The sequence below is a fragment of the Aquabacterium sp. genome (assembly GCF_030652515.1).
Classification (GTDB): domain Bacteria; phylum Pseudomonadota; class Gammaproteobacteria; order Burkholderiales; family Burkholderiaceae_C; genus Aquabacterium.
Map to the genome: position 1 here is coordinate 1 of NZ_JAUSAR010000048.1, position 52,322 is coordinate 52,322.

Here is a 52,322-nt window from a genome sequence, read left to right on the forward strand (position 1 = left end):
CGTGCTGACGCAAGCCGACATCGACAAGGGCAGCGTGTCCGTGCCCGGCATCACCAACCCTGGCGAAGGCAGCACCTTGACGGTGACCGCCCAAGTCAAGGACGTGGCGGGCAACCTGGGTGCTACCGGCACCGACAGTGCCATCATCGACACGACAGCTCCGTCGGTCCTGACCGCCCAGCTTGACCCAGCCTCTGACAGCGGCACCAAGGGCGACGGCATCACCAACGATGCCACGCCCACGATCAGCGGCACGGGCGACCCTGGCGCACAGATCAAGGTGACGATGCCCGGCACGAATGAAGTGCTGACAACCACCGTGTTGCCCAACGGCACCTGGACGGTCACGCCCACGCAAGACATCCCCAACGGCACGACGGGCCAAGCCCAAGTCACCGAGACGGATGCCGCGGGCAACACCACGCAAACCACTGTTCCTCTGAACATTGACACTGGCGTGCCCAACAACGGCGCCGCGCCCACCGTGACGATCACGGAAGACGCCAACAACGACGGCTTCATCAACAAGGCCGAATTGAGCGGCAATGTGGACGTCAAGGTGGCGTTCACCACGGCCCAGGTCAACATCGGCGATGTGGTCAAGGTCACCTCCGGTGGCGTGACCAACGACGTAGCGATCACGGCGCAAGACAAGGCCAACGGCTTCGTCAGCACCAGCTTCGCGCCAGCCGCCGAAGGCACGACGATGACGGTGACCGCCGTCATCGTGGACACCGCTGGCAACAGCAGCGCCCCAGGCGCTGACAGCGCCAAGATCGACACCACCCCCCCAGCGCTCGACCTCGATGCCGACAACTCCAGCGGCGTCACCGGTACAGGCTATGTCACCAGTTACACCGAAGGCTCCGCGCCCGTCCGTTTGTCGGACGTGGACATCAGCTTGTCCAGCTCACACCCGACCCAGCTGACGGGCGCCACCATCACCCTCACCAATGCCCAGGCCGGTGACGTGCTGTCGGTGCTCAACGCATTGCCCACGGGCATCACGGCCACCGTGCTCGGCAGCATCGTTACCCTGAGCGGCACGGCGTCCCTGGCTGATTACCAGGCCGCCATCCGCGACATCGGTTTCTCCAGCACATCGAGCAACCCCTCCACCGTGAACCGCACGGTCGAAGTCACCGTCACCGATGGCACCAGCCTGAGCAACACCGCCCAGACCACGGTCCAGTTCACCGCCGTGAACGATGCGCCCGTGGTGGGCAACACCACCGGCTCCGTGTCAGAAGAAGGCCTGCCTGGCGGCCTGAAGGACAGCAACGGCACGGGCGACAACACCGACAGCGCCACGGTCAGCGGCAAGATCACCATGAGTGACGCCGACTCGACCATCACGTCGGTGACCCTGAGCGCACCCACCGAACCGGTGATGGCCGCCAACGGCCAAGCCGTCGTCTGGAGCAGCGATGGCAATGGCGGATTGATCGGCAAGGACGGCAGCGGCGCTGGCGCCAACACCGTGTTCACCGTGTCGATCGACAACGCGGGCAACTACAGCGCCCAGTTGCTGGCGCCTTTGCACCACAGCGCGCAGGGCGAAGACGTCCTGAACCTGAGCTTTGGCGTCACCGCCAGCGATGGCGCAAAGACGGGCCAGGGCAACCTGACCATCCAGGTGCAAGACGACGCCCCCGGCGTGCTGGGCCCGGTCACCGATTCGGTGGTCACCATCAACACCAACCTGCTCATCACGCTGGACGTGTCGGGCAGCATGAACGATGTCATCAGTGGCACGCAAACGCGCCTGGAACTGGCTGTGGCATCCATCAAGACCTTGCTGGACAAGTACGACCAGATCGGCGATGTGGCTGTGCGCCTGGTGACCTTTTCGAGCAACGCGCAAACCTTGGGGAGCACCTGGCTCACCGTCAGCGCGGCCAAGAGCCTGCTCGCGGCAATCACCGCCAATGGCAGCACCAACTATGACGCTGGTTTGAACACGGCCCAAACCGCCTTCAACACCTCGGCCGGCAAGTTGGCGGGCGCCCAAAACGTGGGCTACTTCTTCTCGGATGGCAACCCCACGGTGTCCGGCACCAACAGCTCCGAAGAAGCCAGTTGGGTCAAGTTCCTCAACGACAACCAGATCAAGTCTTACGCCATTGGCCTGGGCTCTGGCGTCTCGGCCACCTACCTCAACCCCATTGCCCATGATGGCCAGGCGGGACAGAACCTCAATGGCACCGTGGTGACCAACCTCAGCCAACTGGATGCGGTCTTGTCGGGCACCGTCAAGGAAGCCGCTGTGGGCAAGTTGTTCACGGCAGGCTCTGTCATGTCCCTGCCCGGTGGCGCCGATGGCTTCGCGCACGTGGACAGCATCACCATCGATGGCCGTGTGTACAACTACGATGCGGCCAACCCCGTGATCACGGTGGCCACCAGCGTGGGCAGCCTGACCTTGAACATGGACACGGGCGAGTACACCTATGCTGCACCAGGCGGGCAAGGGGCGGCCGGTTTGACCGAAACCTTCACCTACTCACTGGCCGATGGCGACGGTGACACCACCTCTTCGACCCTGACGATCCGGGTCGAAGCCACCAACGTGCAAGCAGGCACCACCGCGATCGACACCTTCAACGGCACCTCGGGCGCCGACATCCTGATGGGCCGCGAGGGCAACGACATCATGAACGGTGGCCTGGGTGATGACCGCCTTTATGGCAACGCTGGCAACGACGTCATCAACGGCGGTGATGGCCAGGACACCCTCAACGGTGGTTTGGGCAACGACACCCTCAATGGCGGCAATGGCAACGACATCTTGTTCGGCGGCCCGGGCAGCGATGTCCTGACCGGCGGTTTGGGTTCTGACACCTTTGCCTGGAACTTCGCTGACCCTGGCGTGGCCACCACCTCGGGCCGTGCGATCGACACCATCAAGGACTTCAACGTGGCGCCCGTGGCCGACGGTGGCGATGTGCTGGACTTGCGCGACTTGCTGCAAGGCGAGAACACCACGGGTGGCAGCGGCAACCTGCACAACTACCTGGATTTCGACACCTCAACCGCGGGCACGACGGTGGTGCGCGTCAGCGCCACGGGTGGCTTTACCAACGGCACCTACACGTCCGGGCAGGAAACGCAGCGCATTGTCCTGGAAGGCGTCAACATCCGCACCGACATAGGCTTGGCTGCCAATGCCACGGACGACCAGATCATCGTCAAACTGTTGCAGCAGAACAAGCTGTTGGTCGACGGTTGATGGTGCCCAGGGCCTCTGTCATGGCGGCCTATGAAAAAAGCCACGCTGGAAGGCGTGGCTTTTTGCCGATTGAAGGGGGAACTGGTTCAGCGGAACTTGGCTTGAGGCACCGTTTTCAAGTCGCTGGGCAAGCCGGCAATGTAGCGTGACAGCAATTTCAGCTCAGGCAGGGTGAACATCTTGGCTTGGGCTGCCATGATGGGGTTGCCGCGGCCAATCGGGCCTTTGTTGTCGATTTGGTAGGACTTCAGCGCCACGAACAAATAGTCTTCGTACTGGCCCGCCAGCTTGGGGTAGACGTCGATCGGCTTGTTCATGTCAGCGCCATGGCAAGAGGCGCAGTTGCCTTTTTTCAGCAGCGCGTCGATTTCAGCGTTGGAGGCCACGCTCTTGCCGACGTGGGCGGGCAGGTTCTTGCCGCTGCCTTCGTAATAAACCGAGATGTCGGCGATGTCCTGGTCGGTCAGCGTGGCCGCGATGCCGCGCATGGTGGGGTGCTTGCGCTCGCCCTTCTTGTAAGCGTTCAGGGCCGAGGCGATGTACTTGGCGCTCTGGCCCGAAATCATCGGCACGCGGTGAATTTCAGGAAAGCTGGCCTGGTAGCCCACGATGCCGTGGCAGCCGATGCACATGGCCACCTTTTTCTGCGCCGCGACCGGGTCACCTGGCTTGGTCTCCTGGGCGTGCGCTGTACCAGTCAGCAGGCCCGCGATCGCAAGGCTCAGGGAACAAATCAGGGAAGGCAGTGTTTTCATGGTTCTGGCGGGGAAAATGCGGGCAGGTGGAAAAACACGGAAATCGCGGCCATTATAGAGAGCGACCTATACTCGAATACAGGATCAACCCGGTTGAGCAATCACATGAAGTTTCAAGGCACGGACCAATACGTCGCGACAGACGACCTCAAACTGGCGGTCAACGCCGCCCTGACGCTTCAGCGCCCCCTGCTGATCAAGGGTGAGCCCGGCACCGGCAAAACCATGCTGGCTGAAGAAGTCTCGCAAGCGCTGGGCATGCCACTGTTGCAATGGCACATCAAATCGACCACCAAGGCACAGCAAGGCCTCTACGAGTACGACGCTGTCAGCCGCCTGCGCGACAGCCAGTTGGGCGAGGAAAAGGTCAAGGACATCCACAACTACATCGTCAAGGGCGTGTTGTGGCAGGCGTTTGATGCCGACCAGCAGGTCGCCTTGCTGATCGACGAAATCGACAAGGCCGACATCGAGTTCCCCAACGACCTCCTGCGCGAAATCGACCGCATGGAGTTCTACGTGTACGAGACGCGCCAGCTGGTCAAGGCCAAGCACCGGCCCCTGGTGATCATCACCTCCAACAACGAGAAGGATCTGCCGGACGCTTTCTTGCGCCGCTGCTTCTTCCACTACATCCGCTTCCCCGACGCCACCACGATGAAGAAGATCGTGGATGTGCATTTCCCGGGCATCAAGCAGGAACTGCTGGCATCGGCCATGCGTCACTTCTACGAAGTGCGCAATCTGCCCGGCTTGAAGAAGAAGCCCAGCACCTCCGAGCTGATCGACTGGCTCAAGCTGCTGCTGGCCGAAGACATCCCGCTGGAAGTGCTGCAAAGCAAGGACGACAAGGCCAGCGTGCCGCCTTTGGTGGGCGCCTTGCTCAAGAACGAGCAAGACCTCAGCCTGTTCGAGCGCCTGGTGGCCATGGCCCGCAACAACCGCTGATATCAGGCCGCGACGCGGTCTGGTGCGCTGACCACCTTGTTGCGGCCTTCGGCCTTGGCCTGGTAGAGCGCATCATCGGCACGGCGCAGCAGCGAGGCCAGTGCTTCCAGCGAATCATTGGCCGTGGCCAGCCCCGTGCTGATGGTGACCGTGATGGTCTCGTCGGCCCAGGGGATGTTGATCTGGCTGATCGCGTGGCGCAAGCGCTCGGCAGCCAGAAGGGCGCCTTCATGCAGCGTGTGGGGCAGCAGGACGCAGAATTCTTCGCCGCCAAAGCGGGCCACCCGGTCCACCTCGCGCGCTTGCGCCTGCAGGGCCTGTGACACCGCACACAGTACCGCGTCACCGGCGGCGTGGCCCAGCCGGTCATTGATGCGTTTGAAGTGGTCGATGTCCACCATCAGCACGGTGAAAGGCTCGCCAAAACGGTGCAGGCGCTGGGCCTCGCGGTCCAGCAGGTATTCGATGGCGCGGCGGTTCAACAGGCCAGTCAGCGCGTCGTGGTGGGACAGGTGTTCCAGCCGCCGCACCAAGCGGATGACAACGATGTACCCCAAGACGAAGGCCGACAAAATCGAGACCGTCACGCTGGTGAACACCATGCCCACCTGGGCTTGCTGGACATTGTCCAGCAGCCAGGGCCAGGCCACGCCGGGCAGCAATTCGCTCACGGCCAAGGCTGCGAACATCAGGGCGGCGCCCACCAGCAGCGCCGAGTGCACCCAGGCCGTGCCAACCTGGAACTCGGTGCGCAGGGGGCCAAAGCACTCTCGGGCGGTGCGCAGCATCACCCAGGCAATGACGGTGCTGCTGACCACGATGCCTGCCATCCGCCAGCCCAATGGCAGGCAGACGCCCAGGCAAAACAAGGTGGTGCCCAAGCCCAGGATCAGGTGCGATCCGTCGGTGTGTCGCAGTTTCAGGAAAGCCTGCAAGCCTCGCCGCAGCGACACCGCCCCATGCACCACCAGCACGCAGGCCAGCAGCGCCAGGGGGGTTTCTGGCCACCCATCGTTGAACACCATGCATGCCAGCGCCAGGCCATTGCACAAGCTTGCCACCAACCAGTGCATCGCGGCCTTGCGAGACAGGCCCAGCCAGGTGCCCGCCGCCCACCACATCAAGGTGGTCAGGCCGTGCGTCAACAGCACGAAAGCCAAAAGCAGGTGGCGTACTTCCATGATCAGACCTTAACGGACGGCTAGCCCGTTCCGGTTACAGGGGCAACCCTGAAGGGTTAAAAAATGCCATGCGTCTGCACGGCGCCAGTAAAAGGCCAAAATAGGCGGCAATTCGCAGGACTTCATATGCTCATCGATTTCTTCTTCGCGTTGCGTTCAGCTCGGCTGCCGGTCACCATCCCGGAGTACCTCAGTTTGCTGGAGGCCATCAAGCTTGATGTGATCGAGCCGTCGGTGGACGAGTTTTATCACCTGGCGCGAATGTCACTTGTAAAGAATGAGACCCACTTCGATAAATTTGACCGGGCCTTTTCCACCTATTTCAGGGGTGCGAGCGCCGCGGTCGACCTGACCCGTGACATTCCTCTCGAATGGCTGCGCAAGCGATTCGAGCGCGAACTGAGTGCGGCTGACAAAGCTGCGATTGAAGCGATGGGCTGGGACAAGCTCATGGACCGCCTGAAACAGCTGTTCGAAGAGCAGAAAGAGCGCCACGAAGGTGGCAGCAAATGGATCGGCACCGGCGGCACCTCGCCCTTTGGCGCACACGGCTACAACCCTGAAGGCATCCGCATCGGGCAAGACAAATCCCGGCACCGCAGCGCGGTCAAGGTCTGGGACAAGCGCGAATTCAAGGATTACGACGACACCGTCGAGCTGGACACCCGCAACATCAAGGTGGCTTTGCGCCGCCTGCGCAAGTTTGCGCGCCAGGGCGCGGCCGAGGAGTTCGCGCTGGATGCCACCATCCAGGCCACCGCCGCCAATGCCGGCATGCTGGACATCAAGATGGTGCCCGAGCGCCACAACACGGTCAAAGTGCTGCTGCTGATGGACGTGGGCGGATCGATGGACGACCACATCCACCGAGTCGAAGAGATGTTCTCGGCCGCCAAGAGCGAGTTCAAGCACCTGGAGTTTTACTACTTCCACAACTGCGTCTACGACTTCATGTGGAAGAACAACCACCGCCGTTTTTCGGAGAAGGTGCCCACCTGGGACATCATCCGCAAGTACAACAAGGACTACAAGCTGATCTTCGTGGGCGATGCCACCATGAGCCCTTACGAGATTTTGCAGGCGGGCGGCAGCGTGGAGTACAACAATGACGAGGCCGGTGCCGAGTGGATCCAGCGCCTCACGCACGCCTTCCCGCACCATGCCTGGATCAATCCGGAACCTGCAGGCGTGTGGGGCTACCGCCAGAGCATTTCGATCATGCAGCAACTGGTGGGCAACCGAATGTTTCCTCTGAGCCTGCAAGGGCTGGAAGGTGCGATGCGGTTGCTGAGCAAATGACCGTTCGCTTCCTGGTTCTGACTTGTGCCGCCTGGGGCCTGATGCCATCCATGGCCTGGGCGCAGGATACAGCCGCATCGCCCCCGGAGGCGGCGGCCAGCGTGGCTCAAGCGCCCCGGGCGGCGCGGCGTCCTCCACTGGTCTGGAAGCTGGACATTGAGGCACCCGGTGCGCTGGACGACTTGTTGAGCAACTACCTGGACCTGGCCCGCTACCACGAGGAGGCCACGGCGGAGGGGGACAACACCGGTATCGCCATTCGCCGCAGCGAGTTGCGGCGCCTGGTGGCCGCCGCGCCCGATCAGGCGCGTAGCCTGTTGGAAGCCCAAGGCTATTTCGCGGCTCAGATCCACACCAGCGTGTCTGACGAGGTGGAAGGGCAGCCCCTGCTCATCAAGCTGGTGGTGGAGCCAGGCCCCCGCACCCGGGTGAGCCGCGTTCAGATGGTGTTTGAAGGAAACCTGGACACGGCTTTGTCCAAAGACGAGGCCCATGCCAAGGCGCTGGTGGCCGACCTGGAGTCCGAGTGGGCCTTGCCAGCAGGCACCATCTTCACGCAGCCCAATTGGTCAGCGGCCAAAAATGGCATGCTGGCGCGGATGCGGGCAGAAGGCTACCCCCTGGCCACCTGGAGCGGTACCTCGGCCACGGTCGATGCCCAGAACCGGACGGCCGCTTTGTTCGTCGTGGCCGACAGCGGGCCCATCTTTCATTTTGGCGACATCTACATCGAAGGCTTGAAGGCACAACCGGCCTCGGCGATCCTCAACCTCGCGCCGTTCGCCAAAGGCGAGGTCTACCGCGAGCAATCCCTGCTCGACTTCCAGGAACGCGTGCAAAAGCTCAACCTGTTCGACAGCGTGTTCATCAACATGGCGCAGGATCAAAGCCAGGCGGATGGGGCCCCCGTGACCGTGCAAGTGCATGAGCTGCCTTTGCAGCAAGCCACGGTGGGCGTGGGTGTGAGCAGCGACACCGGCCCGCGCATTTCGGTCGAGCACTTGCACCGCAATCTTCTCAAGCAGGAATGGCAGGCCAAGACCAAATTGCAGTTGGCCAAGATCGACTCCAGTTTGCAGGTGGACCTGATTTCGCACCCTCAGCCCGGGCGCAAACGCTGGTTGGTGTCTGGGCAGTTGGCCAAAGAGACCGACACCTCCGACGCGGTGACCACCAGCGAGCGTCTGCGCTTCGGGCAGTTGCGCGAAGGCGAGCGCTTGGAGATGACCCGTTATGTCGAATACCAAAGCGCCCGCGTGAAATCGAAGGCGGGCGAGCAGGTGTCCGACGCTTCGGCGATCAGCGGCACCTTGCAATACGCCTGGCGTGATGTGGACAGTCAGACCTTGCCGACCACGGGCATCACGGCCTTGACCTCGGTGGGCCTGGGCCACAGTTTTGCCACCCGCGAAAGCTCGGGTCCGTTCAATCGCCTGTATGGTCGGCTGACCTGGTACAGGCCTTTGCCATGGGGCTGGGATGCCACGACCCGGATCGAAGGGGGCCGCTTGTTGTCGCGCGAATCGGTCAGCATCCCCGATCCCCTATTGTTCCGTGCAGGGGGAGACGAGTCGGTGCGCGGCTATGGCTACCGGTCGATCGGGGTCACCCGCGATGGCGCGCTGGTGGGCGGGCGTGCGATGACCACGCTCAGTGCAGAGGTGGCCCACCCATTCCTCAAAAAATACCCGAGCATCCTGGGCGCGGTGTTCATTGACGCGGGCGGTGTGGCCGACCAGTTCGCCGATATCAAGCTGCAACGAGGTTATGGCGCCGGTATTCGCTGGCGCAGCCCGGTGGGGCCCTTGAAGATCGACCTGGCGTATGGCGAGCAGACGCAGAGCTTTCGCATCCACTTCAGCGTGGGGATCACGCTTTGAATCAGCCTGCCGCCTTGCCCACCCGCGCCTGGCTGTCGGCTTGGGCCGGTCCACTCTGGTTGGTGATGACCTTGCTGGTGCTGATCACCCTGGGTTTGAGCGGCCTGTGGTGGGCTTTGCACCAGGAGGTGGCCACGGCACGGCTGCTGTCGGTGCTGCCCGGGGTGACGGTGGTGGAGCCCAAGGGAGGGCTGCTGACAGGCTTTAGTGCGCAGCGCGTGGAGATCAGCCTGCCTCGCGGATCAAGGCTGGTGCTGGTTGAGCCGCACTGGCAAGGCGTGAGTTTTCGCCACGATGGCTCGGTGACGGGGCAGGTGGGCGTGACCATCGATGCTTTGCAAGCGCGCAGCGTCGATTTGCATTGGGTCGCTTCGCCTCCTTCCAAAACACCCAGCCCGGCTCCCACTGATTTTGATCTGCCCGTGTCGGTGCGCTTGAAGGCGGTCACCGTGGGTGCGTTCCGCAGCAATCTGCTCGAACCCCAGGTGCTGCAGGATCTGGCCGCCCGTGTTTTCCTGCAAGAGTCGGTGGGTTTGGCGCACCAGCACCAGGTGGTGTTGAACCAGTTGCGGGTGCATGGCTGGCAGTTGAAGGGCCAGGCGGCTTTGGGCACGCGCAAGGCGATGAACCTGGATTTGAGCCTGGATGCCGAACGGGCTGCTGCGGGCACGGGCCGCGTTGACATTGGCGATGCGCAGTTGCGCTTGAAGGGGCCTTTGCAGAAGCTGGTGGCCCATGGGCAAGTGCAGCTGGGCAAGGGCACCGAAGCGGCGCAGAGCTTGACCATGTCGGGCGAGGTGGCGCCGTTTGCGGCCTGGCCTGTGCCCAGCTTGGCGGTGCAGGCCCATGGCCTGAACCTGGCGATGCTGTGGCCAGCTCTGCCCAACACTGCTTTGTCCGGCAAGGTGTCAGTGCAGCCCACGCCGCTGAGCGCCAAACGCAGTGCGCCTGATCTGGCGTTGGACATCGCGTTGACCAATGCCAAGCCTGGCGCCTGGGATGCCCGAGGCCTGCCTCTGGTGCGCCTGGCCGGCCAGGCGGCCTTGCCGATCGCGCTCACCGGCGCCTCGGCCGGGCAGTTGAACAGCCTGGGCCAGGCGGGGCAGTTGGCACTGACGCTGACCATGCCCCGAACCGGCGGGAAGACGCCCGGCACGGTGTTGGTCAATGGCACCTGGGATCTGGTCACCCCGCAGAAAACGCATCTGCAGGCCGACATCCAGGGTTTGGAGCCCCAGTCGCTGGACGGGCGCTCGCCACCGCTGCAACTGCAGGGCCGTGTCAATGTTCAGTCGGCCCCGTCTGATGGCAAGGCCTGGGAGCGCTGGGCCGTGCTGGCCGATCTGAGAGGGCAGTACAGCAAAGGCCCGGGGACGCCGACCCACCCGGTGGCGGTGAACCTGGCGGGGCATTGGTCGCCCACCTTGATCGACGTCAAGAGCTTGAGCCTTGCCTCGGGCACGGCGCTGGCCAAGTTGACGGGGCAGGCCAGCCAGACTGGCGAGGCGCCCTGGCGGGCCAAGGGGCAGTTTGACCTGACGAACTTCGACCCGCAGTTGTGGATGCCCTGGCCCGACAAGGCCACGGGCACCAACCGCCTGCAAGGCCGCGTTCAGTTCGAGGCCGATGCTTTGGGGCAGGGCGAGATGACGGGGCGCCTGGACCCCAGCCAGCTGGCAGGCCTCCCTTTGAGTGGCCTCTTCAGCTGGAAGGCGCCCGCAGGCCAGCCTGACATGAATTTCAAGGCCGACCTGAACCTGGCGGGTAACCAGGTGGGCTTGACTGGCGTGGCGCCGGTGATCCGATCGGTGCAAGACGGTGTTCAGTGGGCCGGTAACCGGCCTTGGCGCGGGCAGCTTCAGCTCCAGGCGCCCGCCATCCAGGCTTTGCAACCTTTGGCCCAATGGTGGGGCTGGCGCGATCTGCAGGGCAAGGCCCAGGGCCATGCCACGGTGGAGGGTGTCTGGCCAGCCTTGTCCACACAAGGAAACCTGGACCTGAGCGGCTTGCAGGCCAAGGATGCGGGTGGAACGCTGTACTCGCTGGAGCAGGCCGAAGGCCGCTGGCGCGTCAACACCGGGCAGATGACGGCACAGTCCGAGGGGCGTTTGACCATTCGCCAGGCCAGGGTGGGGGGCACCACGGTGGAGCAGCTCACGGCCGCCCTGGATGGCAGTGCCCAGTCCCACCGCCTGGTGGCGCAAGGCGATGTGCACCTGCCCGTGAGGCAGGAAAAATCGAACCAGCCCGCGCCGGTTCCGCGCGTGCGCCTGGATTTGTCGGTGGCCGGTGGTGTGCTCGAATCCTTCAGTGGCTGGAAAGGCCAGGTGCAAAAACTGAGCGTGGTCACCATCGAGCCCGCGCCGCGTGCCTTGCTGTCGGCGCAGTCGGTCGATGTGCAGTGGGCCTTGACCAAGGCAGAGAGTCGCCTGGCTGTCAGCCCGACCCTGGTGTCGTTGATGGGGGCCGGTTTGAAGATCCAGGAGTTGACCTGGCGCGAGCCCCGGCAAGCGGGCGTGACCGGCGGGCAGACCAAGGTCAGCATCGACCTGGAGCCCATCAAGCTGGCTGAAGTGTTGGCGCGCTGGCAGCCCCAAGCTGGCTGGGGCGGTGATTTGACGGTGGTGGGCCAATTGCGCATGCAGAACAGCCCTGAGCAACCCTGGCAGGTCGATGGCCACCTGGCCCGGCGCGAGGGCGATCTGAGCCTGGCCGAGACCGCGATCGAAGGCAACATGGTCCAAACCCTGGGCATCAGGCAAGCCCGTCTGGCGCTGAAAGCCCGGGAGGGTGTCTGGACCTTGTCCGAGCAGTTTGACGGCCGCGTGCTGGGCTTGGTGAGCGGCCAGCAAACCGTGCGCACCCAGTCGCGAGACAGCCTGCCATCGGCGGGCGACAGCCTGTCGGGCACGCTGGAGGTGAAGATCGGCAATCTGCGTCCGTGGGGTGTTTGGGCCCCGCCAGGTTGGCGTTTGTCTGGGCAGGTGCAAGCCAATGCGGTCTTGTCTGGCACCTTGGGTGCGCCTTTGTACAAGGGTGAGGTGAATGGGCAGAACCTGGGCGCCAGCCAGGCCTTGCTGGGTGTCAACTTGTCCGAGGGCGTCTTGCGCTTGAGCCTGGATGGTGACCATGCGCACCTGGCGCAGTTCAAGGCCAAAGGTGGTGAGCAGGGCGGCACCATCAGCCTTGACGGTGATGCCATGTTGGGCGCCCAGCCCGAAGCCCGGCTGAACCTGGCGCTCGACCGATTTGCCTTGCTGCAGCGGGTGGATCGGCGCTTGCTGGTCAGCGGGCAGGGCCAACTGGTCTTGGGTGCAGAAGACATCAAGGCCGATGGCCGTTTCGTGGTCGATGAAGGGTTGATCGACATCAGCAAGGCCGACGCGCCGACCATTGGCGACGACGTCAACGTCATCAACCGGCCTGGCGATGTGCCGACCAATGGCGAGGCCAGCGCAGACGCGGGCGCCGTGTCGCCCAAGCGCAAAGTGTTGGCGAACATCGAGGTGGATCTGGGGTCCAAGCTGCGCCTGAAGGGCCGGGGCCTGAACACGCTGTTGGTGGGCAAGCTGACCTTGACCACACCCAACGGCCGGATGGCGGTGCATGGCACGGTCAAGACCGAGTCGGGCTCTTACGTGGCGTATGCGCAAAACCTGGTGATCGAACGAGGCTCGATCGCTTTCACGGGCCCCATCGACAACCCCCGGCTGGACATCCAGGCCATGCGGGCCGAATCGCCCACCGCCGCAGCGTCGGACGTGAAGGTGGGGGTCACCATCACCGGGACGGCCCAGGACCCGCGCGTGCGTCTGTATTCCGACCCGGCCATGTCGGAGACCGAGAAACTCTCCTGGCTGATCCTGGGCCGTGGTCCGGCCGGCCTGGGGGGCGCCGACATCGGTTTGCTGCAGACCGCCGCTTCGGCTTTGCTGGCGGGCGAGGGCGGAACGCCCAAGGATTCGGTGCTGGGGGCCATTGGCCTGGACGAGTTGTCGGTGCGCCAGTCCGAGAACGGCGACGCGCGTGAAACCGTGGTCAACGTGGGCAAGCAGATCTCGCGCAAGTGGTACCTGGGTTACGAGCGCAGCCTGAATGAAACGGCAGGCAACTGGCAGTTGATCTACCGGCTGGCGCAGCGCTTCACCTTGCGGGCGCAGGCGGGGCAAGACAATGCGCTGGACCTGATCTGGTCGTGGCGGTTTGACTGATGACCAGGCTAGCCTGAAATCAGCACGCTGGATTGCGGCTTGGCCGGATCGTAGAACACCAGCACCTGGGCGCCAGCCGGGAATTTTTGCTGAATGGCCAGCGCTTCGGCCTCCGTGCTGAAGCGGGGCAGCAGGGCGCGGATGCGGTTGTTCTTGTAGGTCTGGCCGTTGACGCTGTAGGTGTAGTTGATGTCGATCCGCCATTCGCGCGTGAAGCTGGCGCCGTCGTTCGACTCGTTCTGCGCCACTACCCGCGAATCAATGATCAAGCCAGTGGCCGTGGGCCACTGGGGGCTGGCCTTGCGATCCTGGTAGCCGCGCCACATCAGGAACGCCAGCCCGAAGGCGATCGCGCCGATGATCCATTTTTCCCAGTCGATGCTCATGGCCTTAGTTTGCCGCAAAGGCGGGCCGGAGCATTGGCGATATATTCCCCGCATGTCGAACACCAGTCCCTTTTACGCCCACCTGGCCCGCCTGCGCTTCATCAAGCGCTGGGGCTTGATGCGCAATGCCGTCGAAGAAGATGTGGCCCAGCACAGCTGGGAAGTGGCCGTGCTGGCCCATGCGCTGGCGGTGATCCGCCGCGATGTGATGGGTGTGCCGATTGACCCCAATGCGGTCGCCACGCGCGCCTTGTTCCACGATGCAACCGAAGCCATCACGGGTGATTTGCCGACCCCGGTCAAGTATTCGCCTGCCATGCGCCAGGCGACCGCCCACCTGGAGCACGAGGTCAGCCAGGAAATGCTGGCCGTGCTGCCGCAGGCACTCCAGCCCGCCTTGCGCGAGGTGTTGGACCACGAGCACTGGCCCGACGACCACGCCCAACTGGTCAAGGCCGCCGACCGCCTCGCTGCCTGGCTGAAGTGCCGGGCCGAACTGCGCTATGGCAACACCGAGTTCGAGCAGGCCGCCCAGCAGATCAAGGGCAAGATCGACCAGCACATGATTCCCGAGGTGCGCTACTTTCTGGACCAGTTCGGCCCCGCCTTTGAACTGACGCTTGACTCCTTGATGCGCGGCGACTGACCATGAACGACACCGCTTTGCTCGATCCCTCTTTCGACACGCCAGAAGCCCTGGCCAAGGTGCTGGAGGCCCACCCCGACTACCGCGTGCTGCGCCGCCTGGTGCCGCGCAAAACCTTCGGCCACAAGGCCACTGGCGCCAAGGCCAAAGTGCTGATCCTGGACACCGAAACCACCGGCCTGGACTGGCGCAAGGACAAGATCATCGAGCTGGCCCTGCTGCTCGTTGAGGTGGATCTGGAGGCCGGCCTGCCCATCCGCGTGCTGGAGGTGTACGACGAGCTGGAAGACCCCGGCATGCCCATTCCCGAGACCGCATTGCGCGTCACCGGCATCACCGATGAGATGGTGAGTGGCCAGCGCCTGAACGAAGCGCGCATTGCCACCTTGCTGGAGGGCGTGTCACTGGTCATCGCGCACAACGCCCGTTTTGACCGTGCCTTCGTGGAGGGGCGGCTGCCTGCGTTTGCAGAACTGCCGTGGGCCTGTTCGCTGGCTGAGATCGACTGGAGCGAAGAAGGCCGTGGCTCCGCCAAGCTGGAATTTTTAGCGTCCGAGCTGGGCTTGTTTTACGACGCCCACCGGGCCGAGATGGATTGCCATGCCTTGCTGGCCGTGCTGAGCCAGCCCTTGCCCAACTCAGGCCACTCGGGGTTGAAAGCCCTGCTCAACGCCGGCCAGACCACCACCTACAAGGTCATGGCCACGGGTTCGCCCTTTGACTCGAAAGACACTTTGAAAGCGCGTGGTTACCGTTGGGATGCCGAGCGCAAGGTCTGGCACACCAGCGCGAACAATGCCGAATTGCTGGAGGCTGAATGCACCTGGCTGAAGGCCTCGGTCTATGGCCGGCGTGCGGCCCGCATCGAGATCGAGCAACTCACGGCCCGTGATCGCTTCGCCCCACGCTCGGGGCTGGTCCAGATGCGGGATCTGTGAGCCAGCCTGGCCCGGTTTTGTTCAGCGCAGGATGTTGTAGCCCCGGCCCGTCAGGCAGCGCTTGAGCACGGTCATGCGGTCGGCGTCGTTGGCGGCCTTGCGGCCGACGAGGCCCATCGACACCCGGTCAGCGGCGGTGCCCACGACCTTGGAGGCCGTCTTGCCCACGCTGTTGACGTCCTGGTTGGCAATGGCCGCGCATTCAGCGTAGTCCTTGTCGTAGACCACCGCGTCGATTTTGGTCTTGTCGACCAGGTCATAACCGGTGACCGGCACCATGTCGACGTTGGGCTCCAGGCTGGTGCAGGCGGCGGCTGACAAGGCCAGGACGATGGCCGAGAGAGTGCTGATGCGGTTCATGAACAATGCGGATGTTGTTGATGCCCGATTTTAGGCAGCCTTGGGCCCACCTTTGAGGCGTTGGAACAAAGTCACCAGCACCAAAGTCAAGCCTCCGGCAACAATGCCCACAACGGCATCTACAAGGGTTGGGGTAATCACCTTGAGCGCGGCGCCGATGCCCGAGATGCCGCCCGCGCTTTCAGCCAGGTGGTGGATCCAGTCGTGTGCGGCCGGGATGCCATGGGTCAGGATGCCGCCGCCCACCAGGAACATGGCGATGGTGCCGGCGATGGTGAGCAGGCGCATCAGATAAGGGGCCGAATTCACGATGGCCTTGCCGATGCTTTTCTGCACCTGGCCCAGTGAGCCAGGGCCCGCAGTGCGGGTCAGGTACAGGCCACCGTCGTCCAGTTTGACGATGGCGGCCACCAGGCCATACACGCCCACGGTCATGATGATGGCGATGCCCACGAGCACTGACAGTTGGGTGGTGAAGGCCTTGTCGGCCACCGTGCCCAGGGTGATGGCGATGATTTCGGCCGAGAGGATGAAATCGGTGCGCACGGCGCCCGAGATCTTGTCTTTTTCATACGCCACCAGGTCCACCGCAGGGTTGGCCAAGGCCTTGACCAGGTCCTGGTGGTGCGCCTCGTCCTCGGCGTGGCTGTGCATCAGCTTGTGGGCCACTTTTTCAAAGCCTTCAAAGCAAAGGAACAGGCCGCCGACCATGAGCAAGGGTGTCACCGCCCAGGGCGCGAAGGCGCTGATGGCCAGTGCGGCAGGCACCAGGATGGCCTTGTTGCGGGCCGAGCCTTTGGCCACGGCCCAGACCACGGGCAACTCGCGGTCCGCCTGCACGCCGGACACTTGTTGGGCGTTCAGGGCCAGATCGTCGCCCAGCACGCCTGAGGTTTTCTTGGCCGCCACCTTGGTCAGTACGGCCACGTCGTCAAGGATCGTGGCGATGTCGTCAATGAGGGCGAGGAGGCTGCTGCCGGCCATGGGTGAGTCCTGGTGTGAAAAGCGGGTGGTGTCCCGAAACTCGCATCCTATCGGACTTCAATGGCGGTTTTTTCAACGCGGGCCGAGCATCTGCCTGGGATCGACCCACTGGTCGAACTCCTCGCCGGTGACGGCGTTCAGCGCCAGGGCGGCTTCGCGCAGCGAAGTGCCGTTCTTTTGCGCATGCTTGGCCACGGCCGATGCTTTGTCGTAGCCAATGTGCGGTGCCAGCGCCGTCACCAGCATCAGCGAGCGTTGCAACAGCTCTTCCACGCGGGCCTGGTTCACGGTGATGCCTTGGACGCAATGCTGGGCAAAGCTGTTCATGGCATCGGACAACAGGCGCACGCTGTCCAGGGTGTTCAGCGCGATCAGGGGCTTGTAGACATTGAGTTCGAAGTGTCCCTGGCTGGCAGCAAAACCGATGGCCGCGTCGTGGCCCATCACTTGGGCGCACACCATGGTCATGGCCTCCACCTGGGTTGGGTTGACCTTGCCGGGCATGATGGAGCTGCCGGGTTCGTTCTCGGGCAGGTGCAGTTCGCCCAGGCCAGCGCGGGGGCCGCTGGCCATCAGGCGGATGTCGTTGGCGATCTTGGTCAGGGCCACGGCCAGCATCTTCAGGCCGCCATGGAAGGCCACCAGGGCCTCGTGCCCGGCCATGGCGGCGAACAGATTGTCGGCCTGGTGCAAAGGCAGTTGCAGGTGCTGGCCCAGCAAGGCGGCCACGCGGATGCCGAACTCCGGGTGCGTGTTCAAGCCGGTGCCCACCGCGGTGCCGCCAATGGCCAGCGCGTGCACGGCCTGCAGCGCATGGGTGATGGCGTGGTCGCACAAGGCCAGCTGGGCTTCGTAGCCGCCAAACTCCTGGCCCAGGGTCACGGGTGTGGCATCTTGCCAGTGGGTGCGGCCAATCTTGACCACGTCGGCATAGGCGGCCGCTTTGTCGGCCATCACGCTGCGCAGGGCCTCCAAGGCGGGCAGCAAGCGCGTTTGTGCTTCCTTGCCCACAGCCACGTGCATGGCGGTGGGGAACACATCGTTGGACGACTGGCCCAGGTTCACGTCATCGTTGGGATGCACCAGGCGCTGGCCCCCCAGGCTGCCCCCCAAGGCCTGCGAAGCCAGGTTGGCGATCACCTCGTTGACGTTCATGTTGCTTTGCGTGCCCGAGCCGGTCTGCCACACCGACAGCGGAAACTCGGCATCGAACTGGCCCAGGGCCACCTGTTGCGCAGCGCTGGCAATGGCTTGCGCCTTGCCAGAATCCAGCAAGCCCAGGTCCTGGTTGGTGTGCGCGGCTGCCCACTTGATCCACGCCAGGGCATGGATCAGGGGCAGGGGCATGCGTTGCTCGCCAATGGCGAAGAAGTGCAGGCTGCGGGCGGTCTGTGCGGCCCACAGGGCCTCGGCGGGCACATCGATGGGGCCGAAGCTGTCGGTCTCGGTGCGGGTGGCGGTCATGCGGGTCTCCTCAGGCAAGGGGCCAGCATAGCCTTGGCAACATCACCCTTCAAGGCAGGGGGCGCTCAGTTGCCGTGCTGGATGATCTCGCGATGCAGCGCCCCGATGGGCAGGATCTTGTCCACGGCGCCGCGCTTCACCGCCTCTTTGGGCATGCCATAGACCACGCAGGTTTCTTCGTCCTGGGCAATGGTGCGGGCGCCAGCGTTCTTCATCTCCAGCATGCCCGCGGCGCCATCGTCGCCCATGCCCGTCATGATCAGGCCCAGGGCATTGGCTCCGGCAGACTTGGCCACGGATCTGAATAGAACGTCCACCGAGGGGCGGTGACGGTTCACAAGCGGGCCGTCGAGCACCTCCACAAAATACTGGGCCCCACTGCGTTTGAGCACCATGTGCTTGCCGCCCGGCGCGATCAGGGCCTGGCCGGGCACAACGCGGTCGTTGTTCTGGGCCTCCTTGACGCGGATCTGGCAGATGCTGTCCAGGCGTGCCGCGAAAGCGGCGGTGAACTTCTCGGGCATGTGCTGCACGATGACGATACCCGGACAGACGCGGGGCAGGGCGGTGAGCACTTCTTCCAGAGCCTGGGTGCCGCCAGTGGACGTGCCGATGGCGACCACGCGCTCGGTGGTCTGCACCATGGCCTTGGGGCTGGCAGCACTCAGGATGACGTCGGCGTTGTTTTTGACCTGGGGGACCAGGGGGGGCGCCTCGGCCCGCATGGCCAGGCGCCGCACATTGGCCTTGGAGGCGGCCTTGACCGCGCTGACCAGGTCGTCCGTGGTGTCAACGATGAACTGCTTCAGGCCCAGTTTGGGTTTGGTGATGATGGAGACCGCGCCTGCCGCGAGGGCTTCCATGGTGGTCTTGGCCCCCTTCTCGGTCAGCGTGGAGCAGATCACCACGGGGGTGGGGCGCTCTGTCATGATCTTCTTCAAGAAGGTGATGCCATCCATGCGGGGCATTTCAACGTCCAGCACGATCACGTCGGGCCAACTGATCTTCAGCCGTTCGATGGCCAGCAGCGGGTCGGCCACGGCGCAGCACACTTCAATCCCGGGGGCAGCGTTCAGCACGGCAGACAGCACCTGCCGAACCACCGCTGAATCATCGACCACCATGACTTGGATGGACTTCATGTGGGAGTGCCTCTTTGGTGATTCTTCAAAACAGCATCGGCAGGTTTGACCTGACGGGCCCAGACGTGCCCACTTCTCACGTCGAACATGATTTTGCGGTGACCCACCCCGAACAGGCTTTCAGAACATACCCGAATGCCCTGGGCTTCCAGCAGGCTGCGTGCCGCCTCGCCATTCCTGCGGCCAACCTGCCCGGCGTTGGCCATGCCGCTGTGTTGCGGGAACATGTCGCCACCGCCAAAGATCTTGGCCTGGCAGTCAGTGGGATCAACGCCTTGTCGCGTCAGATCCATCAGCATCAGGCTGAGCGCCTCTTTGCCATAGCGTGCATCCAGCGGGCCGATGACCTTGGATGATCGTTCGGACAACAGGAAATGAGACATGGCGCCAACGCGCCTTTCAGGGTGCCACAAGGTGATGGACACGCACGATCCCAGCAAGGTTCGGATCCGGTGCCGTGCGTCGCCCACAAAATACTCGCCGGGGTTCAGGAAGACAATGATGTCATCGGCCGGGTTCACGGCTTGCGGTAGATCGAGGGTGCCAGTGGCACCAAGGCATCGCAGATGTCGTTGAGGCTTTCCGAGTGGCCGATGCAGAAATGGCCGCCGGGCTTGAGCATCGAGATCACGCGGGCCACGACCTGACGCTTGGTGTCACCATTGAAGTAGATCATCACGTTGCGCAGAAAGATCACGTCGAACATGCCCAGCTGTGGCAACGCCTCATTGAGGTTGGCCTGAATGAAGCGAACCCGTTGGCGCAGGGTGCGCTCGACCAGCATGGTGCCGTCCTGCTCGTCCATGCCTTTCAGGCAGAAGCGCTTGAGGTAGGGCTGGGGAATGTTGCGGGCACGCTCCATTGGAAAATGGCCAGCGCGGGCGCGTTGCAACACCCGTGTGCTGATGTCGGAGCCCAGGATCTCCCAAGGACTGTCGCCCATGGCATCGGCCAGGACCATGGCCATGCTGTAAGCCTCTTCACCGGTGGAGCTGGCGGCACTCCAGACCCGAAAGGGCTGGCTTGATTTGTGCGCTTGTGCCAATTTTTTCAACAGCTCAAAGTGCTTGGGCTCTCTGAAAAAGTAGGTTTCATTGGTGGTGAGCAGATCGATCGCGGTTTGCACTTCATCCCCCGCCTGTCCGCTGGACAGCAGGTTGAAGTACTCCGTGAAGGATTTGAGCTGACGCGCTTGCAAGCGCTTGGACAGGCGGCCCGAGACGAGCGCCTTCTTGGACGAGGCCATGCTGATGCCGGCTGCCTCAAAGATGAAGCGCTGGAAGCGGTTGAATTCCTGATCTGTGATGGCGTTCATCGAGCTGCTCAATGGCGTTTAGAACCGTGCGAAGTGGGCTTCATCGGGCGCGTCTACGCCCTCGAAGGCCATGGCTCTTGCAGGCGCGGTCTTCACGAAACTCGGTTTGGTCCCGTGAGGAGGTGCCGCTTTGGCGCTGACTTTGCGTGAAGCCACTGCGCCTGACTGACCTCCTGAGTAACGGCTGCCACCATCAGACAGCTTGAAGAACGCCATGGTCTCTTGCAGTTGCTCAGCCTGGCTGGTCATCTGTTCTGCGGTGGCCGCCAATTCTTCCGAACTGGACGCATTTTGCTGGGTGGTCTGGCTCAACTGACCGACGGCCGAGTTGATCTGGCCCACCCCGGATGATTGCTCTTCCGAAGCCGCAGTGATCTCCTGCACCAGGTCAGATGTCCTGCGGATGTTGGGCACCATCTCGTCCAGCAGTTTGCCGGCGGTTTCGGCCAGTTCCACGCTGGAGCTGGCGACCGTTCCGATCTCTTGCGCAGCGACCTGGCTGCGTTCAGCCAACTTGCGCACTTCGGCGGCCACCACGGCAAAGCCCTTGCCGTGCTCGCCAGCGCGGGCAGCTTCAATGGCGGCGTTCAAAGCCAGCAGATTGGTCTGGTAGGCGATGTCGTCGATGATCCCGATCTTTTGCGCGATCTGCTTCATGGCGGACACGGTGGCTTTGACCGCTTCTCCGCCGCTGGCCGCCTCTTTGGCAGCCTTTGTGGCGATGCCATCGGTGATCTTCGCGTTCTCTGTGTTCTGCGAGATCGAGGCGGTCATCTCTTCAATGGCCGCACTGGTCTCTTCAGCGCCAGCCGCTTGTTCGCTGGACGCTTGCGAGAGCGATTGCGCTGTGGCGGAAACTTGGGCGGCCGCACCGCGCAATGCGTCTGAGGCCGAGACCACTTCAGCCAGGGTGGTGCTCAGCTTGCCCACGGTGTTGTTCACAGCGATTTTCAACTCTGCGAAAGAGCCCTGGTAGTTGCCCTGGATCGTTTGCGTCATGTCGCCGCCTTCGATGAGCGACATCACTTCCTGCACTTCTTTCAAGGGGGTGACGATGGCATCCAGCGTGCTGTTCACGCCGCCGACAATTCGGCGGAAATCACCTGCATGGCGGTTGGCATCAGCCCGCACGTCCAGCCGCCCCTCGACCGCCGCTTCACACAGCATGTTGGCATCTTCGATCAACGCCTTCAGGTTGCCACGGACAGTTTCAATGGTGTCGTTGATGAAGGCCTTCTTGCCGGGAAGCTTCTCCATCGGAGCGTCGAAATTGCCCCGGCCAAATTGCTGAATGACGCCCATGGCCATCTTCTTCACACCGATGTGCGATCCCACCATGTCGTTCACACCCTGTGCCATGGTGCGGAAGTCACCTTCAAACCTCTTGACGTCGATCATCACGTCGATGTCGCCCTTGTCGTGCTCTGCCGACATGAAATTCATCTCTGCGATCACGCCCTTGAGGTTGTCTCGAACCTTTTCGATGGTGTCGTTGATGAAGGCCTTCTTGCCGGGCAGCTTTTCCATCGGCGCGTCGAAGTTGCCGCGGCCAAACTCTTGAATCACGCCCATGGCAAGCTTCTTGACCGCGATGTGCGAGCCCACCATGCTGTTGATACTTTGGGCCATGGTGCGGAATTGGCCTTCAAATTTCTGGGCATCAATCACCACATCAATGTCGCCCTTTTCGTGCTCCGTCGACATCCTGTGCATCTCGGCGATCAGACCCTTGAGGTTGGCGCGAACCATTTCGATGGTGTCGTTGATGAAGGCCTTCTTGCCGGGCAGTTTTTCAAGGGGGGCATCGAAGTTGCCGCGGCCAAACTCTTGAATCACGCCCATGGCGAGCTTCTTGACACCGATGTGCGAGCCCACCATGGTGTTGACGCTTTGCGCCATCGCCTGGAAATCGCCCTTGAACTTGTGCGTGTCGATCATCACGTCGATGTCGCCCTTGTCGTGCTCCGTGCTCATGTGGTTCATGTCAGAGGTCAGTGCTTGCTGCACATCCAGGAACCGATTGAAAGCTTCGGCTGCGCGGGCCAAGGCAGGGGGCAATTTCGCTGCATTGGCGCGTGCCGAGAAATCGCCCCGGGCAGCTGCCGTGATGGCAGCCGTCAGTTGTTCATCAATCAAGCTGTCAAACACCTCGTCATCGTGTTTGGCTTGCTTTGCAGTTTTGATCTGGAACATGGGGTACTTTCGTGAGCGAGTTAGACGGTGCAGCAGTTCTTTGATGGCAAGTCAGGCAGTGTTGACGTTGGCGCACTTTGCCATCGGCATATCGGTATATCGGAATGCGGAGAATGGAACTGAGGGCTGGGCATGAGATTTTTTGGAAAATTCAGAATCGGGCGAATTGAGCTTCGTCCAGTGATTCTTCGTTGGAAAAAGCAGCGCTGCTGGACGCGCGATTCAGGCCACTTGCTTTTTTGGGTGTGCCCCGGACTTTCGCCACGGGCCTGGCTGGGCTGGAGAATTTCCCCGGGTTGGCTGATGGCATGGAGGCCAGCTTGAAGAAAGACATGGTTTGCTGCAGTTGCTCGGCCTGGCTGCTCATCTCTTCGGCCGTGGCGGCCAACTCTTCCGAGCTGGAGGCGTTCTGCTGCGTGGTCTGACTCAACTGGCCAACGGCCGAGTTGATCTGGCTGACGCCGGAAGATTGCTCCTCCGAGGCGGCGGTGATCTCTTGCACCAGGTCCGAGGTCTTGCGGATGTTGGGCACCATCTCGTCCAGCAGCTTGCCTGCTTTCTCGGCCAACTCCACGCTGGAACTGGCCACGGTGCCGATCTCCTGCGCGGCGACCTGACTGCGTTCGGCCAGCTTGCGCACCTCGGCGGCCACCACGGCGAAGCCCTTGCCATGCTCGCCAGCACGCGCGGCCTCGATGGCGGCGTTCAGGGCCAGCAGGTTGGTCTGGTAGGCGATGTCGTCGATGATGCCGATTTTCTGGGCAATCTGCTTCATGGCCGCCACGGTGGCCTTGACCGCTTCGCCGCCTTCGGTGGCTTCGCCAGCGGCCTTGGTGGCCATGCCATCGGTGACCTTGGCGTTCTCGGTGTTCTGCGAAATGGACGCGGTCATCTCTTCGATGGATGCGCTGGTTTCTTCCACGCCAGCGGCTTGCTCGCTGGCCGATTGCGACAGTGACTGGGCGGTGGAGCTGAGCTCTTCCGAAGCACCAGCCAGGGCCTCGGCGCCAGCGTTGACCTCGGTCACCACCTGTGAAAGCTTGTTGACTGTGTTGTTCACGTACTCCTTCATCTCACCGAAGGCGCCTTCATAGGGCTTGTCGATGGACTGGGTCAGGTCGCCTTGCGACATGGCGCTCATCACGCGCACCACATCGTTGATGCTGGTGCCCGTGGTGGTCACCAACTGGTTCAGGCCTTCGCCCATTTCCTTCTGAAAGCCTTGCAGTCCATCCAGATCAATGCGCGCGTCAAAGTTGCCATGGTTGGCGGCTTCGACCACACTGCGCTGGCCATCAATCACTTGCTTGAGGCGGCTGACCATCTGCTTGACGGCGAACAGCATGCTGCTGTCGTCGTTCTTGGCAATGATCACTTCGGCCGACAGGTCGCCATTGGCCACCTTGGTCAGCAAGGCTGCGGCATAGTCTGGTTCGCCACCCAACTGGCGGCTGATGATGCGTGTGACGAGCAGACCCAATGCAATGGCCAGAACAACCGACACACCAACCACGGAGAGGGTCACCATCTTCGCGTAGGCTACTTGGGTGGTGGCCTGTTCATTGGTGGCCTTGGCCTGGGCGCTGAGCTCCTCGATGATGGCCTTCATCGTGTCTTCCATCGCGCGGGTGATCTTGCGGGTCTCACCGTTGCTCTGGTCGGTGGCCTCGGCGAACTTTCCGACCAGGGCTAGTTGAGCGACCTTTTCGCTCTCAGCCAGGTAGACAGGCAACTGGGCATCCAGTTCCTTGAGCAGGGCTTGTTCTTTGGTGCTGAGTACGGTGCTTCTGTAGGCCAGGATCGACTTGTTGAAGCCGTCGATGTAGGTCTTGGCACGCGTCATGGCCGCTTTGGCATCGTCCGGGTTCTTGATCGCCGTCAGGCGAACATAGCTTCGCGCATGCGAAGACAGCTTGAGGGCCGCATCAGAAATCTGCTCCAGGCACACCACATTGTTGTCATAGGTCGAGCTGAGCATGCCACCCAGCTCGGAGATTCGCGTCAGGCCATACACGCCGACAGCAGCCGTCAGGACGGAGCAGGTGAGGAAGGTCGTCAGCAGCTTGTGAGCCAGCTTCATGCGCAAGAACCAGTTCATGGTCGTGTTCCTTCGGGGTGTTCGTTGACGCTCAGTTCAACGCCAAAGCGCCGGTTTGCGCGGGTGCTTGAGCAAGCTGGGAGATCTCATCCATGGACAAGACGTGGTCTGCGTTGAGCAGGATCACGAACTTGCCTTTGACTTTGCCCATCCCATGGATGAAGTCGGTGCGGATGCGGGCGCCGAAAGCCGGGGCCGGTTCGATGTCCGAGGCCGCGATGTCCAGCACCTCGTTGACGGCATCGACGATCACGCCGATGACCTGGCTTTCCTGGTCAGCGGTTTGCACCTCGACGATCACGATGCACGTGCGCTTGGTCACATCTGACGATGGTCGACCGAAGCGTGCCAGCAGGTCCATGACAGGCACCACAGCGCCCCGAAGGTTGATCACGCCGCGAACGCAGTCGGGCATCATCGGCACCACCGTCAGGCTGTGGTACTCGATGATCTCCTTGACCGCCAGGATGCCCAGCGCAAAGACTTCGCCGGCCAGCATGAAAGTCAGGTACTGGGTGGGGTCTTGCGAGCCCAGGGCGGCGTGTGAGGCCGCTTGCGATGGGTTGGTTGTGGTCAGAGCTGTCATGACAGGCCTTTCAGAACGGTGAAAATTGGGACTCATCGGCTTCGGCATGTGCGAAAGCCGGTTGACTGGTCTTGCGAGGGCTGCCTGTCACCTTGGTGGCTGCAGCGCGGGGCTTGGGAGCCTGGCGTGACGCGGCAGGCATGCTGCGCATCGGCGTGCCATTGCCAGCCAGCTTGAAGAAGGACATGGCTTGCTGCAACTGCTCGGCCTGGCTGCTCATCTCTTCAGCTGTGGCGGCGAGTTCTTCCGAGCTGGAAGCGTTCTGCTGCGTGGTCTCGCTGAGCTGGCTCACGGCCGAGTTGATCTGTCCAACGCCAGACGATTGTTCTTCGGAAGCCGCGGTGATCTCTTGCACCAGGTCCGAGGTCTTCTTGATGTTGGGGACCATCTGGTCCAGCAATCGACCGGCGGTTTCGGCCAGTTCAACGCTGGAGCTGGCCACCGAGCCAATCTCTTGTGCGGCGACCTGGCTGCGCTCGGCCAGCTTGCGAACTTCGGCGGCCACGACGGCAAAGCCCTTGCCATGCTCGCCAGCCCGTGCCGCCTCAATGGCTGCATTCAGGGCCAGCAGGTTGGTCTGGTAGGCGATGTCATCGATGATGACGATCTTCTGGGCAATCTGTTTCATGGCGGCCACCGTGGCCTTGACCGCTTCACCGCCTTCAGTGGCTTCTGATGCGGCCTTGGTGGCCATGCCATCGGTGACCTTCGCGTTCTCGGTGTTCTGCGAGATCGAGGCGGTCATTTCTTCGATCGAGGCGCTCGTTTCTTCGACACCTGCAGCCTGTTCGCTCGATGCCTGCGACAGAGACTGTGCCGTGGCACTGACTTCTTCTGAAGCGCTGGCCAGCGCTTCAGCGCCGCTGTTCACCTCGGCAACCACCTGCGACAGCTTCTGAACCATGTTCTGCATGGCTTGCAGCAGTTGGGCTGTCTCGTCCTTGCCGGTGGCGTCGATGCGCACCGTCAGGTCGCCTTCCGCCAGCCGATTGGCGGCATCAACGGCCTTGCTCAGGGGCTTGGTGACGCCACGGCTGATGAAGAAGCCCAAGGCAATGCCGATCAACAGGCCGCCAGCAATGAAGCCGATCATCAGGGTGCGGCTGCTTTCGTACAGGCGGGTGGTCTCATCGGAGGCATCCTTGGCATTGCCCTCCTTCATCACGGTCAGTTCGGTCAGCATGGTGTCGAGCTTGTCGGCCTGAGTTCGGGCTGCATCCAGTGCGGCCTGCAAGGCCTCGTCCTGTTCCTGCAGTTTCTTGGCACTGGCCAAGGTCAGTGCCTTCTGCATGTCACGTTGATAGTCCGTCCAGACGAGGTCGAAAGAGGCCAGCAGGCTTTTGCCCTTCTCGGTGAAGAACAGCGGCTTGGCCTTATCTACAAAGTCTTTGGCGGACGCGCTGTACTTGGCGATGGAGGCTTGGTGCTTCTCACGCTCTTCCTGAGTGTGGGCCAGCAGGAAGTTGCCACGTGCACGGCCGATGTAGATCAGGTTGATGTTGGCCTCCTTGATGTAGGACAGCCCCAACAGCTCGCGGGCGTACATGTTGTCGGCCATGGTGTTGATCTTGCTGGTGTTGGATATGCCGATCAGGCCCACCACCAGGCTGATGCTGGCCACTAGCAGGAATCCTGCGATCAGGCGGACACCGATTTTGAGATTGCTGAACATGAAATACCCTCTGATTTATGAATGTGAAATGCCGTCTTCAAGCCGAGACGGAGGCTTTGTCACCCATTTGGGCGCCATTGGTTCTTTGCATCAACGCTGGCACATCCAGGATCAGGGCCACGTCGCCACTGCCCAGGATGCTGGAGCCACTGATGCCTTGCACTTGCGCGAACATCTTGGACAGGGGCTTGATCACGGTCTGCGCCTCGCCCAGCAAGGTGTCCACCACCAGGCCAAACTTCTGGCCTGCGTGTTTCACGACCACGATGTTTTCTCGTGAGCCCTTTTGTCCGTCCACATCAAACAGCTCGCGCAGGCGGATGAATGGCAAGACCTGGCCGCGCAGATTGGTGTAGTCGTGGCCTTCCTCGGCCGAGAACGCCACGCATTCTTCGATCATGTCCAGAGGCACCACAAAGACCGACTGCCCCACGCCCACCTGGAAGCCATTGATGATGGCCAGGGTCAAGGGCAGGCGCACGCTGACGGTGGTGCCCACGCCTTCGGCGCTGTTGATGGCAACGCTGCCGCGCAAGGCGGTGATGTTGCGCTTGACCACGTCCATGCCCACACCCCGGCCCGACAGGTTGGTGACCTGTTCTGCCGTGGAAAAGCCGGGCTCGAAGATCAAGCCATAGATCTCGCTGTCGCTCAGGGATTTGCCCGATTCGATCAAGCCACGCTCCAGGGCCTTGGCCAGGATGCGTTCGCGGTTCAAGCCACCGCCGTCATCACCCACTTCGATGACGATGCTGCCGGAGTCGTGATAGGCATTGAGCTTGACCGTGCCTTTGGCGGGCTTGCCCCTGGCGATGCGCACATCGGCCGCTTCAATGCCATGGTCGATGGCGTTGCGAACCAGATGCATCAGTGGGTCGGCGATCTTCTCGACGACGGTTTTGTCCAGTTCGGTGTCTTCACCGTTCACGATCAAACCGATGTCCTTGCCGATCTCGCGCGAGACGTCGTGCACCACGCGCTGGAAGCGGCTGAAGGTGCCGCCCACTTTGACCATGCGCAGTTGCAAGGCGCTGTCGCGCACTTCTTCCACCAGGTTGGCCAGCGTTGAGTGACTTTCCTGCAGCTCCAGGATGCGCGTGCTGCGGGCCACCAGGTTGGCGCCGGCGGCCGCGATGATCAGCTCGCCCACCAGATTGATCAAGTGGTCCAGCTTGTCGGCATCAACGCGGATGGACTGGCTCTCTTGTGCCTTGCTGTCCTTGCCTTGCTTTTGCTTGGTCAAGGCGGCTTCCACGACGGCGGGTTGAACACGGCCTTGCTCCACCAGGATCTCGCCGATGGGGGAGGCCTGTTCGGACCTGGCTTGCAGTGCCAGCGCTGATTCCAGCTCGTGCGCAGTGAGCGTGCCGCAGCGCACCAGGATTTCGCCCAGGCGCGCAGGGCCCTCGGGCAGAGCCTGGATCATCGCGATGTATTCGGAGGCCAGGCTGTTGGGCGGCACGATGTGCAGCAGGCAATCGTCCAGCACGAACTCGAAGGCGCCTTCGATGGCCCCTTTGGTCGCTTCGCTCTTGAACGAGATTTCAAAGCCCAGGTAGCAAGACTCAGGGTCCATCTCATCAGCCAGCGGCAAGCCATCGTGCAAGGTCACGATGCCGACGATCTCCCCCATGGTATTCAGGTAGCGGATGAACGACAGCGGGTCCATGCCGTTGCGAAGTACATCGCGGCCAAACCGCAGCGAAATGTGCCAGTTGTCGGTGTTGATGCCGTGGTGGCCCATGCGCGCAAAATCAGCGGGGTTGGTTTCAACCACCAAGGTTGCAGAAGGCAGGGCCAGCGAGGGCGAAGCCTCCAGGTAGACGCTGAGACGGGCTAGCAGCGGCTTGCCTGCTTGTGCCACGCTGGCATCGGGATCGGCGCGGGTGCTTTCGGTGATGTCGATCAACGTGCCGATGTGGTCGCCGCAAGACAGCAGCAAGGTCACCAGCTCGTCTTCGATGGCCACCTTGCCATCGCGCACGTGGTCCAGCACGCTCTCGACCACGTGCGTGAATTCCACGATCTGGTCCAGGCCGAACAGGCCTGCCGAGCCCTTGATGGTGTGCGCGGCGCGGAAGATCGCGTTGATGGACTCGGCGCGCTCCTCACCTTCGGTGTGGGCCAGTCCGAGCAGGGCGGTCTCCATGGCTTCCAGCATCTCGCGGCTTTCCACGATGTAGGTCTGTAGCGCTTGGTCGAGGTTCATAGTCGGTCTCGGTTCAGTGAACGGTCAATGGCAAGGGGTGTCAGCTCAGGCGGGCATGAGCAGCGGGTCGCCAAAATGCGCGGCCAGGTCCAGCAGTTCAAACACTTCCAGCACGGCGGGGCTGTGGTTCACCAACTTGACTTCGCAGGCGGTGGCCTGGCCCGTGGCCTTGGTCAGCATCAGCAACTGGATGCCGGCACTGTCGATCTCGGTGACGCCGTGCAGATCCACCTCCAGCGAGGTGGCGCCATTCAAGGCGTTCAGCAGCGTCTGCTTCAATTCGGCGGCACGGTAAATGGTCATCTCGCCCTCGATGGGCAGGCATGCGTTACTCATGGAGAACTCCCTTGATGCTTCTTATGGCAGAACCAGTTTTTGAACCACGCCCAGCAACTGGTCGGGCTTGAAGGGTTTGAGTACCCAGGCCTTGGCGCCAGCTTCCTGGCCTTGCTTCTTCTTCTCATCCTGCGACTCGGTGGTCAGCATGATGATGGGCGTGAACTTGTACGCGGCCAGTTGCTTGATCGCCTTGACCAGCGAGATGCCGTCCATGTTGGGCATGTTCACGTCGCTGATGATCATGTGGATCTTCTGCCCGGTCAGCTTGGTCAGCGCATCTTTGCCGTCGCAGGCTTCGATCACGTCGTAGCCAGCGCTTTTCAATGCAATGCTCACCACCACGCGCAGCGAGGAAGAGTCGTCCACAATTAGAATGGTTTTGGCCATGTTGTCCTCTAGAAAAACGTGATTTCGGTGTCGTCTTGGGTGGCTGCGGTGGCTTTGCTGCCTTGTTGGTGAACCGCACGCTCTTCTTTCATCGCGTAGGTTTTCTCCAGCTCGGCCAGCAGGCAGGCTGAATCCAGGGGCTGAAGCGCACCGTCTTGCTGGAACTGGGTACGGTTGTCGTCCAGCACCAGGGGCAGCCGTTCGATGTTGCTTTTCACGTGGCTCATGATCTGGCTGACACGGTCCTGGAACTGGAGCTGCACCAGGGCCTCCGAGATTTCGGCCTTGATGTCCAGGCTCTCGTCCTTGAGCAAATCGGTCGAGGCCACCAGCGTGTCGGTCACTGCGCGCAGTTGGCTCAGCACCGCTGTGATGGTGTCCTGCGAGCTGGCCATCGAGCGGCTTTCCTCCAGGTTGGAGGCTTCGGCGCTCTCACGGGTTTCGACAATGGCCGCGTTGATCAACGAGACTTTTTCGGTGATGCGCTTGCCGGTGTCACCAGACAGCGCCGACAACTTGCGAACCTCTTGTGCCAGCACCGAGAAGCCCCGGCCGTTTTCACCCGCGTGCGCAGCTTCAATCGCCGCATTGATGGCCAGCAGATTGGTTTGCCAGGCAATGCTGGCCACGTCGGAGGCCATTTGCTGCAGTTCGACGGTGAAGTGGTTCAGGCTTTGCACCTTCTCCAGCATCTGGGTCTTGCTGCTCATGGCCGATTCCATCGTGGCCACCACCGAGCCCAGTTCGCGCTCGCTCTTGGCAAAGACGGCGACCAGTCCACTTTCACTGTCGATGGAGGAGGTGGCCGCGCTGGTGGTGCGGACCGTGTTGTCCAGTTTGTCGACGATGCCGGAGAAACGTTGAGACAACTCCGAGATCGCGGTTTCCATCTGCTGGCGTGATGTTTCGATCTGCCCGGTCCACACTGGCGCCATGGTTTCGCCAAAGCGTTGGCGGCCATCGACATACGCCTGAATGGCTTGGCGCGATTCGCGCAGGTTGTGTGACATGCGCCAACTCGCGGCCAAACCGGTGCCGATCAGCAAAGGCGCGGTGACCCAGGCTGCCAGGGTTCCGCCGCTCAGCACGAGCGTGGCGACTCCGCCAAAAAATCCCAGGAGTGGGGGATACATCAAATAGGCTTTGATGTCTTGGTTGATGTTCATGTCCTGCCGGGCCCTGTGAGATTTGCTGAGAGCAGTGCGCCCCTCTCCCATGGTGGCCAATTCACGGCTGCCAAGAAGTGGGAAAAGATCGCTCCTCACAGGGCATATCGGGAGCTACCCGCCGTCACTTGAGCCCCATCGGCGAACAAGTTCACGGATATGCCGATTTCTACAGATGGTTTCCGAACGCCGGACCACCTGAGGTCAAAGCGGATCGCATGTCAAAATCCTGCCTGATACAAATGCAGGGATGGCATGAAAAAACTGACCGGGGGCGTGGCCAAGACCATGCTGGCGTTGATCGCGGTGCTGACGAGCTTGGGCGCTTGGGCCGTTTGGCATGGCAACCGAGACGTGGCGCCCGCCTCGATGATGGATCGGCAGCAAAGCTTCCAGCGGGCCGTGTCCTGGATGCGCGCGAATGAGGCGCAAATCATCAAGGAAGACAATGTCGCCCTGTGGTGGTTTGTCCAGGCGGCGGCTGAACGCACCGGAGATGAGTTTCTTCGAGGCTTGGTGTCGCGTTACCTGGCGACAGTCAGTACCGGTGAAGGACCTGCCGACCCCTGGAGGCGGATGTTGCTTCCAAAGACTGAGGTTGTGTTGGACATGGCCGCGGTCCGTTCGATGGAGCCGTACCAGAAGTTTTTTTACCATGCGCTCACTTGCCAAACTTTCTCGCTTGACGAGGGGCTGGATGACACCAATTCATTCCTCGAGAAAGACCAGTGTCATCCGCAGCCAACCCGGGTGTGGCTGGCTGACCCGGTGTGCACCACGCACCAGTTGGTGGGCGTGATGTTGCTTCAGCGCGTGGGCTGCAACCCCGAGGGGCATTTTCCTGAATTGGAGGCCAATCTTCTGAAGGACATCCACCGGCAAATGCAACTGGATGTGGTGGTCAAGGATGCTTACCTTCAGCGTGTGCTGATGCTGTCGTGGCGCGGCGGCCCGGATCAGGTCAAGCCCGTGTGGTTGCGCCGAGTTTTCCTGGCCCAGCAGGCCGATGGCGGCTGGGTTGGTGGGCGTCAGTTCCCCGAGTTGCCCCACTGGATTCAGCCGTGGGTGATCCGCTCAAAGCTGGCGGCGTGGTGGCCGACGCGCTTTTTCGCACGCAACACCTCTGATTTCCACGCGTCCGCCCAAGGGTTGTTGATCGCGGCCCTGGCGATGACGGCGCCTTCCGAGAAGTAGTGGTCGATGGCTTGACAACAGTGTCTGGGCCCTTGGCGGTTTTTGCCGAACAATTTACCATTCACGGTGAATGTTTCGAGCCCTGCGCCTGCAGTGGCAGGTCATGACTGGGCCCCGCTACCTGGGCATGCGGATTGCTGCCTTGTGCAAATAAAGTGCCCAATTTTCGCCCATTGCAATATGTGCAGTCGATGGCCATGGGCTTCTAACCTTTGTTTACAGCTCATTTGAATAATTGGTCACAATACAGCCCACGCCAGAAGTACCAGCATGAATCCGAAACCCAAGAAGCGCTCCGGCAACGACACCCAGATCACCCTCGGTGAGGGATGGCGGCAATTTGCCATGCCTCGCGAAGACCTCACGTTCATGGGCACCATCCGCCGTGGCATGGAAATCGGCGCCTTGGCGAAAGATCACGCGGGCGCCTACCTGCTGGTCAACGGCGACATCCGCCAAACCCTGAACAGCAGCCGCGTCGAGGCCAAATTGCGCTCGGCGGTGGTTCGTCACCCCAGGGTGCCGGTGGTCCAAGGGCCGACGGCAGCCGAGCGTGCCGCCGTGGTCGTCGTGGTGAAACCGCGCAGGCGCATTGTCGTTCCCAGCTGACCATTCCTTCGCATGGCATGGGTCATGCTTGCAGGGGCTATGATGCATCACGGGATTTCCCTGTGACAACGACTCAATGGAAAGCAGGTAGCCATGGTCAGGCTGAAGTTTTCCATCTCCTTGAACTACGAGATCAAGGACCCCACGGCTGATTTCATCTTCAATCTGCACGCGGCCCACACCCTCAATCAGACGGTGGTGCAGGAAACCCTCTACGTGAGTCAACCCGTGCCCTTGCAGCACGTGACCGACCACCTGGGCAACCGGTTCATGCGTTTGCGCGCGGGCCAGGGGCCGATGATGGTGCGTTACGAAGCCACGGTCGACATCGCCCAGGTTTTTTCATCGCCGGGCAGCTTGGGCGAAGCGCCCATATCGCAATTGCCCATGGCGGTATTGCCTTACATCTACCCGAGTCGCTACTGCCAGTCAGACCAGATGACGGCGCTGGCCACGCGCGAGTTCGGGCACCTGCGGCAAGGTTATGTGCGCGCCCAGGCCATCCACGACTGGGTGCAAGCGCACACCAAGTTCACGTCGATGAGTTCCAACTCAAGCACTTCGGCTCTGGACACGTTGAGCCAGCATGTGGGTGTGTGCCGTGATTTCGCGCATTTGATGATCGCCCTGTGCCGGGCGGTCAACCTGCCAGCACGCTTTGCCACCGGCATAGATTACGGCGCCGACCCGGCTCTGGGGCCCACCGATTTCCACGCTTATGTGGAGGTGTTCGTGGGGGGGCGTTGGTACATTTTTGACCCGTCTGGCACCGCCATTCCGATGGGCTTTGTGCGCATTGGCACGGGGCGTGATGCGGTGGACGTGGCGTTTTCAACCATCTTCGGCATGGTCACCTCGGAGCCTCCAGTGATCAGCATCATTGCGTTGACCGAGCCCGGCGCGCCCTGGCTCATGCCATTCCGGCGCACGGATGCTTTGTCGACGGCGGGTGAGCATCCGATGTGAGGTGGTGGCTGTCCCGTAGACTCTCGGCTTTCAGCGTTGACTCCGTGAGGCCCGCGTGTCGCATTCGCACCATCCGCATGACCACTCCCATTCGCACGACCATCACCATGATCATGGTCACCCGCATTCGCTGATTTTGTTCAGCCCGGCGGGCATTGTGGCCAAGGCACCCGCCGTCCGCCGCGCGGCCAAGCGCCTCAAAGCCCTTGGTTTCGAAACGCAGATCGATGAGTCGGCGCTGGCCAAGCACCAGCGCTTTGCCGGGGATGACGAGACTCGCCTGCAAGCTTTGCACCGCATCGCGAAAGCTGCGCCCTGCGTGGCCTTGGCCACCCGGGGTGGCTATGGTCTGAGTCGCGTGCTGGACCGCATCGACTGGGCCTTGATCGCTCAAAGCGTGGAGCAGGGCACCGCGTGGGTGGGGCACAGCGACATGACGGCCTTGCAATTGGCCGCCTTGGCCCATGGCGCCACCGGCCCCATGAAGGTGGCCCCCCATGTGTCTTCCGGCTTCTGGGCGGGCCCCATGGCCTGCGGCGACTTTGGCGATGACGAACTGCCCGACGGCGGCGACGACGTCACTCAGGAATGCTTTGTCGAAGCAGTGACCGGCCTGCTCGAAGGCGTGGGCTTCCGGACGGAGGCTGGCTTTGACGGCCTGGACGTGACAGGCCGTTTGTGGGGTGGCAACCTGTCCATGGTGCAGGCCTTGCTGGGCACGCCACATTTTCCCAAGGTCAAGGATGGCTTGCTCTTCCTGGAAGATGTCAACGAGCACCCCTACCGGGTCGAGCGGGCCATGCTGCAATTGCACCAGGCGGGCATCCTGGACAAACAGAAAGCCATCATCCTGGGCGATTTCACCAACTTCCGAAAGTCGCCGCTGGACCGGGGCTACAACCTCAAGGCCATGGTCGCTTATTTGCGCACCATCACCAAAACCCCGATCCTGACCGGCCTGCCGTTTGGCCATGTGCCCACCAAGTTATGCCTGCCCATCGGGCGCAAGGCCCAGATGGTGGCGCAGGGGCGTGATGTGTTCATGATGTGGTGACGCCGTGAGGGCGGCCTGGATGCTGGCGGTGCTCTGCCTGGCGGGCTGCAACAACAGCCCCTGGGAGACCGGTGCCGCGGCGGAGAACACCCTCTACTCGGCGGTCAAGGAAAGCTCGCCCCGCCACTTGGATCCGACCGCCTCTTACTGGGCGCCCGAGACGCCGTACACCTACCAGATCTACGAGCCGCTCTATGGTTACCACTATCTGAAGCGGCCCTACGAGTTGATTGGCAAGGCGGCCGAGGCCGTTTCCCAACCGCGCTACCTCGACAAGAACGGCCGGGATTTGCCAGGCGACGCCCCGGGCGATCAAATCGCCGAGAGCGTCTACGAGATCCGCCTCAAGCCAGGCATTTTGTTCCAGCCGCACCCTTGTTTTGCGCGCGATGAACAAGGGCGCCATCGCTACCACGCGATGAAGCCTGGTGAGCTGGGTGCGCGCTTCTCGCCCCTGCAGTTTCAGCACCAGGGCACGCGCGAACTGGTGGCCGAAGACTATGTCTACGCGCTCAAGCGGCACGCCACCACGCGCATCACCACACCCATTTTTGGCATCTTTTCCGAGCACGTGATCGGGTTGAAAGACTACCGGGCTTTGGTCAAGCAAGAGGATGCCAAGTTGCGTGCGCACCTGGACCCCGCCAGCCTGGACAAGCCGTTTCTGGATTTCAGGCAATGGCCGCTGGCCGGTGTCACTGCACCTGAAAAGCACCTGCTGCGCATCCGCCTCAAGGGCAAGTACCCGCAATGGAATTACTGGATGGCCATGACCTTCACGGCGCCCATCCCGTGGGAGGCCGATGCGTTTTACGCCCAGCCCGGCATGGCCACCGTGGGCTTGAGCCTGGACACCTGGCCAGTGGGTACCGGGCCTTACATGATGGTCGAGTTCATCAAGGACCGCCGCCACGTGCTCAAGCGCAATCCCAACTACCGAGGCGAGCCTTACCCTTGTGAAGGCGCGCCCGGCGACAAGGAAGCCGGCTTGCTGGACGATTGCGGCAAGAAGACGCCTTTCATCGACACCTTGGTGTCGACCGTGGAGCGCGAGGCCGTGCCCCAACGGGCCAAGTTCCGCCAGGGCTACTATGACATCGAAGTGTTCGAGCGCACCGACACCGGCATGGACTACCTGGTGGCCAAGCAGGACTCCGAGGAGATTCGCCGCGAGTACGACGCCAAAGGGTTTCGCCTGGACCGCCTCAACGGCGTGGACAGCTACGAGATCGGCTTCAACATGTTGGACCCCGTCATTGGCCATGGCAAGACGCCCGAGCAGCAAACCCGCAACCGCAAATTGCGCCAAGCCATCTCCATCGCCATCGATTGGGACGAGTACTCCAAGATCTTTCCCAGCAAGGCGGGCATCTCGGCCATGGGGCCTTTGCCCAAAGCCATTTTTGGCTCACGCGAAGGGACGCTGGCTGGTGTCAACCTCATCACGCACCGGATCGTGGATGGTCAGCCAGTGAGGCGTTCAATTGAAGAGGCCAAGAAGCTGATGGTGGAGGCCGGCTACCCCGATGGCCGCGATGTGAAGACGGGCCGGCCACTGGTGCTCAACTACGACTTCTATGTGCTGCCCACGCCCGAGCGCAAGGTCGAGATCGACTGGGTGGTGCGCCAGTTTGCCAAGGTCGACATCCAGCTGGAGGTGCGTGCCACCGACAACAACCAGTTCCAGGACAAGGTGCGCAAAGGCAAGCACCAGGTGTTTTGGCAGGGCTGGGTGGCCGACTACCCCGATGCGGAGAACTTTCTGTTCCTGCTCTATGGCCCCAATGGCAAGACGCGTTCCGATGGTGAGAGCTACGCCAACTACGACAACCCCGTCTATGACCGGCTGTTCTCCAAGCTCAAGCTGATGGCGGATGGCCCCGAGAAGCAGGCGGTCATCGACCAGATGGTCAAGATCGCGCAAGAGGATGCGCCCTGGAGCTTCGGCTATTTTCCGCATGCCTCGGCCGCGGTTCAGCATTGGGTCTACAACTCCAAGCCCTCGCTCATGGTGCGTGATCATGGACGTTACTTGCGCCTGGACGTGGTCGAACGCCAGCAGCGCCAGGCGCAGTGGAACCAGCCGGTCTGGTGGCCGGTGGTCTTGGCGCTGATCGGCCTGGCCGCAGTGGTGGCATGGCTCCTTCACAGCCTGAAACGTCGCGAGCGCATGACCGCGCGCGGCGACCTCCTGACCTGAGCCCAGGCGAACCACGATGCTGTCCTACGCCATCCGCCGCCTTGTGTATGCCGCCCTGGTCTTGCTGGGGGTGAACCTGTTCACTTTCTTCTTGTTCTTCACCGTCAACACGCCGGACGACATGGCGCGTCTGAACATCGGCGGCAAGTACATCACGCAGGATGTGATCGACCATTGGAAGATCGAGCGGGGTTACGACAAGCCGCTGTACTGGAACGATGCCAAGCCGGGCACCGAGCGCGCCACGCAGACCATCTTCTGGGAGCGCTCGGCCTCCCTGTTTACCTTGAAGTTCGGCCGATCCGATGGGGAAAGCGCGGGCGACATCGGCCTGGAAGTGCGGCGGCGCATGTGGGTGAGCCTGCAGATGGCCGCACCTTTGTTCATCCTGCAGGTGATTGTCAGCGTGGCCTTTGCCTTGCTGCTGGTGATGTTCAGGCGCACCCGGCTGGACCTGGCGGGCGTGGTGCTGTGCGTGGTCATGCTGTCGATCTCCAGCCTGTTTTATGTGATCGTGGGGCAGCTGATGTTCTCGCGCGTGCTCAAGCTGGTGCCCATCTCGGGCTACATGCCGGGACTGGACGCCGTCAAATTCCTGGTGCTGCCGGTGCTGCTGTCCCTGGTGGCGCGGTTGGGCGGGGAGGCCCGGCTGTACCGCGTCATGTTCCTGGAAGAGATGGGCAAGGACTATGTTCGCACCGCGCGGGCCAAGGGCCTGTCCGAGCCGGTGGTGTTGTTCAGGCACGTGCTGCGCAATGCGCTGATCCCCATCATCACCAGCGCGGGTGCCTACCTGCCTTATGTGTTCATGGGCAGCCTGGTGTTCGAAAGCTTCTTCGGTTTGCCGGGCCTGGGGGCTTATGTGATCGAGGCCATCACCAAGCAGGACTTTGCCGTGGTGCGCACCATGGTCTTCCTGGGCTCCTTGCTGTACGTGGCCACGTATGTGTTGATTGACCTGGCCTACACCTGGGCCGATCCGCGCGTGCGCTTGGGTTGAGGAAGGAAAGAGACCACCATGCCCAAGATTGTTTTGCTCTGGACCGACGCGGCGGTGTGGCTGCTGGTGATCGCCTTGCTGGCCTATGCCTGGGTGGTGGTGCGCAACCCGAACCTGTCCGCCAACTGGCGCAAGGTGTTCCGCGATGCACCGGCCTTGGCCTCGTCCCTGGTCCTGGCGCTGTGCCTGTTGGTGACGCTGGCCGACAGCGTTCACTATCGCCTGCCATTGCCGCATGCCGAAGGCGCGCCAGCGGGTTTGGTGGCTTACGACACGCGCACGCGCTCGCTGTTGGACGCGGGGCTATCGCGCCTCATCGATTCGCGCGAGGTCACCTACTCGCGGCCGCTGGCTTATGTGAGTTTCACCAAGGAGACCGTGACGGCGACCGATGGTCGGGCAGAACGCGTGGCGCCCAGGTTGAAGCATGGCGGTGTCCACCTCACCAAGCCAGAGCAGCAATGGGGGCAGGATGTGCTGCTTCGTGCAGGCCTGGGCCTGCTCAAGGGCGCCATGCTGGCCACCATCCTGGTCGGCTTGCTGCTGGCGTGCCTGGCGCGCAGCCGCCAATCCACCCTCGGTGAGGCCTTGGCCAGTGTGTGGCGCAATGAAGGTGAGATCCCCTGGCGCGCGGCAGTGTGGACCATCGTCGTGCTGGCCTTGCTGATTGGCGCGGTCATTTCGTTGATGGGCGGGTACCACGTGCTGGGCACCGACACCACGGGCAATGACGTGCTGTACCAGGCCCTGAAAAGCATCCGAACCGCCTTCGTGATCGGATCGTTGGCCACCGTGGCCACGCTGCCGCTGGCCGTGGTGCTGGGCATCATGGCGGGCTACTTTGGCGGCTGGGTCGATGAAGTCATCCAGTACATGTACACGGTGCTGTCCTCGGTGCCCAATGTGTTGTTGATCGCGGCCTGCGTGCTGATGGTTCAAGTCTTCCTGGACACGCACCCGGACTTGTTTGAAACCGCAGTCGAGCGGGCCGACCTCAAGCTGTTCCTGCTGTGCACGGTGCTGGGCCTGACGGGCTGGGCGGGCCTGTGCCGCCTGCTGCGCGGCGAAACGCTCAAGCTTCGCGAGCTGGACTACGTGCAGGCCGCCAATGCCTTTGGTGTCAGCCACACGCGCATCATGCTGCGCCACATCTTCCCCAATGTGGCCCACCTGATGCTCATCGTCACGGTGCTGGAGTTTTCATCGCTGATCCTTTACGAGGCCGTGCTGTCCTACGTGGGTGTGGGTGTTGATCCCTCCATGAACAGCTTTGGCGGCATGATCAATTTCGCCCGCAAGGAGATGAGCCGCGATCCGGTGGTGTGGTGGAGCTTCGCGGCGGCCTTTGGCTTCATGGTGACTGTGGTGTTGGCCGCCAACCTGTTTGCCGACGGCGTTCGCGATGCATTCGATCCACGCGCCCGCAGCTTCCGCCCGCGCCTGGCCATCCGGCCTCCGGCTTCGTCCACGCGCTGAGGGCTGGCCAACATGTTGCAAACCCAAGATCTGAAAGTGGTGCTGGACGCTGAAGCGGGCCTGGTCAAGGCGATTGACGGCTTGAGCCTGGCGATCGAACGCGGCGAGACCTTTGCGCTGGTGGGCGAATCAGGCTGCGGCAAAAGCATGACGGCGCTGGCACTGATGCGCCTGCTGCCCGAGAACGCCCGCGTCACCGCCGGTGATGTCTTGCTGGGCCAGGACAGCCTGCTCGACCTGCCCGAGGCGGCCATGCGGCGCGTGCGGGGTGCCCGTGTCGCCATGATTTTCCAGGAGCCTGCCACCAGCCTGAACCCCGTCATGAGGATCGGCGATCAGATCCTTGAAACGATTCAAACGCACACGGCCTTGCGAGGCCGGGCGGCGCGGGCCAAGGCCATTGATTGGTTGACGCGTGTGGGCATTCCCGAGCCCGCGCGCTGCATGGAGCGCTATCCTTTCGAGCTCAGCGGCGGCCAGAAGCAGCGCGTGATGATCGCCATTGCCTTGGGGGCCGAGCCCGACTTCCTGGTCGCCGACGAGCCCACCACCGCGCTCGACGTCACCATCCAGAAGCAGATCCTCGACTTGCTGGTGGACCCGCAGCGCGAGCGCCGCCTGGGGTTGTTGCTCATCACCCATGACCTGGCCGTGGTGTCCGGCATGGCGCACCGCGTGGCCTTGATGTACGCCGGGCAGATCGTGGAAGTGGCGCCCGCCAAGCTGTTCTTTCAAAGGCCATGCCACCCCTATGCCGAGTTGTTGCTGAAGGCCCTGCCAGACGCTCAAAAGCGTGGCGATGCGTTGGCGGCCATCAAAGGCCATGTGCCGCCCTTGTGGCAGAAGTTTGAAGGCTGCCGGTTCGCACCGCGTTGCCACCGGGTGCAACCTCGCTGCCATGAGGAGGCGCCTGAGTTGATGCCCGTTGAGCACGGCTCGGCCCAGCACGAGGTCCGGTGCTTCTTCCCCATTGGTGTAGAGGCTGGCGCTGAATCAGCTCAGCTCCTTGCCCCGCAAGCCATGGCGTCTCACGCATCTGCGCCCAACACCGAACCGCTGCTGGAGATCCGCCACCTCAGCGTGGTGTACGTGCCCCGGCGTGGCCTGTTCTCCCGCGCCAAGCCCACCTTCACCGCGGTCGATGATGTTTCACTGAACCTGCGCGCCGGGCAAACGCTGGCCCTGGTGGGTGAATCGGGCTGCGGCAAGACCACCTTGGGTCGCGCCATCATGCAGTTGCTGCGCGGCAAGGCCCAGCTCAAAGGCCAGGCCCTGCTGAATGGCCAAGACCTGTTCAAGCTGCAAGGCGAGGCCTTGCGCCAGGCTCGCCGCGACATCCAGATCGTTTTCCAGGATCCCTTTGCTTCCCTCAACCCCCGTCTGCGTGTTCAAGACATTTTGGAGGAGGGCCTGCGCTCGCTGCGCCCAGAATGGCTGGACGCTGAGCGACAGCAAAGACTGCACTTGCTGATGGACCAGGTCGGCCTGCGCCAGGACGCCTTGGGCCGCTTCCCGCACGAATTTTCGGGTGGGCAGCGCCAGCGACTGGCCATCGCCCGTGCCCTGGCCGTGGAGCCCAAGGTGTTGGTCTGCGACGAGCCTACTTCGGCGCTTGACGTGTCCGTGCAGGCTCAGATCCTGAACCTGCTCAAGCAGCTGCAGGCCGAGCGCGGGCTGGCCTACCTTTTCATCACGCACAACATCGGCGTGGTGGCGTATTTGGCCGACGAGGTGGCCGTGATGAGGCGAGGGCGCATTATCGAATCAGGCCCAAGCCATCAGGTTCTGACAACCCCGCAAGACAGCTACACCCAGACCTTGCTCGCCGCTGTGCCGCGCCTGGTGGGCAACCCCTCATGTTGAGCCCATCCCCTATGGCAGAATCATTCGCATGAGATTCTTGTGGCTGGTTTGTCTGTGGTGCATGTCAACGGGGGCCTACGCCGCCCATGCTTACGCGCAGTTCGGCGACATCAAGTACCCGCCGGGCTTTGACCACTTCGACTACGTCAACCCCACCGCGCCCAAAGGCGGCGAGATCGCCCTGGTGGCCCCGGTTCGGGTCAGCATCTTCGACAAGTACAACCCCTTCACGCTCAAAGGCACAGCGCCGTCGGGCTTGAGCGAGCTGGTGTTTGAATCCCTGCTCACCGGCACCTTCGACCAGCCCACGACCGGTTACGGCCTGCTCGCCGAAGATGTTTCCGTTGCAGCAGATGGCCTGTCCGCCACCTTCAAGCTCAACCCGCTGGCCCGGTTTCACAACGGAGATCCGGTGCTGGCGCTGGACGTCAAAAGCTCCTTCGACCGCTTGATGAGCAAAGAAGCCTCACCCGTGTACCAATCGGCTTTTGGCGACATCAAAGGGGTGACGGTGCTGGACCAGCGCACCGTGCGTTTCGACTTTCGGCGTCGCAATGCCGAACTGCCTTTGGTGGCGGGTTCTGTGCCCGTGTTCAGCCATAAATGGGGCATGGAGGGCGGCAAGCTCAAGCCCTTTGACCAGATCATCATGGACATGCCCATCGCCTCCGGGCCCTACCGCATCGGCCGGGTCAATTTCGGCAAGGACATCACCTACCAACGCGACCCGGGCTATTGGGCGCAACAGCTCAATGTGCGCAAGGGCCAGTACAACTTCGACCGCATCACCTTCAAGATCTACAAGGACAACACCGCTCGACTGGAGGCTTTCAAGGCCGGCGAGTTCGAGTTCATCCAGTCCAACATCGCGCGCGAATGGGCCCGGGCCTACACCGGCGCCAAGTTCAAGAACGGCGACTTCATCAAGGTGGAGTTGCAGCACCGCAATGCTGGCGGCCTGCAGTCTTGGTTGTTCAACACCCGAGTGGCCAAGTTCAAGGATGTGCGCGTGCGCGAGGCCATCGGCCTGGCCATGGACTACGAGTGGATGAACCGGCAGCTCTTCTACAACTCCTATTCTCGGGTTCGGGGCTACTTTGTCGGGGGTGATTTCGAAGCCAAGGCCTTGCCCGGCGCAGACGAACTGGCCTTGCTGGAGCCCTTGCGCCGCCAGTTGCGTCCCGAGGTGTTCACGCAACCGGTGCCGCAACCACCCAGCACCACCCCGCCAGGCAGCCTGCGCGCCAACCTGCTCAAAGCGCGTACCTTGCTGGCCGAAGCAGGCTGGACCTACCGCGATGGCGCCCTGCGCAATGCCAAAGGTGATCCATTTCAGATCGAGATCCTGGACGACACCGGGCAGGGCGCGTCCATGAGCCGCATCGTCACGCCCTTCATCCAGAACCTGGGCAAGCTGGGCATCGAGGCGCAGTTCAAGCTCATCGATTTCTCCCTGTTCCAAAAGCGCCTGGACAGCTTCGATTTCGAGATGACCAGTTTGAACCTGCCGGGGAGCTTGTCTCCGGGGGCTGAGTTGATCGACCGCTTTGGCAGCAAAGCCGCGGCCACGCCAGGCTCCAGCAACTTCGTGGGCATCAAGGATCCGGCCGTGGACGCCTTGCTCGACCAGGTGGTCACCGCCGTGGACCGGCCCCGACAAATCGCTGCCTTGCGCGCGCTCGATCGAGTCCTTCGCTTTGAGCACTACAACGTGCCAGCCTGGTACTCGGGTGTGCACCGCGTGGCCTACCGCGCCCACCGATTCGCCCAGCCCCAAGTCAAGCCGCTGTACTACCGTGTCGAAGATTGGGCCTTGTCCACCTGGTGGGCCCAACCGGGGAAATGACGCATGTGGGCCTACATCATCAAGCGCTTGTTGCTCATCATTCCCACCTTGCTGGGCGTGCTGACACTCACCTTCGCGGTGATCCAATTCGTGCCGGGCGGGCCCGTCGAGCAGATGGTCTCCCAGCTCAAGCAACGCGGTGAAGGCGGCGAGAGCGCCATGTCTCAGGGCGCGGGCTACCGCGGCCGCCAGGGCGTGGACCCGGCCCAGATCGAAGAGATCAAAAAGCTGTATGGCTTTGACAAGCCAGTTCACGAACGTTATGTGACCATGCTCGCCTCCTTCGCCCGCTTTGACCTGGGCAAGAGTTTTTTCCACCACAAGGACGTGTGGGAGCTGGTCAAGGAAAAGCTGCCGGTCTCCATCACCCTGGGCCTGTGGACCTTCGTGCTCAGTTACCTGATCTCGGTGCCCTTGGGCATCGCCAAGGCGGTGCGGGCCGGTAGCCGCTTCGACATGGTCACCAGCCTGATCGTGCTGGTGGGCTATGCCATCCCCGGCTTCGTGCTGGGCGTGGCGCTGCTGGTGCTGTTTGGCGGTGGCAGTTTCCTGGCCTGGTTCCCCCTGCGCGGTTTGACGTCCTCCGGCTGGGAAGACCTCAGCCTGGCGGGCAAGGTGGTGGACTACCTCTGGCACATCGCCTTGCCGGTCACTGCCAGCGTGCTGGGCAGCTTCGCGGTCATCACCATGCTCACCAAAAATGCCTTCCTGGAAGAGATCCGCAAGCAATACGTGCTCACCGCCCGCGCCAAGGGCTTGAGCGAGCGCCAAGTCTTGTGGAAGCACGTGTTCCGCAATGCGCTGATCCCCATCATCACGGGCTTCCCGGCCGCTTTCATTGGCGCATTCTTCGCTGGTTCGCTCTTGATCGAGACCTTGTTCTCGCTCGATGGCCTGGGCTTGCTGGGCTATGAATCGGTGATCCGCCGCGACTACCCGGTGGTCTTGGGCACCTTGTACCTGTTCACGCTGATCGGGCTGGTCACCAAGCTCATCAGCGACCTTTGCTATGTGTGGGTCGATCCCCGAGTGAAGTTCGACTGATGGCTACCACCGCAACCACCTCGGCATCCCCGGTCTCCTTGTCGCCATCACGGCGGGCCTGGCTGCGCTTCAAGCAGCACCGCCTGGGCTACTGGAGCTTCCTGATCTTCGCGGCTTTGCTGGTTTTGTGCCTGTTCGCCGACCTGCTGTCCAACGACAAGCCGCTGGTGGCCCGCTACAACGGCCAGTGGTACGTGCCCATCGTCCACAACGTCCCCGAGACCGAATTCGGCGGTGACTTCGACACCCCCACCGATTTCCTGGATCCTTTCATCGTCGCGCAATTCAAGAAGACGCCGGGCAATTTCGCCATCTACCCGCTCAACCGCTACCACCACAAGACCATCAACTACTTCGCGAAATCGCCCAACCCCTCCGAGCCATCCGGCGACAACTGGCTGGGCACCGATGACCGGGGCCGCGACATCGTGGCCCGGCTGCTCTATGGCTTTCGGGTGTCCATCGGCTTTGCCCTGGCGCTCACCGCCATTGGCGTGGTGGTGGGGGTGGCGGCCGGTGCGCTTCAGGGCTTCTACGGCGGCAAAACCGATCTGATTTTCCAGCGTTTCATTGAGATCTGGGGGTCGATGCCCGAGCTGTATTTGCTCATCATCTTCGCCGCCATGTTCAACCCCAGCTTGGGGCTGTTGCTGGTGCTCCTCAGCCTGTTTGGCTGGATGGGCTTGTCCGACTACGTGCGGGCCGAATTTTTGCGCAACCGCCAGCTGGACTATGTTCGCTCGGCGCGCGCCCTGGGCCTGAGCAACTGGCAAATCATCCGGCGCCATGTGCTGCCTAACAGCCTGACGCCGGTGGTCACCTTTTTGCCCTTCCGCATGAGCGCGGCCATTCTCGCGCTAACGTCCTTGGATTTCCTGGGCCTGGGCGTGCCCCCGGACACCCCCAGCCTGGGCGAACTGCTGGCCCAGGGCAAAAACAACCTCGATGCCTGGTGGATCTCCTTGTCGACCTTCCTGGTGCTGGTGGTCACGCTGTTGCTGCTCACCTTCATGGGCGATGCCTTGCGTGATGCGCTCGACCCCCGCAAGGAGTTGGAATCGTGAGCGCCGTCAAGCCCCTTCTGTCGGTGCGCGACCTGCGCATCCGCTTTGGCAGCAAGACCGTGGTGCAGGGTGTCAGCTTTGATCTGATGCCTGGTGAGAAGCTGGCCTTGGTGGGTGAATCGGGCTCGGGCAAAACCATCACCGCGCTCAGCCTGCTCAAGCTGGTGCCCCAGGCCCACATCGAAGGCTCCGCCGTGTTGGACGTGGCCCCGGATGGCCCTCGCGAATTGCTGGGCCTGACCGAGCATCAACTGCGGGGCGTGCGCGGCCGCGACGTGGCCGTGATCTTCCAGGAGCCCATGACCGCGCTCAACCCGCTGTTCACCATTGGCGATCAGATCGCCGAGGTGATCGAGCTGCACGAAGGGCTGTCAAAAAGCGAAGCCTGGCAGCGCGCTGTGGCCCTGTTGGCCAGCACCGGCATTCCCGAGCCAGAGCGCCGCGCAGGCGCCTACCCGCATCAACTGTCCGGCGGACAACGCCAGCGCGCCATGATTGCGATGGCCTTGGCCTGCCAACCCAAGCTCTTGCTCGCCGACGAGCCCACCACGGCGCTGGACGTCACCCTGCGTCAACAGGTGCTGGGCTTGCTGAACGACCTGCAGCGCAGCCACCAGATGGCCGTGCTGATGATCACGCACGACCTCAACCTGGTGCGCAATTTCGCCGACCGCGTGGCGGTGATGGAAAAAGGCCTGTTGGTGGAGCAGGGCACGGTCGATGAGGTGTTTGGCAACCCCCAGCACCCTTACACCCGCAAGTTGCTCGACAGTCGGCCGCACCGCGATGTGGTCGAGGCTTCGGCCAACGCCGCACAGCTACAGCCTGTGCTCCAGGCCAAACAATTGCGCGTGGGCTACCGCGTACCCAAGCCCGGCTTCAAAGGCTGGTTCAGCCATGGCGAGTACGTCGCCGTCAAATCGGCTGACCTGCAACTCGCACCGGGGCAAACCTTGGGCGTGATTGGTGAGTCGGGCTCTGGCAAGTCCACCTTGGCCCTGGCCGCCCTGGGCCTGCAGCCTTTCCAAGGTCACCTGCAGGTCACTGGCCAAAGCTGGAAGCTCAATGCGCGGGCCGACAAACCTCTCAGGCGGACCATCCAGGTCGTCTTCCAGGATCCCTTTTCCTCGCTGTCACCCCGCATGACGGTGGAAGACCTCGTCACCGAAGGCCTCACCATCCATCACCCAGGTTTGAGCCAGGCTCAGCGCCGAACCCAGGCCCTGGCCACGCTGGCCGATGTCGGCTTGACCGAAGAGCAGTTTCCGCAACTGCTGGAACGCTATCCCCATGAATTTTCTGGCGGGCAACGTCAGCGCCTGGCATTGGCCCGGGCTTTGGTAGTCGAGCCTCAGGCCCTGGTGCTGGACGAACCCACCAGCGCACTGGACGTCACCATCCAGAAGCAGATCCTGTCACTGTTGCAACGTCTTCAGCGCGAGCGAGGTCTGAGCTACCTGCTCATCACCCACGATGTCGAGGTGGTGGCCGCCATGGCGCACGACATCATCGTCATGAAAGACGGTGACATCGTCGAGTCCGGCCCGGCGCTGCAAGTGCTGCAGTCGCCGCGCCATGACTACACCCGCGCCTTGCTGGCGGCAGTGCCAGCGCGGGACGTGATCAAGGCTTGAGGCTGCTGCCCAACATTGCGCGGCCCAAGGCCTCTGCCACCTCAATCCCATCCACGCCAGCGGACATGATGCCGCCGGCGTAGCCCGCGCCTTCACCGGCCGGGTACAAGCCTTTGACGTTGAGGCTCTGGAAATCCTTGCCGCGCGTGATCCGCAATGGTGATGAAGTGCGGGTCTCCACCCCGGTGAGCACCGCGTCAGGCATTGAGAAGCCTTTGATCTGCTTTTCAAAGGCGGGCAGGGCCTCACGGATGGCCGCCAGGGCGTAGTCCGGCAAGCTGCCATGGCCCGGCTGCGCCAGGTCGGTGAGGTGCACACCCGGCTTGTACGAGGGTTGCACGCTGCCCAAAGTCTTGCTGGGCCTGCCTTTGATGAAGTCGCCCACCAGTTGACCGGGGGCCTCGTAGGTGCCGCCGCCCAGCTCGTAGGCCCGCGACTCCCAGAAGCGCTGGAAGGCCATGCCGTCCAGTGGGCTCACGGGGCCGCCCGTCAAACCATCCTGCCGATAGTCCTGAGGCGAAATGCCCACCACGATGCCCGCGTTCGCATTGCGCTCATTGCGCGAATACTGGCTCATGCCGTTGGTCACCACGCGGCCCGGCTCGGACGTGGCCGCCACCACCGTGCCGCCGGGGCACATGCAAAAGCTGTACACCGCGCGGCCATTGCTGGCGTGGTGCACCAGCTTGTAATCGGCGGCCCCCAGGATCTCGTTGCCCGCGTTCGGGCCAAATCGTGCGCGGTCAATGAGGCCTTGCGGGTGCTCGATGCGGTAGCCGATCGAAAAGGGCTTGGCCTCCATGTGGACGCCGCGTTCGTGCAGCATCGTGAAGGTGTCGCGGGCACTGTGTCCGAGCGCCAGCACGACATGGTCTGATCGAAGCGTTTCGCCGGACGCCAGGGTGACGCCCCGAATGTGCCCGTCTTCGATCAGCACGTCGGTCACGCGCTGCTGGAAGCGGATCTCACCGCCCAGCGCTTCGATGTCGGCGCGCATCTTCTCGACCATGCTCACCAAGCGGAAGGTGCCGATGTGCGGCTTGCTGACGAACAGGATTTCTTCGGGTGCGCCAGCCTTCACAAACTCGGCCAGCACTTTGCGCGTCAAATGGCGCGGGTCGCTGATCTGGCTCCACAACTTGCCGTCCGAGAACGTGCCCGCACCGCCTTCGCCGAACTGCACGTTCGATTCCGGGTTCAACACACCCTGCCGCCACAAGCCCCAGGTGTCCTTGGTGCGTTCGCGCACTTCCTTGCCGCGTTCCAGCACGATCGGGCGCAGCCCCATCTGGGCCAGGATCAGCGCTGCAAAGATGCCGCAGGGGCCAAAGCCGATCACCAGAGGGCGAGGGCGTTGCCCGTCAAAGAAAGCGGCAGGCGCGTGCCCGACGAAGTGGTAACTGGTGTCGGGCGTGGGCCGCACATGCGGATCACCGCTGAACTGCGCCAGCACCGCTGACTCATTGGCCAGCTCGCAATCCACGGTGTAAATCAGCACCACGGCGGATTTCTTGCGCGCGTCGTAGCTGCGCTTGAACACCGTGAACGCAGCAAGATCGGTGTCGCTGATGCCCAAGCGGGCCACGATCGCCGGACGCAAGGCGTCTTCGGCATGGTTCAAGGGCAGTCGCAGTTCGGTGAGTCGCAGCATGGTCGCAGTCGGTGGGCCAGGGCAATTGGCCAGAACCGCGCATTTTACGGGGTTGGCATCACTCCGCGCCGTTGCCCATGCCGCTCATGGCGTGGCTGAAGCCACCATCCACGTAGGTGATCTCGGCCGTCACGCCCGCCGCCAGGTCGGACATCATGAAAGCCGCCACATTGCCCACGTCTTCGATGGTCACATTGCGGCGCGAAGGCGCGCTTTGCTCGACCACGTCCAGGATCTGGCGAAAGCCTTTGATCCCTGATGCCGCCAGGGTTTTGATCGGCCCGGCGGAAATGCCGTTGACGCGGATGCCCTTGGGGCTCAGGCTGGCGGCGGTGTACCGCACGCTGGCTTCCAGGGAGGCCTTGGCCAGGCCCATGGTGTTGTAATTGGGCACAATCCGTTCTGACCCCAAATACGTGAGAGTCAACAGCGCGGCGGTGCTGTTCAGGTAGGGCAGGGCCGCCTTGGCCATGGCTGGAAAGCTGTAGCTGGAAATGTCGTGCGCGATGCGGAACGACTCGCGTGACAGGCCTTCCAGGAAGTCACCGGCGATCGCCTCTTTCGGTGCAAAACCGATGGAATGCACGAATCCGTCGAAGGTGGGCCAGGTTTTGGCCAAATCCGCGAACATCGCCGTGATCTGTTCGTCACTGGCCACGTCGCAGTCAAAAATCAGGCTGGAGCCAAACTCCTTGGCAAACTCGGTGGTGCGCTCCTTGAAGCGTTCGCCCACATAGCTGAAAGCCAGCTCGGCACCTTCACGGTGGCAAGCCTTGGCGATGCCGTAGGCGATGGAGCGGTTGGACAACAGTCCGGTGATCAGCAGACGTTTGTCAGCGAGAAAGCCCATGGAGTCTCCAGTGTTAGTGCTAAACCAGCGCGGATTCTGGCATGCCACAAGGGCGAAGCGGTAATTTCGGGCACAACCCTTGCTGACGGGTCCGCGTGAGGCTAGAATACCGGCTTCGCTGATTACGTCAGGTGGGCGGATGACTCCAGCCCATTTTTTTCGCTTGTCATTTTTTGATCGGCTTTGATTCTGTCTAAAAACAGAGTTTCAAGACGGTCCCAGATTGCGTATTGAGAGTTGATGAGTTTGGTCAAAGCTGTTGAAAGCACCGTGACTGGTTTGGGTTACGAGTTGGTGGATTGCGAGCGCACCCCGCAGGGGTTGTTGCGCGTGTACATCGACCGCCTTCCTGATGGTGTGTACGACTTGCCGGGCGAATACGTCACGGTGGAAGACTGTGAAAAGGTCAACCGCCAGCTTCAATATGCGCTGGAAGTGGTCAATGTCGATTACAGCCGTCTGGAGGTTTCGTCTCCGGGTCTGGATCGGCCATTGAGAACACCCGCGCATTTCGAACGTTTCGCTGGCGTCGAAATCGAGATATCTCTGAAAGTCCCCTTCCAGGGACGCAAGAACTATCGTGGGGTTCTTGAGGCAGTCGAGTTGCCTGAAGGTGAAGCCGCTCCTGAGGGTGGATCCTGGCAACTGGTCTTCAAGGTGGGCGAAGGCAAGAACGCAGTAGAGCAAGCATTGGGTTTCACGCTCGATGAAGTCCGCGACGCACGACTCGTGCCCGTGGTGGACTTCAAAGGGCGAGGCCGCCGGGTGGCAACCCCGGAGGCTGGTGAAGTAGCCGTGGATGAGGCGCAAGATCTCGGAGGTCAGAACAAATGAACCGCGAATTGTTGATGTTGGTCGATGCGATTTCGCGCGAAAAAAGCGTGGAACGTGACATCGTGTTTGGAGCTGTTGAATCGGCACTGGCTTCGGCCACCAAGAAGCTGTACAGCGGCGAGGTGGACATCCGTGTCGCCGTCGACCGCGAAGATGGCAACTACGAAACTTTCCGTCGTTGGCACGTTGTGCCCAACGAGGCTGGCCTGCAGCTGCCCGACGCAGAAATCCTGCTGTTCGAAGCCCAGGAGCAGATCGAAGACATCGAAGTCGATGATTACATCGAAGAGTCGATCGAATCCATGCCGATTGGCCGCATTGGCGCGCAAGCTGCCAAGCAAGTCATCCTGCAAAAAATCCGCGACGCCGAGCGCGAGCAGCTGCTGAACGACTTCCTGTCGCGTGGCGACAAGATCTTCGTGGGCACCGTCAAGCGCATGGACAAGGGCGACGTGATCGTCGAGTCCGGCCGCGTCGAAGGCCGCCTCAAGCGCAGCGAGATGATCCCCAAGGAAAATCTCCGCACCGCCGACCGCGTCCGTGCCTACATCCTGGGTGTCGATTCTGCCGTGCGTGGCCCGCAGATCATGCTGTCGCGCAGCGCCCCCGATTTCATGATCGAGCTGTTCCGCCAGGAAGTGCCCGAGATCGAACAAGGCCTGCTCGAGATCAAGAGCTGCGCCCGTGACGCGGGTTCACGTGCCAAGATCGCCGTGTTGTCGCACGACAAGCGCGTCGATCCGATCGGCACCTGCGTCGGTGTGCGCGGTTCGCGCGTCACCGCCGTGACCAACGAATTGGCGGGCGAACGTGTCGACATCGTCTTGTGGTCTGAAGATCCGGCCCAATTTGTGATTGGTGCGTTGGCCCCGGCCAACGTGCAATCCATTTTCGTGGACGAAGAAAAGCACGCCATGGACGTGGCCGTGGACGAGGAAAACCTTGCCATCGCCATTGGCCGTGGTGGCCAGAACGTGCGCCTGGCGTCAGAATTGACGGGCTGGCGCATCAACATCATGACCAAGGAAGAATCGGCGCAAAAGCAAGCCGTTGAAACCGACGTCATCCGCAAGCTCTTCGTCGACAAGCTCGACGTGGACGAGGAAGTGGCCGAGATCCTGATCGCCGAAGGCTTCACCAGCCTTGAAGAAGTGGCTTACGTGCCGCTGCAGGAAATGTTGGAAATCGAATCGTTTGACGAAGACACGGTCAATGAGTTGCGCACCCGCGCAAAAGACTCACTGCTGACCATGGAAATCGCCAAGGAAGAAGAAGTCGAGACTTTGTCGGAAAATCTCAAGGGTCTGGATGGCCTGACCTCTGAGTTGATCACCAAATTGGCGGAAGCCGGGATTCACACCCGTGACGACCTGGCCGATCTGGCCGTCGATGAGCTGACCGAGATCACGGAATTGGGCGATGAACAAGCCCGCGCCTTGATCATGAAAGCTCGTGAACACTGGTTTGCCTGATCATCCGCCCGCCCTCGACCTCTCATTTAGCAAGTACATCGCAAGGATTAACACAATGGCCGTGACCACCGTCGCACAACTCGCCGCGGAGCTCAATCGCCCGGCAGCGACACTGCTGGAGCAGCTGCATTCAGCGGGCGTGCCGAAAGCTTCGCACGAAGACGTGCTCACGGAGGC

At 62.2% G+C, this 52,322-nt stretch carries 41 protein-coding genes; 22 read left to right on the forward strand and 19 right to left on the reverse strand.

The annotated features are described in order from the left end of the window. Window positions 1-3,229, forward strand: a 3,229-nt coding sequence (locus tag Q7V20_RS06320) for a type I secretion C-terminal target domain-containing protein (protein WP_304788325.1), incomplete at its 5' end; no start/stop codon positions are given. A gap of 86 nt (window positions 3,230-3,315) precedes the next feature. Here Q7V20_RS06320 and Q7V20_RS06325 read toward each other — a convergent pair. Then, window positions 3,316-3,984, reverse strand: a complete 669-nt coding sequence (locus tag Q7V20_RS06325; protein WP_304788327.1) for a cytochrome c — start codon at window positions 3,982-3,984, stop codon at window positions 3,316-3,318. A gap of 105 nt (window positions 3,985-4,089) precedes the next feature. Here Q7V20_RS06325 and Q7V20_RS06330 point away from each other — a divergent pair, with 105 nt between their 5' ends. Then, window positions 4,090-4,932, forward strand: a complete 843-nt coding sequence (locus tag Q7V20_RS06330; protein ID WP_300550440.1) for a MoxR family ATPase — start codon at window positions 4,090-4,092, stop codon at window positions 4,930-4,932. A 2-nt stretch (window positions 4,933-4,934) separates the two neighbouring features. Here Q7V20_RS06330 and Q7V20_RS06335 read toward each other — a convergent pair whose 3' ends face one another. After that, complete coding sequence (locus tag Q7V20_RS06335) at window positions 4,935-6,113, reverse strand: diguanylate cyclase (RefSeq protein ID WP_304788330.1); 1,179 nt, start codon at window positions 6,111-6,113, stop codon at window positions 4,935-4,937. Window positions 6,114-6,239: 126 nt separating this feature from the next. Here Q7V20_RS06335 and Q7V20_RS06340 point away from each other — a divergent pair, with 126 nt between their 5' ends. The 3 genes from Q7V20_RS06340 to Q7V20_RS06350 are packed head-to-tail and all read left to right on the forward strand — an operon-like array spanning window position 6,240 to window position 13,503. Beyond that, window positions 6,240-7,412: a VWA domain-containing protein gene (locus Q7V20_RS06340; RefSeq protein ID WP_304788332.1), complete on the forward strand. Its 1,173-nt coding sequence runs from the start codon at window positions 6,240-6,242 to the stop codon at window positions 7,410-7,412. Beyond that, window positions 7,409-9,292 (forward strand): autotransporter assembly complex family protein, encoded by a 1,884-nt coding sequence (locus Q7V20_RS06345; RefSeq protein ID WP_304788335.1) that lies wholly within the window; start codon window positions 7,409-7,411, stop codon window positions 9,290-9,292. Before Q7V20_RS06340 ends, Q7V20_RS06345 begins: the two co-directional genes overlap by 4 nt. Then, window positions 9,289-13,503 carry a translocation/assembly module TamB domain-containing protein gene (locus tag Q7V20_RS06350; protein WP_304788337.1) on the forward strand — a complete coding sequence of 1,405 codons (4,215 nt, stop codon included), beginning with the start codon at window positions 9,289-9,291 and terminating at the stop codon, window positions 13,501-13,503. The genes Q7V20_RS06345 and Q7V20_RS06350 overlap by 4 nt, the downstream gene beginning before the upstream one ends. An 8-nt stretch (window positions 13,504-13,511) precedes the next feature. Here Q7V20_RS06350 and Q7V20_RS06355 read toward each other — a convergent pair whose 3' ends face one another. After that, window positions 13,512-13,889: a DUF3592 domain-containing protein gene (locus Q7V20_RS06355; protein WP_304788339.1), complete on the reverse strand. Its 378-nt coding sequence runs from the start codon at window positions 13,887-13,889 to the stop codon at window positions 13,512-13,514. A 52-nt stretch (window positions 13,890-13,941) separates the two neighbouring features. Between Q7V20_RS06355 and yfbR the strand changes: the two genes are divergently transcribed. Further along, on the forward strand, window positions 13,942-14,535 hold the full coding sequence (yfbR, locus tag Q7V20_RS06360) for a 5'-deoxynucleotidase (RefSeq protein ID WP_304788341.1): 594 nt from the start codon (window positions 13,942-13,944) through the stop codon (window positions 14,533-14,535). Window positions 14,536-14,537: 2 nt separating this feature from the next. Beyond that, complete coding sequence (locus Q7V20_RS06365) at window positions 14,538-15,473, forward strand: 3'-5' exonuclease (protein WP_304788343.1); 936 nt, start codon at window positions 14,538-14,540, stop codon at window positions 15,471-15,473. Window positions 15,474-15,494: 21 nt separating this feature from the next. On the opposite strand, the gene Q7V20_RS06370 is transcribed toward Q7V20_RS06365, so the two are convergent. The 14 genes from Q7V20_RS06370 to Q7V20_RS06435 all read right to left on the reverse strand — a co-directional run bounded on the left by Q7V20_RS06370 (window position 15,495) and on the right by Q7V20_RS06435 (window position 31,388). Continuing rightward, complete coding sequence (locus Q7V20_RS06370; protein ID WP_304788345.1) at window positions 15,495-15,833, reverse strand: hypothetical protein; 339 nt, start codon at window positions 15,831-15,833, stop codon at window positions 15,495-15,497. A 30-nt stretch (window positions 15,834-15,863) separates the two neighbouring features. Next, entirely contained in the window at window positions 15,864-16,817 is a 954-nt protein-coding gene (locus Q7V20_RS06375) for a DUF808 domain-containing protein (protein ID WP_304788347.1), read from the reverse strand. Between the two features lie 72 nt (window positions 16,818-16,889). Then, window positions 16,890-18,281 carry a class II fumarate hydratase gene (fumC, locus tag Q7V20_RS06380; protein ID WP_304788349.1) on the reverse strand — a complete coding sequence of 464 codons (1,392 nt, stop codon included), beginning with the start codon at window positions 18,279-18,281 and terminating at the stop codon, window positions 16,890-16,892. 65 nt (window positions 18,282-18,346) lie between these two features. After that, entirely contained in the window at window positions 18,347-19,423 is a 1,077-nt protein-coding gene (locus tag Q7V20_RS06385; RefSeq protein ID WP_304788351.1) for a chemotaxis response regulator protein-glutamate methylesterase, read from the reverse strand. Next, the gene (locus tag Q7V20_RS06390) at window positions 19,420-19,944 is read right to left on the reverse strand and encodes a chemotaxis protein CheD (protein ID WP_304788353.1); all 525 of its coding nucleotides are present in this window, start codon (window positions 19,942-19,944) and stop codon (window positions 19,420-19,422) included. The genes Q7V20_RS06385 and Q7V20_RS06390 overlap by 4 nt, the downstream gene beginning before the upstream one ends. After that, entirely contained in the window at window positions 19,941-20,738 is a 798-nt protein-coding gene (locus tag Q7V20_RS06395) for a protein-glutamate O-methyltransferase CheR (protein WP_304788355.1), read from the reverse strand. The genes Q7V20_RS06390 and Q7V20_RS06395 overlap by 4 nt, the downstream gene beginning before the upstream one ends. 18 nt (window positions 20,739-20,756) lie before the next feature. Beyond that, window positions 20,757-22,931: a methyl-accepting chemotaxis protein gene (locus Q7V20_RS06400; RefSeq protein ID WP_304788357.1), complete on the reverse strand. Its 2,175-nt coding sequence runs from the start codon at window positions 22,929-22,931 to the stop codon at window positions 20,757-20,759. 151 nt (window positions 22,932-23,082) lie between these two features. After that, window positions 23,083-25,029 carry a methyl-accepting chemotaxis protein gene (locus Q7V20_RS06405; protein ID WP_304788358.1) on the reverse strand — a complete coding sequence of 649 codons (1,947 nt, stop codon included), beginning with the start codon at window positions 25,027-25,029 and terminating at the stop codon, window positions 23,083-23,085. 31 nt (window positions 25,030-25,060) lie between these two features. Then, a complete protein-coding gene (locus Q7V20_RS06410) occupies window positions 25,061-25,615 on the reverse strand; it encodes a chemotaxis protein CheW (protein ID WP_304788360.1) in 555 nt (184 codons plus the stop codon). A gap of 10 nt (window positions 25,616-25,625) precedes the next feature. Further along, complete coding sequence (locus Q7V20_RS06415) at window positions 25,626-27,287, reverse strand: methyl-accepting chemotaxis protein (RefSeq protein ID WP_304788362.1); 1,662 nt, start codon at window positions 27,285-27,287, stop codon at window positions 25,626-25,628. A 37-nt stretch (window positions 27,288-27,324) separates the two neighbouring features. Beyond that, window positions 27,325-29,496, reverse strand: coding sequence for a chemotaxis protein CheA (locus Q7V20_RS06420; RefSeq protein WP_304788364.1), 2,172 nt, complete (start codon window positions 29,494-29,496; stop codon window positions 27,325-27,327). Window positions 29,497-29,541: 45 nt separating this feature from the next. Beyond that, window positions 29,542-29,832 (reverse strand): lipid asymmetry maintenance protein MlaB, encoded by a 291-nt coding sequence (locus Q7V20_RS06425; RefSeq protein ID WP_304788366.1) that lies wholly within the window; start codon window positions 29,830-29,832, stop codon window positions 29,542-29,544. A gap of 21 nt (window positions 29,833-29,853) precedes the next feature. Then, the gene (locus Q7V20_RS06430; protein ID WP_304788368.1) at window positions 29,854-30,222 is read right to left on the reverse strand and encodes a response regulator; all 369 of its coding nucleotides are present in this window, start codon (window positions 30,220-30,222) and stop codon (window positions 29,854-29,856) included. Window positions 30,223-30,230: 8 nt separating this feature from the next. Further along, window positions 30,231-31,388 (reverse strand): methyl-accepting chemotaxis protein, encoded by a 1,158-nt coding sequence (locus Q7V20_RS06435; protein ID WP_304788370.1) that lies wholly within the window; start codon window positions 31,386-31,388, stop codon window positions 30,231-30,233. A 255-nt stretch (window positions 31,389-31,643) separates the two neighbouring features. On the opposite strand from Q7V20_RS06435, the gene Q7V20_RS06440 reads away from it, so the two are divergent. The 12 genes from Q7V20_RS06440 (at window position 31,644) to Q7V20_RS06495 (ending at window position 47,338) form a co-directional block, all read left to right on the forward strand. Next, the gene (locus Q7V20_RS06440) at window positions 31,644-32,582 is read left to right on the forward strand and encodes a hypothetical protein (protein ID WP_304788372.1); all 939 of its coding nucleotides are present in this window, start codon (window positions 31,644-31,646) and stop codon (window positions 32,580-32,582) included. A gap of 270 nt (window positions 32,583-32,852) precedes the next feature. Then, window positions 32,853-33,191, forward strand: coding sequence for a hypothetical protein (locus tag Q7V20_RS06445; RefSeq protein WP_300550397.1), 339 nt, complete (start codon window positions 32,853-32,855; stop codon window positions 33,189-33,191). Window positions 33,192-33,284: 93 nt separating this feature from the next. Continuing rightward, the gene (locus Q7V20_RS06450) at window positions 33,285-34,157 is read left to right on the forward strand and encodes a transglutaminase family protein (RefSeq protein ID WP_304788374.1); all 873 of its coding nucleotides are present in this window, start codon (window positions 33,285-33,287) and stop codon (window positions 34,155-34,157) included. A 55-nt stretch (window positions 34,158-34,212) separates the two neighbouring features. Continuing rightward, entirely contained in the window at window positions 34,213-35,211 is a 999-nt protein-coding gene (locus Q7V20_RS06455) for an LD-carboxypeptidase (protein WP_304788376.1), read from the forward strand. A 19-nt stretch (window positions 35,212-35,230) separates the two neighbouring features. After that, window positions 35,231-37,411 carry an ABC transporter substrate-binding protein gene (locus Q7V20_RS06460; protein ID WP_304788378.1) on the forward strand — a complete coding sequence of 727 codons (2,181 nt, stop codon included), beginning with the start codon at window positions 35,231-35,233 and terminating at the stop codon, window positions 37,409-37,411. Between the two features lie 16 nt (window positions 37,412-37,427). Next, a complete protein-coding gene (locus Q7V20_RS06465; RefSeq protein ID WP_304788380.1) occupies window positions 37,428-38,411 on the forward strand; it encodes an ABC transporter permease in 984 nt (327 codons plus the stop codon). An 18-nt stretch (window positions 38,412-38,429) separates the two neighbouring features. Continuing rightward, a complete protein-coding gene (locus tag Q7V20_RS06470; RefSeq protein WP_304788382.1) occupies window positions 38,430-39,887 on the forward strand; it encodes an ABC transporter permease in 1,458 nt (485 codons plus the stop codon). Between the two features lie 12 nt (window positions 39,888-39,899). Next, window positions 39,900-41,750, forward strand: a complete 1,851-nt coding sequence (locus tag Q7V20_RS06475) for an ABC transporter ATP-binding protein (protein WP_304788384.1) — start codon at window positions 39,900-39,902, stop codon at window positions 41,748-41,750. Window positions 41,751-41,778: 28 nt separating this feature from the next. Beyond that, entirely contained in the window at window positions 41,779-43,596 is a 1,818-nt protein-coding gene (locus Q7V20_RS06480) for an extracellular solute-binding protein (RefSeq protein WP_304788386.1), read from the forward strand. 3 nt (window positions 43,597-43,599) lie between these two features. Next, a complete protein-coding gene (locus Q7V20_RS06485) occupies window positions 43,600-44,640 on the forward strand; it encodes a microcin C ABC transporter permease YejB (RefSeq protein ID WP_304788388.1) in 1,041 nt (346 codons plus the stop codon). Next, window positions 44,640-45,704 (forward strand): ABC transporter permease, encoded by a 1,065-nt coding sequence (locus tag Q7V20_RS06490; RefSeq protein ID WP_304788390.1) that lies wholly within the window; start codon window positions 44,640-44,642, stop codon window positions 45,702-45,704. Before Q7V20_RS06485 ends, Q7V20_RS06490 begins: the two co-directional genes overlap by 1 nt. After that, entirely contained in the window at window positions 45,701-47,338 is a 1,638-nt protein-coding gene (locus Q7V20_RS06495) for an ABC transporter ATP-binding protein (RefSeq protein WP_304788392.1), read from the forward strand. The genes Q7V20_RS06490 and Q7V20_RS06495 overlap by 4 nt, the downstream gene beginning before the upstream one ends. Here the strand turns inward: Q7V20_RS06495 and Q7V20_RS06500 are convergent. Further along, on the reverse strand, window positions 47,328-48,989 hold the full coding sequence (locus Q7V20_RS06500) for an NAD(P)/FAD-dependent oxidoreductase (protein ID WP_304788394.1): 1,662 nt from the start codon (window positions 48,987-48,989) through the stop codon (window positions 47,328-47,330). The two genes, Q7V20_RS06495 and Q7V20_RS06500, sit on opposite strands and share 11 nt — an antisense overlap. A 58-nt stretch (window positions 48,990-49,047) precedes the next feature. Continuing rightward, window positions 49,048-49,839, reverse strand: a complete 792-nt coding sequence (fabI, locus tag Q7V20_RS06505) for an enoyl-ACP reductase FabI (RefSeq protein ID WP_304788396.1) — start codon at window positions 49,837-49,839, stop codon at window positions 49,048-49,050. 240 nt (window positions 49,840-50,079) lie between these two features. On the opposite strand from fabI, the gene rimP reads away from it, so the two are divergent. The 3 genes from rimP to Q7V20_RS24330 form a co-directional block, all read left to right on the forward strand. Beyond that, window positions 50,080-50,673, forward strand: coding sequence for a ribosome maturation factor RimP (gene rimP, locus Q7V20_RS06510; protein WP_304788398.1), 594 nt, complete (start codon window positions 50,080-50,082; stop codon window positions 50,671-50,673). Then, window positions 50,670-52,145, forward strand: a complete 1,476-nt coding sequence (gene nusA / locus Q7V20_RS06515; protein WP_304788400.1) for a transcription termination factor NusA — start codon at window positions 50,670-50,672, stop codon at window positions 52,143-52,145. The genes rimP and nusA overlap by 4 nt, the downstream gene beginning before the upstream one ends. 55 nt (window positions 52,146-52,200) lie before the next feature. Continuing rightward, on the forward strand, window positions 52,201-52,322 hold a 122-nt coding region (locus Q7V20_RS24330), incomplete at its 3' end, for a translation initiation factor IF-2 N-terminal domain-containing protein (protein WP_370652416.1).

Coding starts and splice junctions, on each gene's coding strand:
- Q7V20_RS06500 (WP_304788394.1), bottom strand. CDS start 48,989: ATGCTGCGACTCACCGAACTGCGACTGCCCTTGAACCATGCCGAAGAC.
- Q7V20_RS06410 (WP_304788360.1), bottom strand. CDS start 25,615: ATGACAGCTCTGACCACAACCAACCCATCGCAAGCGGCCTCACACGCC.
- rimP (WP_304788398.1), top strand. CDS start 50,080: ATGAGTTTGGTCAAAGCTGTTGAAAGCACCGTGACTGGTTTGGGTTAC.
- Q7V20_RS06460 (WP_304788378.1), top strand. CDS start 35,231: ATGCTGGCGGTGCTCTGCCTGGCGGGCTGCAACAACAGCCCCTGGGAG.
- Q7V20_RS06345 (WP_304788335.1), top strand. CDS start 7,409: ATGACCGTTCGCTTCCTGGTTCTGACTTGTGCCGCCTGGGGCCTGATG.
- Q7V20_RS06365 (WP_304788343.1), top strand. CDS start 14,538: ATGAACGACACCGCTTTGCTCGATCCCTCTTTCGACACGCCAGAAGCC.
- nusA (WP_304788400.1), top strand. CDS start 50,670: ATGAACCGCGAATTGTTGATGTTGGTCGATGCGATTTCGCGCGAAAAA.
- Q7V20_RS06375 (WP_304788347.1), bottom strand. CDS start 16,817: ATGGCCGGCAGCAGCCTCCTCGCCCTCATTGACGACATCGCCACGATC.
- Q7V20_RS06370 (WP_304788345.1), bottom strand. CDS start 15,833: ATGAACCGCATCAGCACTCTCTCGGCCATCGTCCTGGCCTTGTCAGCC.
- yfbR (WP_304788341.1), top strand. CDS start 13,942: ATGTCGAACACCAGTCCCTTTTACGCCCACCTGGCCCGCCTGCGCTTC.
- Q7V20_RS06420 (WP_304788364.1), bottom strand. CDS start 29,496: ATGAACCTCGACCAAGCGCTACAGACCTACATCGTGGAAAGCCGCGAG.
- Q7V20_RS06400 (WP_304788357.1), bottom strand. CDS start 22,931: ATGTTCCAGATCAAAACTGCAAAGCAAGCCAAACACGATGACGAGGTG.
- Q7V20_RS06465 (WP_304788380.1), top strand. CDS start 37,428: ATGCTGTCCTACGCCATCCGCCGCCTTGTGTATGCCGCCCTGGTCTTG.
- Q7V20_RS06430 (WP_304788368.1), bottom strand. CDS start 30,222: ATGGCCAAAACCATTCTAATTGTGGACGACTCTTCCTCGCTGCGCGTG.
- Q7V20_RS06440 (WP_304788372.1), top strand. CDS start 31,644: ATGAAAAAACTGACCGGGGGCGTGGCCAAGACCATGCTGGCGTTGATC.
- Q7V20_RS06435 (WP_304788370.1), bottom strand. CDS start 31,388: ATGAACATCAACCAAGACATCAAAGCCTATTTGATGTATCCCCCACTC.
- fumC (WP_304788349.1), bottom strand. CDS start 18,281: ATGACCGCCACCCGCACCGAGACCGACAGCTTCGGCCCCATCGATGTG.
- fabI (WP_304788396.1), bottom strand. CDS start 49,839: ATGGGCTTTCTCGCTGACAAACGTCTGCTGATCACCGGACTGTTGTCC.
- Q7V20_RS06470 (WP_304788382.1), top strand. CDS start 38,430: ATGCCCAAGATTGTTTTGCTCTGGACCGACGCGGCGGTGTGGCTGCTG.
- Q7V20_RS06355 (WP_304788339.1), bottom strand. CDS start 13,889: ATGAGCATCGACTGGGAAAAATGGATCATCGGCGCGATCGCCTTCGGG.
- Q7V20_RS06330 (WP_300550440.1), top strand. CDS start 4,090: ATGAAGTTTCAAGGCACGGACCAATACGTCGCGACAGACGACCTCAAA.
- Q7V20_RS06325 (WP_304788327.1), bottom strand. CDS start 3,984: ATGAAAACACTGCCTTCCCTGATTTGTTCCCTGAGCCTTGCGATCGCG.
- Q7V20_RS06475 (WP_304788384.1), top strand. CDS start 39,900: ATGTTGCAAACCCAAGATCTGAAAGTGGTGCTGGACGCTGAAGCGGGC.
- Q7V20_RS06335 (WP_304788330.1), bottom strand. CDS start 6,113: ATGGAAGTACGCCACCTGCTTTTGGCTTTCGTGCTGTTGACGCACGGC.
- Q7V20_RS06480 (WP_304788386.1), top strand. CDS start 41,779: ATGAGATTCTTGTGGCTGGTTTGTCTGTGGTGCATGTCAACGGGGGCC.
- Q7V20_RS06395 (WP_304788355.1), bottom strand. CDS start 20,738: ATGAACGCCATCACAGATCAGGAATTCAACCGCTTCCAGCGCTTCATC.
- Q7V20_RS06485 (WP_304788388.1), top strand. CDS start 43,600: ATGTGGGCCTACATCATCAAGCGCTTGTTGCTCATCATTCCCACCTTG.
- Q7V20_RS06450 (WP_304788374.1), top strand. CDS start 33,285: ATGGTCAGGCTGAAGTTTTCCATCTCCTTGAACTACGAGATCAAGGAC.
- Q7V20_RS06425 (WP_304788366.1), bottom strand. CDS start 29,832: ATGAGTAACGCATGCCTGCCCATCGAGGGCGAGATGACCATTTACCGT.
- Q7V20_RS06415 (WP_304788362.1), bottom strand. CDS start 27,287: ATGTTCAGCAATCTCAAAATCGGTGTCCGCCTGATCGCAGGATTCCTG.
- Q7V20_RS06340 (WP_304788332.1), top strand. CDS start 6,240: ATGCTCATCGATTTCTTCTTCGCGTTGCGTTCAGCTCGGCTGCCGGTC.
- Q7V20_RS06490 (WP_304788390.1), top strand. CDS start 44,640: ATGGCTACCACCGCAACCACCTCGGCATCCCCGGTCTCCTTGTCGCCA.
- Q7V20_RS06445 (WP_300550397.1), top strand. CDS start 32,853: ATGAATCCGAAACCCAAGAAGCGCTCCGGCAACGACACCCAGATCACC.
- Q7V20_RS06385 (WP_304788351.1), bottom strand. CDS start 19,423: ATGAAGTCCATCCAAGTCATGGTGGTCGATGATTCAGCGGTGGTTCGG.
- Q7V20_RS06405 (WP_304788358.1), bottom strand. CDS start 25,029: ATGAACTGGTTCTTGCGCATGAAGCTGGCTCACAAGCTGCTGACGACC.